The 57,401-nt window shown below is 68.5% G+C and carries 43 protein-coding genes and 6 pseudogenes (1 of these 49 running past the window's edge); 21 read left to right on the forward strand and 28 right to left on the reverse strand.

Annotation, left to right across the window (positions count from 1 at the left end; translation table 11 throughout):
* Positions 1–503: 503 nt before the first annotated feature.
* Positions 504–1,220: a cellulase B precursor gene (locus tag ACFUO4_RS00005; RefSeq protein ID WP_383477929.1), complete on the reverse strand. Its 717-nt coding sequence runs from the start codon at positions 1,218–1,220 to the stop codon at positions 504–506.
* Positions 1,221–1,348: 128 nt separating this feature from the next.
* Entirely contained in the window at positions 1,349–3,697 is a 2,349-nt protein-coding gene (locus ACFUO4_RS00010) for a xyloglucanase (RefSeq protein ID WP_383477931.1), read from the reverse strand.
* Positions 3,698–4,245: 548 nt separating this feature from the next.
* Here ACFUO4_RS00010 and ACFUO4_RS00015 point away from each other — a divergent pair.
* Positions 4,246–5,628, forward strand: a complete 1,383-nt coding sequence (locus tag ACFUO4_RS00015; RefSeq protein ID WP_383477933.1) for a condensation domain-containing protein — start codon at positions 4,246–4,248, stop codon at positions 5,626–5,628.
* 289 nt (positions 5,629–5,917) lie between these two features.
* On the opposite strand, the gene ACFUO4_RS00020 is transcribed toward ACFUO4_RS00015, so the two are convergent.
* Together ACFUO4_RS00020 and ACFUO4_RS00025 are read right to left on the reverse strand one after the other, a co-directional pair.
* On the reverse strand, positions 5,918–6,514 hold the full coding sequence (locus tag ACFUO4_RS00020; protein ID WP_383477935.1) for a HEAT repeat domain-containing protein: 597 nt from the start codon (positions 6,512–6,514) through the stop codon (positions 5,918–5,920).
* Between the two features lie 9 nt (positions 6,515–6,523).
* Positions 6,524–7,828, reverse strand: coding sequence for a hypothetical protein (locus ACFUO4_RS00025; protein WP_383477936.1), 1,305 nt, complete (start codon positions 7,826–7,828; stop codon positions 6,524–6,526).
* 1,172 nt (positions 7,829–9,000) lie between these two features.
* Between ACFUO4_RS00025 and ACFUO4_RS00030 the strand changes: the two genes are divergently transcribed.
* Entirely contained in the window at positions 9,001–11,337 is a 2,337-nt protein-coding gene (locus tag ACFUO4_RS00030; RefSeq protein WP_079305831.1) for a SpoIIE family protein phosphatase, read from the forward strand.
* A gap of 250 nt (positions 11,338–11,587) precedes the next feature.
* Here the strand turns inward: ACFUO4_RS00030 and ACFUO4_RS00035 are convergent, their stop codons facing one another.
* From ACFUO4_RS00035 to ACFUO4_RS00060, 6 genes are all read right to left on the reverse strand, one after another.
* Complete coding sequence (locus tag ACFUO4_RS00035) at positions 11,588–11,890, reverse strand: DoxX family protein (RefSeq protein ID WP_383477939.1); 303 nt, start codon at positions 11,888–11,890, stop codon at positions 11,588–11,590.
* Between the two features lie 82 nt (positions 11,891–11,972).
* Positions 11,973–12,116, reverse strand: coding sequence for a hypothetical protein (locus ACFUO4_RS00040; protein WP_383477941.1), 144 nt, complete (start codon positions 12,114–12,116; stop codon positions 11,973–11,975).
* 523 nt (positions 12,117–12,639) lie between these two features.
* Positions 12,640–13,596, reverse strand: coding sequence for a helix-turn-helix domain-containing protein (locus ACFUO4_RS00045; RefSeq protein WP_383477943.1), 957 nt, complete (start codon positions 13,594–13,596; stop codon positions 12,640–12,642).
* A 330-nt stretch (positions 13,597–13,926) separates the two neighbouring features.
* Positions 13,927–15,090: a 2,3-butanediol dehydrogenase gene (locus tag ACFUO4_RS00050; protein ID WP_383477945.1), complete on the reverse strand. Its 1,164-nt coding sequence runs from the start codon at positions 15,088–15,090 to the stop codon at positions 13,927–13,929.
* Positions 15,087–16,430: an MFS transporter gene (locus tag ACFUO4_RS00055; protein ID WP_383477947.1), complete on the reverse strand. Its 1,344-nt coding sequence runs from the start codon at positions 16,428–16,430 to the stop codon at positions 15,087–15,089. Before ACFUO4_RS00055 ends, ACFUO4_RS00050 begins: the two co-directional genes overlap by 4 nt.
* Positions 16,431–16,460: 30 nt before the next feature.
* A complete protein-coding gene (locus ACFUO4_RS00060; protein ID WP_079305830.1) occupies positions 16,461–16,994 on the reverse strand; it encodes a 2,4'-dihydroxyacetophenone dioxygenase family protein in 534 nt (177 codons plus the stop codon).
* A 328-nt stretch (positions 16,995–17,322) separates the two neighbouring features.
* Between ACFUO4_RS00060 and ACFUO4_RS00065 the strand changes: the two genes are divergently transcribed.
* From ACFUO4_RS00065 to ACFUO4_RS00080, 4 genes are read left to right on the forward strand one after another with little or no spacing between them, the layout of a single operon-like run.
* Positions 17,323–18,252 (forward strand): ABC transporter ATP-binding protein, encoded by a 930-nt coding sequence (locus ACFUO4_RS00065; protein WP_383477949.1) that lies wholly within the window; start codon positions 17,323–17,325, stop codon positions 18,250–18,252.
* The gene (locus tag ACFUO4_RS00070) at positions 18,252–19,085 is read left to right on the forward strand and encodes a hypothetical protein (protein WP_079305828.1); all 834 of its coding nucleotides are present in this window, start codon (positions 18,252–18,254) and stop codon (positions 19,083–19,085) included. The genes ACFUO4_RS00065 and ACFUO4_RS00070 overlap by 1 nt, the downstream gene beginning before the upstream one ends.
* A gap of 25 nt (positions 19,086–19,110) precedes the next feature.
* Positions 19,111–20,418 (forward strand): sensor histidine kinase, encoded by a 1,308-nt coding sequence (locus ACFUO4_RS00075; protein ID WP_383477952.1) that lies wholly within the window; start codon positions 19,111–19,113, stop codon positions 20,416–20,418.
* A complete protein-coding gene (locus ACFUO4_RS00080; RefSeq protein ID WP_079305827.1) occupies positions 20,415–21,083 on the forward strand; it encodes a response regulator transcription factor in 669 nt (222 codons plus the stop codon). The genes ACFUO4_RS00075 and ACFUO4_RS00080 overlap by 4 nt, the downstream gene beginning before the upstream one ends.
* A gap of 76 nt (positions 21,084–21,159) precedes the next feature.
* Here the strand turns inward: ACFUO4_RS00080 and ACFUO4_RS00085 are convergent, their stop codons facing one another.
* The 7 genes from ACFUO4_RS00085 to ACFUO4_RS00115 form a co-directional block, all read right to left on the reverse strand.
* Positions 21,160–22,506 (reverse strand): family 43 glycosylhydrolase, encoded by a 1,347-nt coding sequence (locus ACFUO4_RS00085; protein WP_383477953.1) that lies wholly within the window; start codon positions 22,504–22,506, stop codon positions 21,160–21,162.
* A 185-nt stretch (positions 22,507–22,691) separates the two neighbouring features.
* A complete protein-coding gene (locus ACFUO4_RS00090) occupies positions 22,692–25,301 on the reverse strand; it encodes a family 78 glycoside hydrolase catalytic domain (RefSeq protein WP_383477956.1) in 2,610 nt (869 codons plus the stop codon).
* Complete coding sequence (locus tag ACFUO4_RS00095) at positions 25,298–26,194, reverse strand: carbohydrate ABC transporter permease (RefSeq protein WP_079305824.1); 897 nt, start codon at positions 26,192–26,194, stop codon at positions 25,298–25,300. Before ACFUO4_RS00095 ends, ACFUO4_RS00090 begins: the two co-directional genes overlap by 4 nt.
* Before the next feature lie 6 nt (positions 26,195–26,200).
* Positions 26,201–27,085, reverse strand: a complete 885-nt coding sequence (locus ACFUO4_RS00100) for a carbohydrate ABC transporter permease (protein ID WP_383477958.1) — start codon at positions 27,083–27,085, stop codon at positions 26,201–26,203.
* Positions 27,086–27,134: 49 nt separating this feature from the next.
* Positions 27,135–28,436 carry an ABC transporter substrate-binding protein gene (locus ACFUO4_RS00105; RefSeq protein ID WP_079305822.1) on the reverse strand — a complete coding sequence of 434 codons (1,302 nt, stop codon included), beginning with the start codon at positions 28,434–28,436 and terminating at the stop codon, positions 27,135–27,137.
* 300 nt (positions 28,437–28,736) lie between these two features.
* The gene (locus tag ACFUO4_RS00110) at positions 28,737–29,735 is read right to left on the reverse strand and encodes a LacI family DNA-binding transcriptional regulator (RefSeq protein WP_079305924.1); all 999 of its coding nucleotides are present in this window, start codon (positions 29,733–29,735) and stop codon (positions 28,737–28,739) included.
* A 488-nt stretch (positions 29,736–30,223) separates the two neighbouring features.
* Positions 30,224–30,454, reverse strand: a complete 231-nt coding sequence (locus ACFUO4_RS00115; RefSeq protein WP_079305821.1) for a hypothetical protein — start codon at positions 30,452–30,454, stop codon at positions 30,224–30,226.
* A gap of 654 nt (positions 30,455–31,108) precedes the next feature.
* On the opposite strand from ACFUO4_RS00115, the gene ACFUO4_RS00120 reads away from it, so the two are divergent.
* The 3 genes and pseudogenes from ACFUO4_RS00120 to ACFUO4_RS00130 form a co-directional block, all read left to right on the forward strand.
* Positions 31,109–32,929: an alpha-L-fucosidase gene (locus tag ACFUO4_RS00120; protein ID WP_383477961.1), complete on the forward strand. Its 1,821-nt coding sequence runs from the start codon at positions 31,109–31,111 to the stop codon at positions 32,927–32,929.
* 353 nt (positions 32,930–33,282) lie between these two features.
* Positions 33,283–33,732 (forward strand): annotated as a pseudogene (locus tag ACFUO4_RS00125) (cellulase family glycosylhydrolase); the annotation flags it as partial.
* Positions 33,733–33,775: 43 nt separating this feature from the next.
* Positions 33,776–33,937 (forward strand): annotated as a pseudogene (locus ACFUO4_RS00130) (IS256 family transposase); the annotation flags it as partial.
* Between the two features lie 139 nt (positions 33,938–34,076).
* On the opposite strand, the gene ACFUO4_RS00135 reads toward ACFUO4_RS00130, so the two are convergent.
* From ACFUO4_RS00135 to ACFUO4_RS00145, 3 genes are all read right to left on the reverse strand, one after another.
* A complete protein-coding gene (locus ACFUO4_RS00135; RefSeq protein ID WP_383477962.1) occupies positions 34,077–34,526 on the reverse strand; it encodes a hypothetical protein in 450 nt (149 codons plus the stop codon).
* A gap of 236 nt (positions 34,527–34,762) precedes the next feature.
* Positions 34,763–35,338: a hypothetical protein gene (locus tag ACFUO4_RS00140; RefSeq protein WP_383477964.1), complete on the reverse strand. Its 576-nt coding sequence runs from the start codon at positions 35,336–35,338 to the stop codon at positions 34,763–34,765.
* A gap of 892 nt (positions 35,339–36,230) precedes the next feature.
* The gene (locus ACFUO4_RS00145; RefSeq protein WP_383477966.1) at positions 36,231–37,796 is read right to left on the reverse strand and encodes a DHA2 family efflux MFS transporter permease subunit; all 1,566 of its coding nucleotides are present in this window, start codon (positions 37,794–37,796) and stop codon (positions 36,231–36,233) included.
* A 70-nt stretch (positions 37,797–37,866) separates the two neighbouring features.
* On the opposite strand from ACFUO4_RS00145, the gene ACFUO4_RS00150 reads away from it, so the two are divergent.
* Positions 37,867–38,535 carry a winged helix-turn-helix transcriptional regulator gene (locus ACFUO4_RS00150; RefSeq protein ID WP_383477968.1) on the forward strand — a complete coding sequence of 223 codons (669 nt, stop codon included), beginning with the start codon at positions 37,867–37,869 and terminating at the stop codon, positions 38,533–38,535.
* Positions 38,536–38,970: 435 nt separating this feature from the next.
* Here ACFUO4_RS00150 and ACFUO4_RS00155 read toward each other — a convergent pair whose 3' ends face one another.
* Positions 38,971–41,229, reverse strand: a complete 2,259-nt coding sequence (locus tag ACFUO4_RS00155) for an MMPL family transporter (RefSeq protein WP_383477971.1) — start codon at positions 41,227–41,229, stop codon at positions 38,971–38,973.
* A 175-nt stretch (positions 41,230–41,404) separates the two neighbouring features.
* Between ACFUO4_RS00155 and ACFUO4_RS00160 the strand changes: the two genes are divergently transcribed.
* Positions 41,405–42,577: a sensor histidine kinase gene (locus ACFUO4_RS00160; RefSeq protein ID WP_383477974.1), complete on the forward strand. Its 1,173-nt coding sequence runs from the start codon at positions 41,405–41,407 to the stop codon at positions 42,575–42,577.
* Positions 42,552–43,214, forward strand: coding sequence for a response regulator (locus ACFUO4_RS00165; RefSeq protein WP_383477976.1), 663 nt, complete (start codon positions 42,552–42,554; stop codon positions 43,212–43,214). The genes ACFUO4_RS00160 and ACFUO4_RS00165 overlap by 26 nt, the downstream gene beginning before the upstream one ends.
* 115 nt (positions 43,215–43,329) lie before the next feature.
* Here ACFUO4_RS00165 and ACFUO4_RS00170 read toward each other — a convergent pair whose 3' ends face one another.
* Positions 43,330–44,085 (reverse strand): class I SAM-dependent methyltransferase, encoded by a 756-nt coding sequence (locus tag ACFUO4_RS00170; RefSeq protein WP_383482172.1) that lies wholly within the window; start codon positions 44,083–44,085, stop codon positions 43,330–43,332.
* A gap of 758 nt (positions 44,086–44,843) precedes the next feature.
* Between ACFUO4_RS00170 and ACFUO4_RS00175 the strand changes: the two genes are divergently transcribed.
* On the forward strand, positions 44,844–46,859 hold the full coding sequence (locus tag ACFUO4_RS00175) for a glycosyl hydrolase (protein ID WP_383477979.1): 2,016 nt from the start codon (positions 44,844–44,846) through the stop codon (positions 46,857–46,859).
* Positions 46,860–47,199: 340 nt separating this feature from the next.
* Positions 47,200–48,048: a thermonuclease family protein gene (locus ACFUO4_RS00180; RefSeq protein WP_383477981.1), complete on the forward strand. Its 849-nt coding sequence runs from the start codon at positions 47,200–47,202 to the stop codon at positions 48,046–48,048.
* A 133-nt stretch (positions 48,049–48,181) separates the two neighbouring features.
* Here the strand turns inward: ACFUO4_RS00180 and ACFUO4_RS00185 are convergent.
* Together ACFUO4_RS00185 and ACFUO4_RS00190 are read right to left on the reverse strand one after the other, a co-directional pair.
* Positions 48,182–48,333, reverse strand: a pseudogene (locus ACFUO4_RS00185) (GntR family transcriptional regulator); the annotation flags it as partial.
* 297 nt (positions 48,334–48,630) lie between these two features.
* Positions 48,631–49,422, reverse strand: a complete 792-nt coding sequence (locus tag ACFUO4_RS00190; RefSeq protein WP_383477984.1) for a DUF4239 domain-containing protein — start codon at positions 49,420–49,422, stop codon at positions 48,631–48,633.
* Positions 49,423–49,545: 123 nt separating this feature from the next.
* Between ACFUO4_RS00190 and ACFUO4_RS00195 the strand changes: the two are divergent.
* Positions 49,546–49,641 (forward strand): annotated as a pseudogene (locus tag ACFUO4_RS00195) (winged helix-turn-helix domain-containing protein); the annotation flags it as partial.
* 65 nt (positions 49,642–49,706) lie between these two features.
* Positions 49,707–49,874, forward strand: a pseudogene (locus tag ACFUO4_RS00200) (IS630 family transposase); the annotation flags it as partial.
* A 38-nt stretch (positions 49,875–49,912) separates the two neighbouring features.
* Here ACFUO4_RS00200 and ACFUO4_RS00205 read toward each other — a convergent pair.
* Entirely contained in the window at positions 49,913–50,785 is an 873-nt protein-coding gene (locus tag ACFUO4_RS00205) for an SDR family oxidoreductase (protein WP_383477987.1), read from the reverse strand.
* A 144-nt stretch (positions 50,786–50,929) separates the two neighbouring features.
* On the opposite strand from ACFUO4_RS00205, the gene ACFUO4_RS00210 reads away from it, so the two are divergent.
* Both ACFUO4_RS00210 and ACFUO4_RS00215 read left to right on the forward strand, forming a co-directional pair.
* Positions 50,930–51,334 (forward strand): helix-turn-helix domain-containing protein, encoded by a 405-nt coding sequence (locus tag ACFUO4_RS00210; RefSeq protein ID WP_067253666.1) that lies wholly within the window; start codon positions 50,930–50,932, stop codon positions 51,332–51,334.
* A pseudogene (locus ACFUO4_RS00215) lies at positions 51,334–51,826 on the forward strand (nucleotidyltransferase domain-containing protein). Before ACFUO4_RS00210 ends, ACFUO4_RS00215 begins: the two are co-directional and overlap by 1 nt.
* Positions 51,827–52,094: 268 nt before the next feature.
* Here the strand turns inward: ACFUO4_RS00215 and ACFUO4_RS00220 are convergent.
* Positions 52,095–52,946 carry a hypothetical protein gene (locus ACFUO4_RS00220; protein WP_383477990.1) on the reverse strand — a complete coding sequence of 284 codons (852 nt, stop codon included), beginning with the start codon at positions 52,944–52,946 and terminating at the stop codon, positions 52,095–52,097.
* Between the two features lie 198 nt (positions 52,947–53,144).
* Here ACFUO4_RS00220 and ACFUO4_RS00225 point away from each other — a divergent pair, with 198 nt between their 5' ends.
* Entirely contained in the window at positions 53,145–53,348 is a 204-nt protein-coding gene (locus ACFUO4_RS00225) for a hypothetical protein (protein ID WP_383477993.1), read from the forward strand.
* A 219-nt stretch (positions 53,349–53,567) separates the two neighbouring features.
* Here ACFUO4_RS00225 and ACFUO4_RS00230 read toward each other — a convergent pair whose 3' ends face one another.
* Together ACFUO4_RS00230 and ACFUO4_RS00235 are read right to left on the reverse strand one after the other, a co-directional pair.
* A complete protein-coding gene (locus tag ACFUO4_RS00230; protein ID WP_383477996.1) occupies positions 53,568–54,194 on the reverse strand; it encodes a restriction endonuclease in 627 nt (208 codons plus the stop codon).
* 450 nt (positions 54,195–54,644) lie between these two features.
* Positions 54,645–55,223 carry a CGNR zinc finger domain-containing protein gene (locus tag ACFUO4_RS00235; RefSeq protein ID WP_383477999.1) on the reverse strand — a complete coding sequence of 193 codons (579 nt, stop codon included), beginning with the start codon at positions 55,221–55,223 and terminating at the stop codon, positions 54,645–54,647.
* Positions 55,224–55,305: 82 nt separating this feature from the next.
* Between ACFUO4_RS00235 and ACFUO4_RS00240 the strand changes: the two genes are divergently transcribed.
* A complete protein-coding gene (locus ACFUO4_RS00240) occupies positions 55,306–56,487 on the forward strand; it encodes an epoxide hydrolase family protein (protein WP_383478002.1) in 1,182 nt (393 codons plus the stop codon).
* 256 nt (positions 56,488–56,743) lie between these two features.
* Positions 56,744–57,401, forward strand: partial view of a response regulator transcription factor gene (locus ACFUO4_RS00245; RefSeq protein WP_383482175.1) — the 5' portion only. 71 nt of this gene lie beyond the right edge of the window; only the first 658 of its 729 coding nucleotides appear in the window; the start codon lies at positions 56,744–56,746; its stop codon lies off the right edge, out of view.

Here is a 57,401-nt window from a genome sequence, read left to right on the forward strand (position 1 = left end):
ACGACCCACGGCCTCGGCTGGTGCTTCCCCACGACTGCACCAACGAACCACCACACCGACAGTCACATGATCAACCGACTTCTGTTAGGACCTCTTAGCGAACCGCGAGTTTCTCGTAGCTCGTAGCCACGGCGACGGCATCATCGCGAAGGCGCTCATGCTCGGCTCGATCAACTCCGGGCTCAGCGCCGCCCCGACCTCGCGACCTCCAAGTGATGGCAGCAGCGGACGAGAAAACGGCAACCGCATCGACCGGCCCCCTACAAAAGCCTCCGCGGGGAGCTGCCACGAACGTCCTCCCCGCCGCATCACCCCCGCTGGAGGGCGTGAGCGACCACTACTTCGAGGACAACCAGGAATCGCCCGTCACCGCCGACGGCACCGGGGACGGCGTCGCCGACACCACTGACGCCGAGCCCGAGCCGAGGCGGCCTGCGCCGCCCCCAGCTCATCCGAGGGCAGAGGGCGGCAGCTCACTGGTCGCCCTTTTGCAGGTGGCGGTGTCAGAAGCCCACGGCGCCCCAGGAGTGGGCCGTGTAGTCACCCGGCCCGAATTCCCAGCCGGCCATGACGCTGTTGAGGTAGTGATCGCTGGTGTAGAAGCCCCTGTTCTGGCCGTAGGTGAAGAACGGGGTGAGGCTGCCGGACCACCAGCCGGACTTGCTCCTGTCCAGGAAGCTGAGGGTGTGGCCGCCGTTGCTCCAGGTGTACTCGTAGATGTCCCAACTGCGGCCACCAAGGCTGACGTTGGTCGCGGCCGGGACCGCGTTGCCGTTCGCGTCGTAGCGGTCGGCCAGCGGCTTGGTGTTGTACCAGTTGAGCCAGATCATGATCTCGGTCTTGGAGTTGCGGTCGGTGGGCGCGGGGTAGGGGTCGATGAAGATGTCGTACGCGGCGTCGTAGTACGAGCCGGACTTCGGGTATGCCGACTGGCTGAACCACGAGGTGTTGTTGGGGCTGACGTCGCGCATCTTCTTGGGGAGCGTGGTGACCGGGGACGACCATCCCCAGTCCTTGCCGTTGACCATGGCGACGAAGCCGGTACCGGTCGAGGAGTTCACACCCCAGTTGTTGTCGTCGCTGTACCACGTCGAGGCGTTGCCGCCGGTCGCGTAGTACTTGAACCAGTACGTCTGTGACGCTGCCACTGCCGAGTTCGGCAGAGTGAAGACGAGAGCCAGCGCCGCGAGCAGCGCTGCCCCGCCGATACGGAATCTCATCAGTCCTCCGGAATGTGTGCTGAGTGGGGGATCACACAGGAGAGGAGGCGGTCGTCCTGCCGGGGCGGCAGGACGACCGTGCCGGTCCCCTCTTCGGGACGGCGGGTGCGGAGCGCGGTGACCGGAAGTCAGACCTCGCTCGGGTCGCCGTAGATGACTCCGCGTCCGTTGGTCCCGAAGTAGATGCGGCCGTGGATCCGGGGATCTCCGGTCAGGGTGTTGCCGGTCCAGGCGTACTGGTGGCGGTCGTCGTTGATACGGATCCAGGTCCGGCCCGCGTCGTCGGACCGGAAGATGCCACGCACGCCGTGGATCTTGGAGCTGGTGTAGACGGCGGGATACGCGGCGCCCGGCGCGGCCTTGCCGAATCCGACGACGTCGCCCTGGTCCACCGCCTCGAACCTGGTGAAGGACGCTCCGGAGTCGGTCGACCGCCACAGCCCGTACGGCGTGGGAGTGGCGGGCTTGGTGGTGCCGCCGGCCAGCCAGATGTCGCCCTCGTGGCCCGGAACCGGCTTGAACCGGACATTCCCCGCGACGGGAAGACCGGTCGCCGCCGTGGCCGTGAAGCTCTTGCCCCCGTCCGTGCTGAGGTAGAAGACGCCGGAGTCGTAGGCGTAGAACTTCGCCGGGTTCACCCGGTCGGAGCGCACCGCGGCCCCGGCCGGCAGCCCCTTCGACGCCGTCCAGGTGGCTCCGTGGTCGTCGGACCAGCTGACCGGCGCGCCGGCCGGTGACCAGACGATGCGTCTGCCGTCGGCGCTGACGGCGACGGCCTGGTCCTCGACCCCGGGGCCGGTGACGCCGGACGGCTCACTGCCCGACGGCTTCCAGGTGCCGCCGCTGTCGGTGGAGACCGCCAAGTGCTGCGTCCAGCCGCTGGTGGGGTGACCGACCCGCACGATGGTGTGGGGCGCCAGCTCCGCGTAGTCCAGGGCCGGGGTACCACCGAAGGTCGGACTGTCATACATCTTCGGCGCCTTACGGAGATCCGTGTGCCGGAAGCCGCCGACATCGCCGACGCCGGAGAAGAGGTGCGCCGCGCCCACGGGCGGGCTGATCACACAGAGGACAGAGGTTTCCTCCAGCCCCTGGGCCCGTACCGACAGGTGCACCGTGCCGCCGCTGTCCCAGTCGGTCAGGTTGTCCGCGCCGTAGATCGTCGCTCCGGTGCCGTACATGAAGTGGTCGGAGTCGAAGGGGTCGATCTGGACGGACTCCATCATCCAGCCCAACTTGGGGGTCATCTCCGGCAGTGACGGAGAGGCGTTCCAGGTCAGCCAGGGGGCGTCGGAGATGTCGATGTCGTAGCGCAGGGTGCGCTCGGCATTCGCGCCCAGGTCCCACGCACGGGTCCAGCTCGCGCCGCCGTCGGTGGAGCGGAAAAGGAGGCAGTCGGGGTACCACTTGACCTGCGTGGACACCATCAGCGTGTCCGGGTTGAGCCGGTCCACGGTCAGGCCGCTGTAGCCGTACTGGTTGTCGTCGCTGGTGGACGGGACCGGGCTGATGCGGGTCCAGGTGTCGGTTGCGGTGTCCAGCTTCCACACGTCGCCCTTGGAACCGTCGTAGGGGCCCGCGGTGTTACTGGTGGCCAGGTACAGAAAGCCGCCGACGTGGTCGAAGACCGCGTGGTGCGGGATGAAGCCGGTGGGCTGACCGGGGACGCGTTCCCAGGTCTGTCCCGCGTCGGTCGACCGGTACAGGTTGTTGTCCTTGTCGGCCACGGTGACGTAGAGAGTCCGGGTGGCTTTGCCGGCTCTGCCGGTGCGCTTGTCGAAGACGACTTGCAGTACGCCCAGGTTGTCGCCGTTGGGACCGTCGGTGTCGGTGGGGTCGGGGACGAAGTTGCCCGCGTTGGGGAAGCTGGTGACCTTCGAGAAGGTCCTGCCGTGGTCGGTGCTGCGCCACAACCCGTGGCCGCCACGCACGCCCAGGTAGAGGATCCTGTTGCGGTTGGGGTCGATCACCAGCCGCTCGCCGATGCCCCGGCCGGGCATGTTCCCGCCCAGCCGGAACGGCAGCGGGGTGGTCTTCCAGGTGCGTCCGCGGTCGGTCGAGCGCAGGATCGCCGCCATGCTCGGGTCCCATTCGGGCATGGGATAGGTGCCCGCTGCCAGGTAGACGCGGTCGGGGTCGACCTCGTCGGTGGCGATGCTGATGATGCCGGTGTGTCCGTAGGTGTCCCAGCCGACCCAGTCGGTGAGGGGGATCCACCGCCGGGACGCCTTGTCGAGGCGGTAGGCACCGCCGATGTCGGTACGGGCGTACACCAGTCCGGGTTCGGACTGGTTGAAGATGATGCCGGTGACGAAGCCGCCGCCGACGATCTCCGCGTTGCGGAAGGTGTAGGGCACGCGTCGGGCCTTGCCGACCGGAGAGGCGGAGGCGGCGGAGGGGGCGAGCACAGGGAGCGCGGCCGCGGCCGCGCCGGCGGCCAGCAGTCCTCGCCGGGAGAGGTCCTGGGCATCACTCATCACGGGTCCTTGCCTTTCGGGTGCGGGTCCGTACGGGGCCGCGCACAAGCAGCGGTCCGTCGGCTCCGATGTGGGCTGAGGTGGGTGGCCGGACGGTGTCAGCCCTGGCACGGCACCGCCGGGCACGGGCGGAGAGCGTCAGCCCGTCCGGGCCGATGTGCGCCCGTGGACGACGGCAATGACGGAGCCAAGCCGGGGAGACGGAAGCAAGTCCTTGTCGATGCGCTTCGACGTTTCGGTGACACTAAAGCTGTGTTTCCTGGGTGACAACGGACCGCACAGGTCACTTTTCGGTAACAGGCGCGAACGCGAGTCGCTGCGCGTCTGGCCCCAAAACAGCTACACCTCAGGCGAGCAGGCCTTGCAGCCAACGTCTCCCGGAGCAACGGCGACACCGCAAAGACGAGCCACGGAGCCCGAGCGGTCTGTGATTGACATACAACCCAGCGTCATGCCAACGTCGAAGCGCTTCGACTACGCGCTCCGGGAAGCCGCGATACTGCGCCGGACGGCGGGGCCGCCGACGTACCGGAGGAGGCCGGGCGGACATGCGACAGATCGCACGCCACGACGTCGTCTTCGTCGCCGCCACCGGCGGAGAGCACGAACTGACCTGGTCGCAGAAGGCTCATGAACGCGAAGGGTGCCGCCCCCATCTCCACGGTCCCCTCAACAGGAACCAACGGATGGCGCGGGTGCTCGACAGCACGCCCGACATGGCCGCGGTGCTTCATGCCTTCGCCGCGGTCATGGCTCACTTCGAGGCGCTGCGCACGCTCTACCCCCGTGACGCGGACGGGCGCCCTCGCGCGGTCGTCGTGGCGTCCGGCGTGCTCCAGGTCGATGAGTACGCCTCCGACCCCCCGCCGACGAGCGACGAGCTGAGCGCTCTCACTCTCCAACTGGCCGAGCCCGGATTCGGCCCGGACGACCTGCCGTTACGGGCCGCCGTCGTCACCGTGGACGGCAGACCTCTGCACATCGCGCTGTCGTTGCACCACTTCTCGGCGGACACGACGGCCGCCCGGATCGTGGCCGATCGCCTGGCCCGACTGGCCACCGATCCGGGCGCCGGCCTCGGTACGGGGTGGCAGCCGCGGCAGATCGCGCGTTTCGAAGGCAGTCCGTCGGGGCTGCGGCACGCCCATCGTGTCGACGCCCACGACCGGGCCATGCTCCGTCAGTCCCCCATGCCCGAACTACAGGTACCCGGGAGCCGCAGGCGCGCGCTCTACAACTTCGCATGCCTCGACTCGGAGGCCGTCGCGCTCGCGGCAGCCGGCCTGGCCAAGCAGTACCGGACATCCGTGGCCGCCGTCCTGCATGCCGCATACGCCTGCGTGCTCGCCGAGCACCTCGGCATCGGGAAGTGCGTTGTCAACACCGTGATGGCCAACCGACAGACCACCCTCGCCCGGCAGGCAGTGGCCCATGTCGCCGGCAGGGTCCTGGTCCCGGTCGACACGTCCCTGGGCAGGGAACGGTTCCCGGCACTGTGTCGTGCCGTCGACGCCGCACTCGTCAAATCCTCCTCCGTCAGCCTGCGCGAGCCCGAGCGCTACGCCCGATCCCTGGACGAGGTCTCCGACGAACTGGGCCGCTCCGCGGACAACCCGTACATGGTCAACATCCGCCCCATCGCGCCCCGCACGCTCATCCGGGCCCGCGTGGACAGGGCACCACAGGACTTCGAGCGAGCCATGGCGTCCAGCCGGTACGGACGATTCCCCAAAACCGTCGACACATACTCCGGGAAACTCTGCTTCATCGTGTGGGACATGTCCGAAACGGCCGGAATCAGTCTCGGGACGGATGCGACATCGTTCGACGCGACGGACCTCGAACAGATACTGCGGTCCTTCGAGAGCCAGCTGGTCGGAACGGCGATCGGCGGTGACGCCGCACGCAGCGGCTCCTTCACCGGCGCGTGAGCGCATTCCGGCACATCCGTCCGCACCTCGCGTGTCCGGCCCCTGCGCCCAAACCCAGCCGTCCCGGCCCAGGACGACCACCCGGCACCGAAGCCGGCGCACCGCCACTGGCTACGACACCGGCAAGACGATCGTCCCGCTGACCTGGCAGACCTCGCCGGGCCAGCGGGGCGACAGCCCGATGTTCGTCGTTGTGCTGGAGGGCTTACGGATCCGGCGGTGCGGGCCGGGCCGGCCTACGCCTGGCCGCCGCGGACTCGATCCGGACGACAGCGCCCTAGCTCAGCCGTCACTCCTCGCCCGGCATCTTCCCCGGCTTCGGGCCCGCGCCAGCGTCCCCCATGCCGCGGTCGCCGGTGGGCTCCTCGCCCGGCATCAGACCGCCCGTGGGGCCCTCGCCCGGCATCAGACCGCGATCGGTCCGCTCGCCGGGCATCGTCCCCAGCGGCTGCTCGCCGTTCGGCACGGGCTCGGAGGTCGGCCCGACCGGGGCGAGGGCGGCCTGCTGGATCCGGTCGGCCAGTTCGGTCGGCGGGTTCTCGGGCACGGCGGCCAGCGCCACCTTGCGCACCCCGGGGTCGTCGTCCGCGACCAGGTCCGTGAGGACCGCGGCGGCTGAGTCCGCGGGCAGACTGGCCGCTGCACTGGCCGCCGCGACCCGCAGCGCCGGGTCCTCGCTCCGGGCGGCCACGGTCACGACGTCCTGGCCGCTGTCGCCCTCCAGCTGTCCGGCCGCGTAGGCGGCTTTCGCCGCCAGCAGCGGATCGTCGCCCGAGACCAGTGTCCGCAGGTGCGGCAGGCTCTCGGCGCCCAGTCGGGCGGCGGCCGCGTAGTCCGGCTCCTCGGGGTCGAGGACCTTGCGCACATCACGCATCGATACGCTCACCGAAGCCTCCTAGATGTCCTGGGTCCGGGGACTGTCGAGCATGGTCTTGACCTCGTCGGAGACCAGGTCGGGCGGTGGGTTCGTGATGTTGGCCGTCCCGTTGCCCGTCATCAGGCGGTCGTTGTCGTTCACGTGCCGCAGGCCCAGGACATGTCCGATCTCATGGCCCAGTGTCCACTGTGTCGCACCCTGCGCCACGACGGCACCCGGACGGTTCGTGGGGTGGGCCGCGCAGCCGTTGAAGGGCGGGACCGTCGACCGTACGAAATAGGCGACGACGTCGTCGGGGCCCGCGTTGTTGCGATGGGCGAAGAGCTCGTTCTGCTCGGCCGTGGTCTGTCCGCTCACGCACTGTCCGACGTCGATGTCGTTGAGGGCGGGCAGGTTCAGGTTCTCGGTCGACGCCAGCTCGACGGCGATACCCGCGGTGGCGTACACCTCCCGCATCCGTGCGACGGCGTCGATGACGGACACGTTCGGCGCGGTGAGGATCTTGGCGTGCAGCCGCACGGTCGGGACCGGCGTCCACCACTTGTGCCACATCGCGCTGTCGGTGCCGGCGACGAACGTGTCGATCCGGTTCGGCCCCCAGGAGACGGCCGCGGGCGCGCTGGTGAGCAGACCGCCGAGGCTCTCCCAGCCCGACCAGCCGCTCTGGAACCACTTGTGCCACATCGCCGAATCGGTGCCCGCGACGAAGACGTCGAGCCGTCCGCTCGCCCAACTGGACACCGTCGGGGCGGAGGTGAGGACACCGCCGAGGCTCTCCCAGTTCGACCATCCGTTCTGGAACCACTTGTGCCACAGGGCCGCGTCGGTGCCCGCGCCGAACACGTCGATACGGCCGTTGCCCCAGGAGACCGCCGCGGGCGCGCTGGTGAGGACGCCGCCCAGGCTCTCCCAACCGGACCAGCCGTTCTGGAACCACTTGTGCCACAGCGCGGAATCCGTGCCCCGGACGAAGACATCGAGCCGTCCGGAGGCCCAACTCGCCACCGCGGGCCCGGAGGTGAGGACGCCGCCCAGGCTCTCCCAACCGGACCAGCCGTTCTGGAACCACTTGTGCCACAGCGCGGAATCCGTACCGCGCACGAAGACGTCGATACGGCCGTTGCCCCAGGAGACCGCCGCGGGCTCCGAGGTGAGGATGCCTCCGAGGCTCTCCCAGTTCGACCAGCCGTTCTGGTACCACTTGTGCCACAGCGCGGAATCCGTACCGCGCACAAACGTGTCAAGCCGTCCCGAGGTCCAGGACGACACACCGGGGCCGCTCGTCAGCGTGCCCCCGAGACTCTCCCAGCCCAGCCACGTCATTGCATTCCCCCTTCGTCCGCGGAACGCTTCGCGGAAGGCCCATGACGCTACTCGTCGGGCTTACGGCGGCTAAGCATGAAATCGGGCCATAAACCTGGCGATCAGTCATGTTCTGCGGGAATCCGGGATATACGAGGAGCGCCCACAGTGGGGGGATGGGGCGTGCCGTCAGTCCCTTGCCCGGGGCACAGGGCGACGGGACCGGATTGGATGTTGGCCGATTTCAGGCGCACTCCGGACGGCGCCGGCGAGTGGAACGCTCCTGCCGAGGGGGCGTCAGCCCGCGGCCCTGTCCGTACGCTTCGCGCGGGCTGCCGCCGCCGCGGCCACGAGGCCGCATGGGTGCCCAGCCGGGCCGGCGTGAGCGCCAGGCGCTGCACGAAGGAAAGGGGGCACCCGAGGCACGACGCTGCGCAGACATCCCCAACCTCCTCGCTGGTGGCCTGCGCTGCTTCGACGACCCGGGCCCACCCTTGCCCACGAACAGCAACGACTTGCTGGACATTGGCTGTCACTCTACTGCTCACGCTCTGCTCACCCTGGCGATGCCCAGCTGGGCGGACGCGGCCCTTCAGTCCTTCCTCTCGGGTTCCGGCGAGGCGGAACATTCTGACTGGCCCGGAGCATGGCTTGATGAAGGGCTCGGGGCTCGGGCGGGTCGGGCAGAGGGCCGCGGGCGGGGTCTCGAGGACTGGAGCATCAGGGCGACGACGCGTTTCCAGGCGCCGGGAGCGGCGTCGCCGGTGGCGTTGACGACCCCGGCAGTGGCCATGTGCGCCAGCACCTGGTCCTCGGGACCGAAGTCCTCACGCAGAGTCCCCAGGAGGTCATCGACAAGATCCTCGCCAAACGCGACGCGCTCGGCATCGGCCGTTTCATGGGCTAGGTCGATTTCGCCGCTATGACCGCCGGGATGGTCCATGACTCGATCGGGCTTCTCGCCACCGGGATCGCCCTCGTCATCCGCAGGGAACTCGCCCTGCCGGCCGGGCCGGCCGCAGTCTGACGAACATCTGAACCGGCCCGAGCGCTGGCGATCTGCTCCGGAGCGCCCCGCGAGGACAGCCGTCAAGGGGCCGTGTGAACGCGCAGAGCGAAGGCCGTCAGCCACCTTCGGTCCCCTGTTTCCGGTCTCGGTTGAACTGACCGATCAGAGGAACGATCCTGGACATATGGTGCAGGACTCTGTTGCGGCCATCGTCGATCTACGGGGCGTAGTGAGAGCCTGGAGTGACGGCGCACGCGACCTGCTGGGATACACGGTCGACGAGGTCGTGAACCATCCTGCCCGCCAACTGCTGGCCGAGGACATCACCGCCGACACGGTTGCGAACCTGTCCGGCATCGTGATGCTTCGCCACAGGGACGGCTCGACCGTTCCGCTCGTGCTCACCGCGTGTGCCGTACTCGGTGACAGCAGGGAGCAGTTGGAGTACGTGATCACCGCTGTACGTCCAGGCCGGGCGGAACCGACTGTGGCGGGTCAAGCCTTCCAGCAGGCGTCCTTGCCGATGTCAGTGTTCGACACCACGCAGCACTACATGCGGCTCAACGACGCGGCCTGCCGGATCATGGGCGTGCCGGAGGAGGCGCTGTTGGGTCAGCACTTTCCGGAAAGCGTCGAGGATCGCCCGGCGCATCGCGGCTGGCTTGATCATCTGCGTCGCGTCGTGGCAACAGGCCGTCCTGTCCGCTACGAGAGCTTCACCGGGGCCCCCGCCCTGAACCGAGAGCACGCCTGGACCACCGACATGTGGCCGTTGCGGAATGCCGCCGGTGAGATCCACGCCGTGGGCATCGCGTCGTTCGACAGCACCGAGCAGTACTGGGCCCGGCGACGTCTAGCACTGCTCAACGACGCCGCAGCCTCGATCGGCACGACCCTGGACGTAGTACGCACAGCGGAGGAACTGATCGAAGTGCTGGTGCCCCGCTACGCCGACTTCGCCAGCGTTGACCTGCTGGAGTGGGTCTTCGAAGCGGAAGGGCTGCCGGACATCCCGGTGCGGGACATCGTCCTGCGCCGGGTCGCGCACGGCTCCGGCACCAAGGGGACGCCTGAAGCCGCCGTACATGTGGGTGACAGCGACACCTATTCATCGCCTTCTCCGCCGGCGAAGGCTCTGAGGACCGGGCGGGCCGTGGTCAGCCAGGCCGGCGAGCCGGACTTCGTGCGCTGGGTCGCCGAACGCAATGCGCGCGGCCCCGCGGGGAGGGCATATCGCGTGGGCGCCCACTCGGTACTCGCGGCGCCACTGCGGGCTCGCGGCACCACACTCGGCGTCGTGGTCGGCGTGCGGATCGCCAACCCGGAAGACTTCGGCGAGGACGACGTCGTCCTCGCCGAAGAGGTCGCCAGCCGGGCTGCCGTGTGCATCGACAACGCTCGCCGGTTCGCCCGCGAGCGCGCCACGGCCCTGGCCCTCCAGCACAGTCTCCTCCCGCGAGGGCTGCCCGGACAGGCAGCGGTCGACGTAGCCCACCGCTATGTGCCCTCGGATTCGCTGGCAGGTATCGGCGGCGACTGGTTCGACGTGATCCCACTATCCGGCGGTCGTGTGGCCCTGGTCGTCGGTGACGTTGTCGGGCACGGCATCCCCTCGACGGCGACGATGGGCCGGCTGTGCACGGCCGTGCGCACCCTCGCCGACGTGGACCTGCCACCGGACGAGCTCCTCACCCACCTCGACGATCTCGTCACGCACCTGGCCTCCGACGAGAGCGGCGAGGTCGCGGAACTCGGCGCGACCTGCCTGTACGCCGTCTATGATCCGGTCTCACGGCGGCTGAACCTCGCAGCGGCCGGCCATCCGGCGCCCGCAGTACTGCTTCCCGGCGGCAGCGCGTCCCTGGTGGAGATGACCGCAGGTCCTCCTCTCGGCATCGGCGGTCTCCCTTTCGAGGCGACCGAGCTGCTGCTACCCGAGGGCTCCGTGCTCGCCCTCTACACCGACGGTCTGATCGAGGACCGCAACCGAGACGTCGACCACGCCACCGCCGAGCTGTGCCGGGCTCTGTCCGCACCGGCCGACACCCTTGACACGCTGTGCGACACGGTACTCGATGCGGTGCTGCCGGAGGAGGCCAGCGACGACGTGGCCCTGCTGATGGTCCGCACCCGGGCGTTGGACACGCACCAGGTGGCGACCTGGGACATCACGCCGGACCCTGAACACGTGGCCGCGGCCCGGCAGGCCGCCACCGAGCAGCTGAGCGCATGGGGACTGGACGAGGCTGCCTTTGTCACCGAACTCGTCGTCAGCGAATTGGTCACCAATGCCATCCGCTACGGGGCACCGCCCGTCCGGCTCCGGCTGATCCGCGACCGCACCCTCATCTGCGAGGTCTCCGACGCTAGCTCCACCTCACCGCACCTGCGCCGGGCCCACGCCTTCGACGAGGGCGGCCGCGGACTGCTGCTGGTCGCCCAACTCACCCATCGCTGGGGAAGCCGGCAGACCGGACGGGGCAAGACCATCTGGGCCGAGCAAGCACTCCCCTCGGACTGACGACCACTTCCGCAGCCCCCTGACTGCGCCCCTCCTGAAGGAGGCGTTCTCACGGCTCGCGCCGTGAGGGTTTCGGTCAGTCGCCGACGACACGGGGCACAAGGCCGGCAGCCATTCATTCCCCCTCTCGACAGCACGCCGAGCGGTAGGGGGCACGAGGCGTCGGGCGCCGACCTCCTCCACGCTCGAGGTTCCGCAGGCCCCGGCCGTCAGCCGGCGGCAATCGGCACCCCGGCGCGCGCCAGCACGGTCAGAACCAGTACTGCGGCAGGCAGCGCCCGACCGGGCCGGCCCCCGCCCCGCAGTGAAGCACTGCGCCAGCCACCATGTGCAGCACCGGCCCAGCCGTGGCGGCCAGCCCGAGCGGGGCCGAAGCCGGGCCGAGCAGCAGCCCGGCAGCTCCCGCCACTTCCGGGGTCCCGATGACGCCGTAGAGCCGTACCGACATGTCCAGATGGGCCGCCGCCCGGCGGATGACCGGCGCCACGGCGGGCATCGCCAGCCGCAGCGGGAGGAAGTCCAGGGAGAGGGCGACGGCGAGCACGGTTGTCATGAGGCGGACCAGCCCTTGCGGCACTCCTCGCCCAGTCGGGCGTAGTGGTCGATGAGTTCGGGGCTGTCCACGGCGGCATCCATTAGCGGCCTTCGGCTTCTTCCACGCCGATGACCAGCACCTCCGCGATCTCGGGGAAACGTTCGACGACGTCAGGGATGTCGGCGCTGCCGAGCCGTACTCCGTTGCGGTTGAGCGTCGAGTCCGAGCAGCCGTCGAAAATCATCGAGTCGTACCCCGTGACCCAATTACCGTGTCGCCATATTCCGAGGTACGCCGAGAAGTAGGCGCCGGGTGCCCTCCGGATCAGTGCCATCGTTCACGCCGCGGCGATCGGCGCCCTGTTTTCGCGCACCGATGCAGCGGGGCCGACCGTACCTTTGGCACGGGCAGTTCCTGGGTCACGAGGGGCCGTCAGAACTGCTGCGGCCCCGTACCTCTCCCCCACGCAGCAGCTCGTCACGCCGCATGTCACACCGATCAGCGTGCGCGCTTCTCTCCCCCACCGCAGCGAACCGCGAAGCCTTCTGGACCGCTGTCGCCCCCATCACCCCCGCCGCCGAGCCCAGACTGCAAGAGCTCCGCTGATCGATGGCTGCATGCGCTCACTATCTGTCCCCTTCACCGCTCTCCGCGCAGCGCGCCGCAGGCAACAAGGGAGGGCAGTTCGACCTGCTCGGAAGTGGCGTCGGCGACGACAAAGTCATACATCTTCACTCACACTCCATCAGCTCGGCCGAGGGCTGGGTTCAGCGGGCGAGCGGGCGTGTCTCTCCGGGCGTGGAGCCGAAACGGCTCCGGAACACCCGGGTGAAGTGGGCTTGGCTGGCGAAGCCCCAACAATGGGCGACTTCGGCGATCGTCAGATGGCGAGAGCTGGGCTCGGCGAGCACCTGCCGGGCCTTGCCGAGCCGCTGTTCGAGAATGTACCGGGACGGGCTCACCCCGGTCGGCTGGAAGATACGGCTGAGGTGCCGCACAGACACTCCGATCGCCTCCGCGACCCGGCCCGAACTCAGCCCCGGATCGGCAAGGTGCCGGACTATGTAGTCCTTGGCCACCGCCAATTGGGAGAGGATGGCGGGCGACGCGGAACCGCCCAGCCTCGGTGCGGCCAGTGTACGGACGAGGTCCAGCACGGTCGCCTCGGTGCTGACCGAGTCCTCGCCTCGCTGCCCCGCAACCCAGTCGGCCAGGACCGCCTCCAGCGCAGAAGCCTGGGCGCCTTCGGTGGCCGACCCCCTGCCGAGCAGTATCGGTGCGGCCACCTCGCCCGGAGCGCACTGCGCGGCAAAAACCTCACGCGGGATGTCCACCAGCAACTGACGCATGGGAGAGGGAAACCCGAACAGATAGGGCCGCCGGGTGTCGTAGAGAATCAGGTCGCCCGTCTGCAGGGTGACGCAGCCACCCTCGTGGAAGAACACCCCGCTGCCTGCCATCAACAACGTGACGAATATCGAGTCCTTCGGCAGGGCTTGACAAGTCCGTGGGGTCCGTTCGATGACATGCTCGTTGCCGGCGATTTCAGCCAGCCGCAGGTCGCCCAGCTCGATATTCGTCTCCGTGGCCAGCAGACCCTCCCGCGCATATGACGAGCAGGTCAAACCCACCAGGGCCTGACGATTGTGTTCCTCCCAGAAGTCGATGCGGTCCGCCGGATCGACCGACTGCGTGGACACGCGGGAGACGATAGGCAGGTTCACCTGAATCTCCTTTCCAGCCCTCGCCTCCCTGACGACTGTGGTGCAGAACTGACCTGCCCTGACGACAGAGCCGCTGGACTGGGCCTCGTGCTCTGACGTGAGGGGCCGTCGGAGTGCCTGGTGCTGTCTCACGGCGAGCGTACCGCCGGTGTACTGGCACGTCACGATCGCGCCCGCCCGCAATGGTGAGGCGCCCGCGGTCGGTGAGAACCGCCGGGAGGGTCCCGCACGAGCAGGCCGGGGCGGGAGCCCATGGCGGCCGAGTCTGACGCCCACGCGTTCACGCGGGTACCGTCCGTCGTGTGCTCGGCCGCCCAGGGCCGGTTCACCTCAGCACCTCCTCCGGCGGTCTGGGGTCGGAAGCGTCGCGGACCCGGCTGATGCCGTGCAGGGAACCAAATGGTCGCGGCGGTCACGGCGTACGGAGGGGTCGACAAGGATCTTGACCTGGTTCCCCGTACCCTGCATCAGTGCCTCGAAGCCGTGGGCGATCAGAGCATCGAGGGCGATGGTCGAGGTGACGACCGGTGTCAGGTCCAGCCCACGCTCCGCGACGAGCCGGATGAGTTCCGGATAGGTGTCCCGGTAGCCGACGCTCGCGACGATCGACTGCTCGTTGTTGACCAACGCGAAGGTGTCCAGACACACCTGCGGGGCGAGACCGACGAGGACGACCCGGCCACCACGCCGGGTCGCGGCCAGACAGGTGCGCAGGGCGTTCTCCGATCCCACCACCTCGAACGCCACGTCGACGCCCTCGCCGCCGGTCAGCTCCCGGATGCGCTCCCCGGGGCCTCCCGCCAGGCTCGCGTCGACCAAATCGGTGGCGCCGAGGCCGGCCGCGAGTTCCAGGCGAGCAGGCGCGACGTCGAGAGCGACGATGCGCCGCACATTGCGCTCAGCGGCGAGCCGGACGGTAAGCAGGCCGACCGGGCCCAGGCCGACCACCGCCACGGTCTCGGGTGCGGTGCCGGCGCGCTGCAGCGCGTGCAGGGCGACCGAGGCCGGTTCGAACAGCGCGGCCTGCTCCAGCGACACGCTCTCGGGGAGACGGTGCGCCATGTAGGTGGGGATGGCGGCGTACTCGGCCATGCCTCCGTTCCCCATCAGCCCGGCGAAACCGAAATGCCGGCAGATGTTGTACTCACCTGCCTGGCACCGTGGGCACTCCCCGCACCGGTAGTTCGGTTCGACCGCCACCCGGTCGCCGACCATCAAGTCGGTCACCGACGCTCCGAGCGCCACCACCGTCCCGCAGAACTCGTGACCGAGCACGAGCGGGGCGGTGGCACCTGAGCCCGGATGTGGCTCCGCCACGGGGATGGCGTGCGGGCCATCGGCGTACTCGTGCAGATCGCTGCCGCAGATGCCGCAATAAGCGACCTCGATGAGCACCTCGCCGCGCGCGGGTGCGGGGACGTCCACCTCGGCGATTCGGACATCCCTGGCCGCATACCAGACGGCGGCCTGCATGCGCTGCGTGTCGGCCCTCATTCGGCCGCTCCCGCCACCACCGCGCCCGAGCCGTCCGCAGTCCCGGTCCGCTCGGCCCGCCGGCGCAGCACCTGCGGCGCGGTCTCCCGCAGACCGAGGGAGAGCAGGACGACGACGACAGCGCCGCCGGCGGAGATGAACATGGCCGTCTGCAGGCCCCAGACGTCCGACGCGCGCCCGGCGATGACCGGGGCGAGGAAACCACCGGCCAGCTCGCCGACTCCCATGACCAGGCCGAGTGCGGTGGCCAACGCACCACGGGGCACCGTCTCGGCGGGGATGGTGGCCATGAACAGGGTGAAGCAGCCGAGCCCGGTGTAGGTGAGGACCACGACCAGGCCCAGTACCACCGGATCGTTGACGTAGACCAGCGCGAGCGGGCACAGGGCCGCCGTCGCGGAGAAGGCGATCATGGTTGGCTTGCGGCCGATACGGTCGGAGACAGCCGGGGTGAGGAACCCCCACAGCACCCACCCCACCCCCAGACACGTCATGACGCCGCTCATCGTGCTCGGGGAGAAGTCCTTGACGGTCAGCAGGTACGACGGGGTGAAGGTCACGATGACGATGAACCAGGTGAGGTAGCAGCATGCGGCCGCCATGCACAGGACGATGTTGCGGTGTCCCAGAACCTCCCGCACCGACAGCTTGGGGCCGGCTGTCGTCTCCGGGATGACTTCGGCGGCGGCGATCTGGGCCGGGTCGCCGGGCGGCACTTCCCTGACCGACTTCGCGATCCAGACCGCGAGGAGCAGACCTGGCACGATCGTCAGGAGCAGGGCAGTGCGCCAGCCGTGGAACTCGGCGATCCACACAACCGCCAGGGGGGCGAGGACCCCGCCCATCAGACCGGCCGACGAGCCTTGGAGCAGCCCCATGTTGAGCCCGCGGCGGCTCTCCCGGGACGCCTCCACCATCAGCGACTGGGCCAGCGGCAGCACGGCGCCTTCTGCCACACCCATCAGGGCGCGGGCGACGAGCAGACCGAGGAAGCCGGTCATCAGCCCGCCCGCCGCGGAGAAGCAGGAGAAGAGGACCACCGCGGCGATCAGAATCGGTTTGCGTTTGCCGAGCTTGTCCGACAGACGGCCGGCGACGAGCCCGGACAGCGCCCACGTCAGGGCCAGCACCCCGGACAGGGTGCCGAGTTCGGTGTTGGAGAGGTGGAAGTCCTCGGCGATGTAGGGGGCGAGGAAGGGCAGTGCCTGGCGGTCGAAGAAGACGAACCCGAAGGCCAGGAAGAGGATCAGCAGCAGCCGGTACTCATAGCGGTGTGCTGCGCCGTCGATGGCCGCGGACGCTTCTGCGTCGGGGCGCACACGGGTACGGATACGTGACATCGGAACCTCGTTCAGAGCGGCGGGGCCGGGTCACCGGAAGAGCGAGTTGACGTAGTCGGCACCGATGCCGACTTTCTCGTAGTGGTTCCTGCACAGCTCGATGTAGTCGTGGACATCGAAGTAACCGGTGGTTCCGCCGTCCTCGTCCAGCCAGATCAACGGACCCTTGACGATGAAGAACGCCTTCATCGGCTCATCGCTCTCGTAGGCCACCAGCGTGTGTCCCTCACCCGGCGCCTCGTAGACGAAGTCACCGGCCCGCGCGGTCCACGGCCGCTCCAGATAACCCCACTTACCGGAGATCGTGTACGCGAACACCTCGTGCGGGTGGTAGTGCCGGTTGACGAGTCCGGCCTGCCTGGCGCAGAGGATGTCTGCCCACGAGTTGTCCTTGACGTTGATCCACAGCGGGCGCGAGCCGACGGTCTCGCTGAGCGGCGCGTAGTACCGGTCGTCGTCCGTGGCCACCTGGGGCAGATAGACCTCCGGCTGCGCGTCGGGCTTCACCGCGTCGGCGATCGGCTTGAGGCCCTTCCAGAATTCCGACCTGGCTTCCTCGGGCATATTTCGGCTCCTTTTCGTCGAGGTGGCCGACAGTGAACCCCCAGAGCCGTGGCCAGGTCTTTCCCGTGGCAGACATGGTGGATTGCCTGTTTGGGACATGCGCCCCCGCCACGGCCTCGAGTACGGGGCGGCGGGCCGGCTCTTCCGCCCACCCACCGGCGTGTCATACCTGAGGCGTACCGGTGACCGGCGACGAATGGCACCGCCGTACCACTCGGGCGCCCAAGTGTCCCCCGTGGTCCCAGGGCCCAGGGCGGCCGCACTTCTAACGTCGACCGCACAGGCCGCGGCGCTCACCCGGCCGGTCCCGGACGAAAGGCCCACACCCATGATCGAAGCGCGTGAGCTGACCAAACGGTATGGCGACAAGACCGTCGTCGACGCGTTGAGCTTCGCCGTCAAGCCCGGTGAGGTCACCGGCTTCCTCGGCCCCAACGGTGCCGGCAAGTCCACCACGATGCGCATGGTCGTCGGCCTCGACACCCCCACCGGGGGCACGGTCACCGTCAACGGCAAGTCGTACGCGAAGCACGCGGCACCGCTGCACGCGATCGGCACCCTGCTGGAGGCCAAGTCCGTGCACCCGGGCCGCAGCGCGTTCAACCATCTGATGGCGCTCGCGTACACGCACGGCATCGCGCGCCGCCGGGTCGAGGAGGTCATCGAACTGGCCGGCCTGACCAGCGTGGCCGACAAGCGGGTCGGGGCCTTCTCGCTCGGCATGGGCCAGCGGCTCGGCATCGCGGCGGCCCTGCTCGGCGATCCGGGGATCGTCATGCTCGACGAACCGGTCAACGGTCTGGACCCCGAGGGCGTGCTCTGGGTGCGCAACCTGCTGCGCGACCTGGCCGACGAGGGTCGCGCGGTGATGCTGTCCTCGCACCTGATGAGCGAGACCGCGCTGATCGCCGACCACCTGGTGATCATCGGGCGGGGGCGGCTCCTCGCGGACACCACCGTCGACGACTTCACCCGAGAGGCGAGCGGCGGCGGCGTGAAGGTCGCCACCGCCGAGGCCGCCAGGCTGCGTTCGCTGCTGGCGGGCCCGGATGTGACGATCTCCTCCTCGTCCGCCGAGGAACTCCTGGTCTCCGGGCGGGACGCCCGGGAGATCGGGCGGATCGCGGCCGAGCACGGGGTGGCGTTGTACGAACTCACCCCACAGGCCGTCTCGTTGGAGGCAGCGTTCATGGACCTGACCAGGGACGTCGTCGAGTACCAGAGCCACCCGGCCGAGACCGCGCGAAAGGCAGCCTGATGACCGTCACCGAGCTCTCCCCCACCCGGTCCGACTCCCGGGCCTACAAGGTCACCGGTCTGCGGGTGCTGCGCGCGGAGTGGGCCAAGTTCTGGTCGCTGCGCTCCAGTTGGGTCACCCTCGGCGTCGCCGTGGTCCTGTTGGTCGCCCTCGGCGCGATCGCCTCCGCCACCTACACTCCCGACGCGACCGCGCAGGGCGGGCCGCCCGGACCGGGCTCCGGCGAGCAGGACGCGGTCAGCCTCGCCCTGCTCGGGGTGACCTTCGCGTCGCTGGCCGTCGGCGTGCTCGGTGTCCTGCTGTCGGCCGGCGAGTACACCACCGGCATGATCCGCTCCACCCTCACCGCCGTCCCTCGCCGACTGCCGGTTTTGTGGTCCAAGTCCGCCGTGATCGGCCCCATCACCTTGGTCCTGACCACGCTCGCGGCCCTGACCGCGTTCCAGTTGGGCACCCTGGGCCTGGACGGCGAGAAGATCGCCCTGTCCCTGGGCGACGACGGTGTACTGCGCAGCCTGGCCGGTGCCGGCCTCTACCTCGCCTTGGTGGCTGTCGCGGGTGTCGCCCTGGGCATGTTGCTGCGCTCCAGTGCCGGCGCGATCGCGGTCCTGGTCGGCGTCCTGCTCATCCTCCCGGGCCTGGCGTCCCTGCTGCCCGACTCCGTTCACGACCACATCAACCCCTACTTCCCCAGCAACGCCGGCTCGGCGATGTACGCCCTGCACCAGTCCTCCGACGCTCTCTCCCCCGCCGCGGGACTCGCCGTCTTCGCCGGGTGGGTGGCCCTCACCCATGCCGGAGCAGCCTGGCGGCTCCTCAAGAGCGACGCCTGAGCGGCGGTGCGAGACAGTGGGGATCATGAGACAGGCCCCCGCGACCCCCGCCCGGGTAACGGCCGCCGCGCCGTCCCCCGGGCTCGCCGATGTCTGGGCGCACCCGCTTCTGCGCTGCCTACTGCAGGGCCAGAGCGCTCGACAACGGCTGGACCAGCGGCATCCGTGGGTGCTGGACACCGCGGTCGTCCTCGCCGTCGCCCTGCTCAGCCTTCCCGACCTGCTCTCCTCCAGCCGCCACGGCCCTTTCGGGGACCCGACCGAGCACGGCCACTGGCCCGTCCCGGTACGGGTCGCCTTCACCGCCGCGCTCGTCGTACCCCTGTGGTGGCGCCGCAGGACCCCCGCCGTCACCTACGGGATGATCTCCGCGGTGTTGCTGGCCCAGTGGTCGCTGGGCGTGTGGCAACAGAGCGGCATGGCCGCGCTCGTCGCCCTCTACAGCCTGGCCCTGCACGGCTCACTGCGCGTGCTCGCCTGGGCCGCCGCGCTCACCGCGGCCGAACTGGTCCTGGCGGTTGGACTGCTGGCACCCGTCGAGCACCCGTTTTTCGGCCTCTTCTTCCTGATGGGCACGTTGACGGCGGCCATCGCCATCGGCCTGACGCTGCGGATCCGCCGCCTCTACCTGGCCGCTCTGGAGGACCGGGCCGCGCGCCTGGAGATCGAACAGGACCAGCGTGTCAGACTCACCACGGCCGCCGAACGCACCCGCATCGCCCGCGAGATGCACGACATCATCGGCCACAATTTGTCCGTCATGGTCAGCGTGGCCGACGGCGCCGCCACCCTCGCCACCAACCGCGGCGAGACAACCGCTGACGCCCTGCGGATCCTCGCCGACACCGGTCGCCAGGCGATGAGCGAACTCCGTCGGGTCCTCGACGTGCTGCGCGAGGACCAGGACGACGAACGGCTGCTCGGCCCACAGCCGCGCATCCGCGACCTGGACCCGTTGCTGACGCGGGTGCGCGCCGCGGGGCTGCCCGTGACCTACCGTACGACGGGCGATCTCGACACCCTTGGCAGCGGTGTTCAGCTCACCGTGTACCGCATCGTCCAGGAAGCCCTCACCAACTCCCTCAGACACGCCGGCCCGGAGGCCACGGCCGACGTCACTGTCACCAGGGACACCGCCACCGTGCACGTCAAGGTCACCGACAGCGGCACAGCCGCCGGGGCGCGGTCCGGCGACGCCGGACACGGTCTCGTCGGTATCCGCGAGCGGGCCGCCATGTACGGCGGCACCGTCACCGCCGGCCCTCCCGCCACCGGCCACGGCTGGGTCGTCGACGTCGTCCTCCACGTACCTGCAGGAGATCATCAGCCATGACCACCGTCCTCATCGCCGACGACCAGCCCCTGCAACGCATGGGCGTGCGCATGCTGCTGGAGGGCACTGCCGGCCTGACCCCCGTCGGCGAGGCCGCACACGGCGCCGAGGCCGTCCGCATGGCTGCCGAACTCCGCCCCGACGTCGTCCTCATGGACATCCGCATGCCCGGCATGGACGGCATCGAGGCGACCCGCCGGATCGTCGCCTCGGGGGGCCGCACCCGCGTCCTCATCGTGACCACCTTCGACCTCGACGAGTACGCCTACGAGGGCCTGCGCGCCGGAGCCGGCGGCTTCCTGCTCAAGGACGCGCGCCCAGAAGAACTCGTCGCCGGTATCCACGCCGTCGCCACCGGCGACGCCGTCGTCGCCCCTCGCCTCACCCGCCGCCTTCTGGACGCCTACACGCACCGAGTACTGGCTCCCGCAGATACCGCCCCCGCCGAGGACCCCCGTCTGAGGTCCCTTACCGACCGGGAACGTGAAGTCCTCGTCGCCATCGGCCAAGGCTGGACCAACGCCGAGATCGCCCAGCGCCTCGTCCTGACGGAATCCACCGTCAAGAAGCACGTCGGCCGCGTCCTGGCCAAGATCGGCGCACGTGACCGCATCCAGGCCGTCATCACGGCGTACGACACCGGGCTGGTCAGCGCGAAGTCTTAGCACAGCCGTCGGGGCGCCGTCGGCTGTTGCCGGCAGCGCCCCGACGACCATGGGGGAATCAAACGGTGTGTACGTCTCAGACGACCATCCACTGCTGGTTGGTGGAGCCGGCGACGCAGGTCGCCTGGTCCAGGGCGGCGCCGTTGGTGGTCGAGGAACCGGCGACCTGGAGGCACTTGCCGCTGCTGACGTTGGAGAAGGTGACGTAGCCGCCGATGACGGCCTGTCTGTTCCACAGCTGGCTCGGGGACGCGCCGCAGGTGGACTGGACGGCGACCGCGCCGTCCGCCGCGGAGCCACCGGAGATCTGCAGGCACTTGCCGCTGTTGACGTTGACCAGTTCGTACCAGGAGCCGACGGCGGTGGGCACCCACTGCTGATTGGTTCCGGAGTTGCAGTTGCCTGAGTTGACCGCCGCCCCGTCCGCCGTGCTGAGGTACCAGACGTCTGCGCACTTGGCGCTGTTGCGGTTCATCAGGTGGTTGTTCGGTGCGCCGAGTGGACTGGCGAGGACGGGCCAGCCGTTCGCGAAGGTCACCTGACGGATGTCGAGGCTTTCCTGCCCGGAGTTGTCTCCGTCGTAGTAGTGGTAGGCGAGGAACTTGGAGGTGCCGTCGTCGTAGGCATCGGCGCCGCCTGCGGCCACCTTGGGATAGGCGCCGGTGAGGACGGTGGTTCCGCCGCCGGAGGCCATGTCGGTGCCGTTCTGGTCGAGGTAGGGCCCGGTGATGCTGGTGGAGCGGCCAACCACCGTGTAGTAGGTGCTGTTGGCCCCACTGCAGCACAGGCCCTTGGAGCCGAAGAGGTAGTAGTAGCCGCCGTTGAGGATGATCGTCGGGTTCTCGATGCCGACGGCGATGTGCCAGAGGTTGTTGTCGGTGGTGGAGAGCTTGCCGGTGGACTGGTCCAGGACGTGCATGTAGGTGCCGCTGCCGGTCCAGGAGCCCCAGGAGATGTAGAGCCGGCCGTCGGGACCCCAGTCGACGTTGGGGTCGATCGGGTAGTTGACGTCCGTGACCAGGCCCTGGTCGGTCCACGGGCCCTCGATGTTCGTGGCCGTGGCGACGCCCATCACCGCGTAGTTCGAGCCCCAGAGCGAACCGGCGTAGTACAGGTGGTAGCTGCCGTTGAAGTACTTGATGTCCGGGGCCCAGATGTTCGGCGGGGTCGACCCCAGCTTGGCGGTGATCCAGGAGGGGGTTGACGACCACACGTTGCCGACCTTGGTCCAGCCAGTGGCCGCGGTGCCGGTACAGGTCTTGCGGATGGTGATGGAGCCGCTCGGGTTGAGCGGGTCGTTCTCGAAGCCGGTGGAGAAGCCGTAGTAGCAGCTGCCCACTTTGATGACGCTCGGGTCGTGCATACGGATGTCACCGCTGAGAGCCTGCGCGGGCGAGGCAGTGACCAGGCCCAGAACGGTCATCAGGGCGACCACTATCGTGGCGAGGACAGAGCGCGCGTGCCCTCTGCGCCTTCCTGGGCAGTGCTCTCCTGTGTGATGGTCGGTCACGCGATACTCCTTTGTGTCGTCGTAGTGATGGCACCGACGTGCGGCTTGAGTGGCCCTTGGAGACGGGGGGAGCCGGTCCGACGCTTCCCTGACGGCCGTCACCCGCCGGTGGAGCCGGCCGCCGGTCGCGAAGTAGTGGTGCTTCCGGCCGGTAGGTCGGTCACCGCCCCGTCAGGCCACTCGATGCGCCCGATCGCACCGGTGGGCACCGTCGTCTCCACGATGAGCTCCGTCCCCACGAGCTCCCATCGGATCGCCACGCGGCCGTACGGCGACTCATGGGCTGCGCTCGCCCAGGTGATGCCGCCACCGGGCCGTGGACGGAAGACGACCTCGCGGTAGCCGGGCGCGCTCGCGTCGAGCCCGGCGACCGTGGTGTGCAGCCACTGGGCGACGGCGCCGAGGGCGTAGTGGTTGAACGACGTCATCTCACCCGGGTTGACGGTGCCGTCGGGGAGCATGCTGTCCCAGCGCTCCCAGACGGTGGTGGCGTCGTGCTTGAGCGCGTACAGCCATGAAGGGCACTCCTGCTGAAGGAGCATCGCGTACGCACTGTGGTCGTGGCCGGTCGCACTCAGCGCAGGTGCCACCAGCGGAGTTCCGACAAAACCGGTCTGGATGGTGTGCCCCCCTGCGGCCACCAGTTCGGCCAGACGCCGACCGGCGCAAGCCCGGGCCTCCGCATCCGGAAGAAGGCCGAACTGGAGGGCAACGGCATAAGCGGTCTGCGTGTCGCTGGTCATCAGGCCGCCGGGACGGACGTACTCATCAGCGAAGGCCCGCCGGACACGATCCGCCAGTTCCTCGTAGCGGCGGCGTTCTTCCTCACGCCCCAGGACACCGGCCATCCAGGCGACATGCCGCAGGGACCACGCGTAGTACGCCGTGGCGATGAGGTGGCGGTCGGTACGGCCGGCGCCGGGGTCCTCCGGGGGCGCGAACGGGTCGAGCCAGTCGCCGAGTTGATACCCGCGGTTCCACAGACCTGACTCGTCGGCGAGGCCGGTGACGAGATCGGCCCACCGCCGTGCGCTGTCGTACTGGGCGGCGAGGAGACCGGCGTCGCCCGAAGCCCGGTACAGATCCCACGGGGTCAGTGCCACGACATCGCCCCAGCCGGCGCCGGGCCGCGCCGGCGTCCACTGCTCGCCGCCCGGTATCTCCGGGACGTACCAGGGGACCGTCCCGTCATCGTGCTGTTCCGCGGCCACGTCGCGCAGCCAGGACGTGAGCATGCCGTGGCAGTCGTACAGGAACGCCGCGGTGGGGGCGAAGATCTGGATGTCACCGGTCCAGCCGAGCCGCTCGTCACGCTGCGGGCAGTCGGTGGGGATGTCCACGAAGTTGCCGCGCAGACTCCACACGACGTTCTGGTGCAGGCGGTTGACCTGGTCGTTGGAGCACTCGAACCAGCCGGTCCGAGCCATGTCGGTGTGATACACGCGGGCGACGATGGCCCGTCCCGGGAAGCCGCCTCCGCGCCAGCCGGTTATCTCCGCGTACCGGAACCCATGGAGGGTGAACCGCGGCTCCCAGGTCTCGGGGCCGCCGCCGCGCAAGGTGTACCGGTCGGTGGATGTGGCGCCGCGGAGGGGGCGGACGCACAGTTCGCCGTCCTGGAGCACTTCCGCGTGACGGATGACGAGCGTGTGCCCCTCCGGGCCGGAGACCGTGATGCGGACCCGGCCGACGAGATTCTGCCCGAAGTCCACCAGGAGCCGGTCGGCATCCAGGGCAGTCACCAGCACCGGCGCGATCTCCTCGGTGCAGCGCACCGGAGGGCCGGTGGGCGCGACAAGGGTCGCCGGGTCTCGTGCGACGATCTCCACCGGCGACCAGTCGCCGTCGTCGAATCCGGGACTCGACCAGCCGGACCGTTCCTGCCGAGCGTCGAACGTCTCACCGTCGAGCAGTCCGGAGGAGAGGATCGGTCCCTGTCCGGCCCTCCAGGACGGGTCGCTTGCGACCACGGTGACGGTCCCGTCGCGGTGGACGACCTCCAACTGGGCGAGGAGCGCGACCCGGTCGCCGTAGAGATCGGCGTGGCCGCCGCCGAAACCGAGACGTCCCCGGTACCAGCCGTCGGCCAGCCACGCGCCGATGGCGTTGGCCCCGGCGCTCAGATGGTCGGTGACGTCGTGGGTCTGGTAACGCAGCCGGTGGTGGTAGCTGGTCCATCCGGGTGCGAGCGCATGGTCGCCGACCCGGCAGCCGTTGATCTCGATCTCGTACAGGCCATGGGCGGTGACGTACAGACGGGCGCGCTCCACGTCCCCGCGGATCGTGAACTCCTTGCGCAGCAGCGGGGGACGGCGCTCGGCGCTCGGCGGTCGCGATCCACCCGGCTCGTGCGGTGTGATCGCGCGGGCCGTCCAGTCCGTCGGCGCGAGCAGTCCCGTCTCCACCCGCAAGGGCGGGCTCCAGTCACTGGCGACCTGGTCGGTCCCGCGCACCCGCACCCGTACCTCGCACATTTCCCGGGATACCAGTGGCTGCAGCGGCCAGGGGACGAGTACGGAGTCCTGGGAGATCACCCAGTCCGAACGGTACCTCCCGTCGGAACGGACGGCTTCGACCTGGTAAGCGCGCTGTCTCCAGCCGGTGGTCGCCGTGGTCTTCCAGGAGATCCGGGGCGCGGCTTCCCCGATACCGAAGGGTTCCCGGTGGTGCTCCGCCGCCACATCGGCCACCGTCGGTATCCGGGTCATCCCTTCACCGCCCCGGCGGTCAGGCCCTTGATGATGCGCTGGTTGATCAGCAGGTACAGCACCAGAGCGCCTACGACGTTGATGCTGATCGCGGCGAACAGCGGTCCGTAGGCCGTCTCCCCGTACTGGCCGGTGAAGTTGAGCAACCCCACCTGAATGGTCCGCAGCTCGTCGTCCGTGGTGAAGGTCAGCGAGACGAGCAGGTCGTTCCAGATGAAGAAGAACTGCACCAGCGCGACCGTGAGGACCGCGTTGCGCACGACCGGGAACCCGATCCGCCAGAAAGCGGTGAGCATGCCGGCGCCGTCGATAGTGGCGGCCTCGAACATCTCGCGCGGCACCGCCCGGAAGTAGGTGGCCATCATGAAGACGGTCAGGGGCAGGCCGACCGCGGTGTAGGTGATGATCAGCGGCCACATCGTTCCGGACAGGCCGGACTGGAAGTACACCCGGAACAGGGGCAGCAGGATCATCTGGCTCGGCACCATGATCCCCACCAGGAAGACCAGGAGGACCTGGTGGCGGCCACGCCAGATCATGACTTCGAGGGCGAAGCCCGCCGCGGTGCCGAGCACGATGATGAGTGCGAGGGAGGGGGCCGTGGCCAGGAGGCTGTTGCGGATGTACAGACCCACGTGGCCGGTCGTCCAGGCGTCGGCGTAGTTGTGCAGGTCCCACTTCCCGGGCAAGGACCAGGCGGGATCGTTGACGAACTCCGACTGGGTCTTGAAGGAGCTGATCAGCAACCACGCCAGAGGCGCCAGCTCGGCGGCGACCAGCAGAGCGACGAGCAGGTTGCGGATCAGCCGCCGGGCATACCGGGGCTTGCGAACGGTGGCCGACGGCGGGCTGGGCACAAGTTCCCGCCGAGGTGCCGTCATGGTGTCGGTCATGGAGGTTCAGCCCTTGGTCAGGTCGCGGCGCGAGAAGCGGAAGATGACGAGGGTGACGCCGAGGCAGACGACGGTGAGCAGCAAGGCGATGGTGCTGCCGTAGCCGTAGTCGCCGTAGGAGAACGCGGTGCGGAACATGTAGAGCGTCAGCGGCGTCGTGTCGCTGCCCGGTCCACCGTTGGTCAGTGCGAGAACCGAGTCGAACACCTTGAGCGTGCCGTTGATGCTGAACACGACCGACGACAGCAGCACCGGCGCGGACAGCGGGAGCACGATGTGCCGGATCAGCCGCCAGCCGGTGGCGCCGTCCAGCCGCGCCGACTCGAGCGTCTCATCGGGGATGTCTACCAGTCCGGCGAAGATCAGGACGCCGTAGAAGCCCATGGAACGCCACACGTCCATGACGACGAGCACGACGAACGAGCCGCCGGCACTCGCGAACCAGTCCCCGTGGTGCAGACCGAGCCCCTCGATGGCTGCGTTGGCGAGGCCGTTCTGCGGTGCAACGGCGAACAGCTTCTGGAACATCAGGGCCACGGCGACCGTCGGCAGGATGACCGGGAAGAACACCAGCGTGCGCACCACGGCGGAGGACCTGCGCAGAACGAACACGTAGAGCAGTGCGAGCAGATATCCGCAGAGGACCTGCCCGATGCTGACGGCGATCGCGTACTTGAAGGTGAACCACAGGGCCGAGTACGCCTGCGGGTCGTGCCAGAGCTTCTCGAAGTTGCCGAACCCCCCGAAGGTGAATCCTTCGATGACGTTGCCCTTGAAGAAGGTGTAGCCGAGGGACCAGCCCATCGGCACCAGCATCACCAGTGAGTACACCAGCAGTGCCGGGCCCAGCAGGACGGCAATGGCGCGGCGGTCTCCCAGAACTGAACGCATGACGGCTCTCTCACGAAGGGTTCGGTGCGGATGGCGGCGGCGCGCGGGGTCAGCCGTTGTCGAGGTCGGTCTGGATCTTCTGCATGAAGTCCTTGGCCGAGAGGGAGCCGGTGACGAGGGGCGCGGCGTTGGTCTGGCTGGTCTCCGTGGCCTTCGTGTTGAACAGCGCCTCGAACCACAGGGTGCTGGTCTCGGTCCTGCTGATGGTGTCCTGGACCGTCTGGGTGAGCGGGGGGAGGGTGCCGGTGTCGCCGTTCGGCTTGAACCCGGAGAGGGTGCCCTGGTCCTTCAAGGAGGCGGCGCCGTAGTTCTTGGTGATGCAGGACAGCCAGTCGCCGACCTTGGCGTCGTAGGACTTGGCGGAGACGGCGACGGGGAGACCGACGTTGGCCGGGATCTGGTCCGCGCTGCCCTTGCCGCCGGGGACGTTCGGGAAGGGCATGAAGCCGACGTTGTCCGCGCCGATCTTGTTCTTGGTCTTGTCGTTGAAGTCGCCGAGCGCCCAACTGCCCATGTAGAACATGGCAGCCTTCCCGGTGAGGAACTGCTGGGTCGCGGTGTCGTAGTCGATCGATCCGACGCCCTTGCCGAAGTAGCCGGCCTTGCCCAGGTCGGCGATGGCCTGCGCGGCCTTCACATAGGGAGGGTCGGTCAGTTTGGCCTTGCCGTCCGCCACCGCCTGCAGGGCGTCCGGGCCCAGTTCACGGTAGAGGTAGCCGCTGACGAGCCGCGTCAAGGGCCAGCCGTCCTTGCCGTCCGCGGAGAACGGAGTGATGCCGGCGCCCTTGAACTTGGCTGCCGCGGCGACCAGTTGGTCGTAGGTCGTCGGGGTGGTGATGTGGTGCTCGGCGAAGAGCTGCTTGTTGTACCAGATGCCTTCGATGTTGAACTGGTAAGGCATGACGTTGAAGTTGCCGTACAGGTTCTCCACGGTCTTGATCGCCGCGGGCTGGAGGTCGTCCCACACGCCGAGGTCCTTCAGCGTCTTCTCCAGGTCCAGCACCTGCCCGGCCTTGTCCAGGGTTTTGGTGAGCTGCGGGGTGCCGCCCGCCGCGAACTGCACCGGCAGGGCGTTCTGCCCGGCGAGAAGCTGGACCTTCTGGTCGACGTTCCCGATCGGGAGCGTCTGGATCTTCAGCGGCAGCGCCTTGTTCTGGGCCGCGCACGTGCCCTTGCTCAGGGCAGTGAGCTCCTCCTGCACGATGTGGTTGTCGTCGTTGATGGTGAGGCTGAACGCCTTGGCGCTGCCGCCCCCGGCCGTGCCTGCGCCACCGCAGGCGCTCAGGAGCAGGCTCGACGTGGCGACAGTCGCCAGGAGGGCGATACGGCGGGTTCTGAGGATCTTGTGCACAGGTGCTCCTCGGCGCACAGAGCGTTGAAACGCTTCAATAGGGAGTTGCCGGGAACCTATGGCTCCCCTCTCCGTGTGTCAAGGAGCTGTCATGGACGTTTCTGAACTGTGTTTGGGCGTTCCGGAAGGCTCGCGCGAGGACAGCACTCCCTGTGCGAGACGAGAAACAGCCAGCCAGCGCTGGGTTGCGCAATGCAAGAGGCCATGAGGGGGAGGCCGATCCGGAAGACCGCGCAGCCTGACGCGTACAGAAGGCCACAGCCACCGGTGAGCGGGGCCCCTCCGGCGAACAGGGCCGGGTCAGTGCGGTGCGCTGGCCCGGACGATGAGCTCCGGTTCCAGCACGACAGTGGCATGACGGTGCTGCTTGCCCGCGGACACCTCGTCCATGAGCAGCCGGATCGCCTCCTGACCCATCATCCGGCCCGGCATGTCCACCGCGGTCAGCGGCACGGCGGCGGCGCCGGCCGCACGGTTGTTCTCGCAGCCGACGACTGCGACCTGGTCGGGCACCCGGACACCGGCCACGGAGTGGAGTTCATGGATGATGGCATTGGCCAGCTCATCGGTGACGACGATCAGACCATCCGGAAGATCACCGGAGCTCCGCCGCGCGAGATCCCGGCCGACCACATGTCCGTGCGTAGTGGTCAGGCCCACGCTGTCGATCTCCTCGAGCGTGACGCCGCCGCCCGCCTCCTCGACCGCCGCACGCACGCCCCGGCGCCGGTCACGTACGGGCTGGTACTCGTCGTGCGCGACCACATAGGCCAGCCGTGTGCGGCCGGTGTCGATGAGATGACGGGCCGCCAGATATCCCACATGCTCGTTGTTGACCAGCACAGAACAACAGGTCCCCGGCCTGGGAGCATAGTTGAGCAGGACGACTTGCCGCCCATGAGAACGGATCCGGGCGATGCCGGCCGTGGAGTCCTCCATCGGAGCCAGCAGCACGCCGGTGACCCTGGACTCGTCGAACAGGTCCAAGTAGTCGTCCTGAAGCTTCATGTCGCACGCCGTATTGGCCAGGAGCAGATGCTGACCGGCGGCCCGGGCAGCCTCCTGCGCGCCGTGCGCCATGTCGATGAACAGAGAGTTCTCGATATCGGCGAGCACCATGCCGACAGTCTTGGTCGAGCCGGACACCAACGACCGCGCAGCGTCGTTACGCACGAATCCCAGTCGGCTGATCGCCTCCCGGACCCGCTCCGCCGTCGCCGGGCTCACCTTCGCCGGATGGTTCAGCACATTGGAGACAGTTCCCAGCGATACCCCTGCGGCATCGGCAACGTCCTGCATGCTCGGACCGGCATGCCCCTGCACTGCTCGCGGACGGGCGGTTGCCACAGCGCTCCTCGACCTCGGTTTCGTTCCGTCCCAGGACCGCACAGCCCCCAGCGATCAGGCCGTCACGGACAATCGGCAGAATACATGACGCGCGTTGAAACGCTCCAAGATCGACGTGGAGCGCACTCCCCGAGTACACCGTGATGCGGCCTACAACAGCCGGCCAAGGACGAGGTGAAAACGCGCTCAAGCGAGCCACCCTCGGAGACGCCAACCGATGACGAGGAGTGAGCCAGAGCCAGGGGTGGAACGGACCGCAGCTCGCCGCCACCCTGCCCTTGACCCCTTGCCAGAAGAATGTCACGCTCTCGGCATCGACGTGATTGAAACGCATCAATTCTTGGGTACTACGTGCGCGGCACTGGCCACCAGGCGACACACCTCCCGGCAGCCTGCGCCAAGCAACGCTTCTGACCTGCGCCACTCGATGGCCTTCACATTCACTGCGCGTCGGAGCCGGACCCTCGCACAGCGGTCTCCGTGATGAAGTGGGTGACCTGGTGCGCCTCGGTGACCACAGCCAGCCGCTCCATGCCACCACTCGCGACGGCGACGACGAGGTCCGCATGGATGCGCAGCCTGTCCGGCTGGTGCAACTCCAGGCTTTCGCGCAGGGAAACCGAGTCGGCCTCACAGCGACAAATACCCAGCGCCCTCAGATACGTGTCCACGATCCGGGTGGTTGCGGCCGATTGACGCTTCTTCCCCCGATCGCGGACTGGCAGTTCCGGACCAAGTGTCCACCTTCCGATGTGACACCCCAGCCTGATCGTCCGGCGCGGCAGTTGTCCCGCATGCGACACCCGGCCCGCGTGCCGCTTCGTCGTCGCGAGTGATGCCCGGCGACGTTCCCGCCGCCGCTACTACCTCCTCCGCCCACATTCTCCCCGCACTGGAGGAGTCCTGTCGGCAGCGCCATCACCGCCTCACCGGTGCCGGACCCCGGAGGTTCGACCAGCACGCCGCCTTCCGCGACAACACCTCCACCCCGCCGCCGCGACCGTGGGCAATGGTCCGCGAGCACCGACGTGGATGCGCCTCGCCGCGGTCGCCGCGCGGTGCGTCCGTTCGAGCAACGAGCAGCGCCGCCATACATCCGATGTATATCGGAAGCCAATTCGTCGAAATGCGCACAAACACCACAGCCGTGTGACTGAACTGGCATTAACTCTGGACAAGTAGGCAGCGCTACCGCCTTAATACATCCGATGTCCAACGAGGTCACTTCGAGCTCGGCTGGACACGAGCCGCCGCACTCCGCTGTCGATGCCGCGTACAGACAAGCGGTCAGTCCCCGTGTCCCCTCGCCTCACCAGGAGCCGCACATGTCTTCTGCTCCCCTCAGCCGACGCTCCGTGATCAAGGCCGCAGCGCTCGCCGGCAGCACTGCGGCATTCGGTCTGCCGCAGGCCCTGTGGCCCACCACCGCCGAGGCCTACTCCGTCTCCTCGAAGCTGGACTGGTGGTATCAGGCCCGGTTCGGGATGTTCATCCACTTCGGGTCCTACGCCCACCTCGGGGAGGGCGAGTGGGCGTTCAGCTCAGGCTGGACCAAGTCTGCCTGGCAGACGCAGGTCACCCAGGGGTTCAACCCGGTCAGCTTCAACGCCACCCAGATCGCCGATCTGGCCAAGAACGCCGGCATGAAGTACATCGTGATCACCGCCAAGCACCACGAAGGCTTCGGCATGTGGGACTCCGACGTCCCCAGCTTCACCGATACCACCGGCGCCAAGCTGTACAACCTCCACGACTACATCGGCTTCCAGCGCAACCTGCTGGGCGAGCTGAAGGCCGCGTGCGACGCCCGGAGCATCAAGTTCTGCCTCTACTACTCGATCCTCGACTGGAACCACCCCTCGCAGACCATCGACAGCCACTTCTCCACCATGGCGTCGATGACCGCCCGCACCAACTACATCAACGACATGAAGGCCCAGCTCACGGAGCTGATGAACGCCTACAACCCGGCGCTGCTGTGGTTCGACGGCGACTGGTGCGGCAACCCCTCCACACCCACCCTCACCGATTGGTGGACCAAGGCGGACGGCCAGAACCTGTACAACTGGCTGACTCAGACCTGGCCGAACGTCATCATCAACGAGCGCGTCAAACGCGACAACGGCCTGGGGGACTACGCGGTCGCGGAGTTCGGCTTCCCCAGCGTGCCCATGGACCGGCCGTGGGAGTACTGCGCCACCATGAACGAGGCATGGGGCTACAACAAATACAAGGAAAATAACTACCACTCGCTCCAGTACCTCATCCAGCAGATGGTCACCTGCATCTCCCGGGACGGCAACTACCTGCTCAACATCGGCCCCGACGGCGGCCACAACCCCGACGGCAGCGCGAACGACGGCCACGTCACGCCTGGGCAGCTGACCATTCTGAACGGCCTGGCCTCCTGGATGGCCACCTACTCCGACAGCATCCACGGCACCAGCGGCAGCCCCTTCGCGACCGAGCCGTCCTGGGGCATGGTCACCAAGAAGAGCGGCAAACTGTTCGCCCACGTCTTCACCTGGCCCACGAACGGCATTCTGCAGATCCCCGCGGTGTACAACACGATCAACCGCGTCTACCTGATGAACAATCCCTCCGCCTCCCTGAACTACTCGGTCAGCGGCGGCCAGATCAACGTCCAGGTGCCGAACAGTGCGCCCGACGCGAACGACTCGGTGGTCTGCGTCGAGGTCACCGGGATGCCGGCCGTCCTCGCGGGAGGCGTCTACACGTTCGTCTGCGCCCGCAGCGGCAAGGCACTCGACAACGCCAACACGACCACCGACGGCAACCAGTGCGTCCAATGGACCCTCAACAGCGGTGCTACCCAGCAGTGGACGGTCACCGACCTGGGCCACGGCTACTACAAACTGGTCTCCGTCCGCAGCGGCAAGGCACTCGACAACAACAACAGCACCTCCGACAACTCGACAGTGGTGCAACGGACCGACAACAGCACCTGGCAGTGGCAGCAGCAGTGGGCCATCGCCGCGCTCGGCAACGGCGGCTATCAGTTGGTCAACCGGGCCAGCGGCAAGGCCCTGGACAACGCCAACACCACCCTTGAGGGCAACCCGGTCATCCAGTGGACCAAGGGCACCGGCCCCACTCAGACCTGGACCGCGACCAAGGTCGGCTGAGCCCCCGTCGCAGCCGGTCGAGGCCGCGAGGCGGCCCCGACCGGCTGCGTCCTGTCCAGAAAGGAGGCCTGTCGAAGCGCGCCGAGGCGTTGGGCCCGCTGTCGGCTCGGGGCACGCAGAGTCTCGGAACGGCAAGCGTGATTTCGCCCCGGCACCTTGTCCGGATCGCAGTGCGCCGCTGCCTTCGCCGCGAAGCGAAGCACTTCGACGTCTCGTCCGCATCGACTCCCCCGATCGGACGGACGGCCTGTGCAGGACACCGGGAACACCAGAAAGAGCGCGCACCGACGCATCCGAGATTCCGAACCACTGGCCGCGCTGCTGCCGGCGCTGCTCGTCGTCCTGGGCTGCCGGTGGCGCCGCGTCCGCCGCGGCCTCGGGCGCCACGCACTCGTTCCGGCCGACGCGGTGGAGGCCGCCCCAGGTGCAGCATCGGCAACACGCGCGTCGCCATTCCGCACGAGTCCTCCTGGGGCGACCCGCCCATCACCAAGGCCTTGCAGAGCCCGTGTCCTGGTGACGAGGACAGCCACCGCCCGCCACCGCCCGCCACCGCGCCGTACCCCATCGGTGCCACCTTCTTGACCCGCATGAGGCAGGTGGTCGACTGGGCGCGCACCGACGCTCTCCACGTCGTGCTCAACGTCCACCACGACTCGTGGCAGTGGATCGCGATCTTGCCCACCGACCACGACCAAGTTCTCGCCCACTTCAGGGCCGCCTGGTCGCAGATCTGCACGGCTTTCCGGGACGAGCCGCACACCCCGCTGCTCGAGAGCGTCAACGAGCCGCAGTTCAACAACGCCACGGATGTGCAGAAGTCCGAACTCCTGAACGAGTTGAACACCCAACGAGGCCGCCGCCCTCAAGTGCATCTACATGGCACTGATGACCCTCGACCCGACGGGCAAGGGCCGCAAGCGATGGACCATGCGCTGCAAAGCACCACTCGCCGCGTTCCAGATCGCGTTCGAGGGACGCCTGACCCCGAGCAACAACTGGCCATCAACAACCAAGATCAGCCGTCAAATCGACACCCACCAGCGCGAGATGTCCCGGCTGAGATCCTGTCGAACCCTGGGCAGTTGACCTGGCCAAACTCAAAATCATCCACCGGGCAAGGCCGGCGTCTGGTTACGGCCTCTGCTCAGTACCAGGCGGTCCAGGCCAGGTCATGGCCGTCACAGGCGAGCACAGCCCTTGAGACACGGCCGTTGAGGTTGTTACCCATTTGCGTGTAGGCGTAGTTGATGCCCGGGTCGACGGTCTCGGAGACCCAGCCGTCGTTGCGGCCCACGCCGTTGTCGGAGCGCTGCAGCACGGCCGCGCAGTTCTCCCTGGAGTTCTCGATCCGGGCGAACGAGCCGCACTTGTCGGAGTAGAAGTACTTCAGTGCCATGTTCCCGGCGTACTGGGTGGATCCGACCTGCCGGAACGTGCCCGTGCAGTAGTTCGTGGTGGGGTATTGCCCTTCCATGCCGTAAGCCCCGTAATTGCCACCTGAGTACGCGGCGGCGTGGGCGGAGGTCGGCAGGAGCGCCATCAGCGCGGCGGCGCTTCCGGCGGCCAGCAGTGTCTTGAGCGGTCGGCGGCTCATGAGCCTTCTTTCGTGTCTTTGCGAGTGTGGTGGGCATGCGGGGCCGGCAGTCCGGCGGGCCCCGCACGCCGTTGGGGAACGTACGATCGGTCGACCCGCCGGGGACACCTGACAGGTGTCAGGGGCGGTCCCGCCACATCCTTGTGCGTCGTCCCGCTACGGCGTCCGGTCGGTCAGCCGTCGTGCGTGCGGAGGCGACTCCTCCCGGCCTGGCCGCGGCACACGGCTCCGTGGCATCAGCAGGGCCTGACGTACCAGACGGGGGTCCAGTCATAGCTCGGGTTGCTGTAGGGAGCGGCCGGCGTGGTGTCGATGACGGTGCGGTTCCTGTCCTTCATCAAGGCCCGGGTGCCGCGGGTCTGGAGGTTGTAGTAGGAGCCGTCGCCGGTCCAGTCCTGCAGTGCGTAGTCCTGGCAGTAGTACAGGTCGAGTCGGTCACCGAGGCCCAGCACGTCGCGGTACATGCAGAAGTAGTCCTGTCGGCACTCCCACTGTGCCGCGGCACGGCTCGTGGCCGACGTGTTCAGGTCACGCACACGCTTCTCGCCGGGGACGGTGAGGGTGAGCCTGGCGCCGTCGCCCAGGTCGATCTCGTTCGCCGCGATCTGCCGCCCGTCGTGGCGGGCAAGGTAGCGGTCCACCTTCGCCTGGAGAGCGGCGGCGTCGGCTCGGCTGAGGCCTGCGGCGCGGGCCTGTTGGGCGAAGGCCCCCGGGGTGTGCGTCGTGTCCGCGGACGCAGGTCCCGCTACGCCCACCGACAACACAGCCACGACTGCGGCCGCGAGAGATGCCCAGCATTTTGTTATGGACATGACATTCCTTTCCCGATGGATCAAAAGGCAACGAGAACTGGCCCGGACTCGGCCCCGGCTCCGGCCACGCCCCACCCCGGGTGGCGCGGTCGTGATCCGCAGGTGCCCGACAGGGCTGTGCGGCGTGAGGGGAGCACTGCGGCGCTGAGGGGAACGTACTCGGCCTGCGGTGCCATGCCATCCTGACAAGTGTCAGGGGCTCGTCCGCTCCGGGCGAGACGCCCACCGCAGTGCTCTGGGGGAACACGCGCCCAGATGCTCGGCACCACCCTCCCCCCGCCGTTTCCTCGCTGCCGAGCTGTGCGGGGCCGAGGACCAAGGCACGCGGGAGCAGGGCCTGCCAGGCCGGCCACCACCGAGGGCGAACAGGGCCGGATCCGGACCGGGATCAGCCCGGGTTTCCACGCGTTGCCGGGGTAGGCCGCGGACAGGATGGCCTCCGCATCCGCCACGCCTGACCGTCGCCACGCCTGACCGTCCTCCTGGGCAGTCATCAGCCCGGCCGGCATGTGCGGGGTGAGGCGGTGCAGTTGTGGAGTGCCGTCCTGGACGCGGCCAGACCGTGCCGAGTCACCGCCTCCACCCCGCCCGCGGCTGCCAGCCTCGAATCCAGTGCCCCCGTAGCAGGGTGGAAGCCTGGTCGGAGGGGTGTCCGGCGCGGGAGGTCAGGGGAAAGTCGCGAAGTGCGTTGCTCGGCTCCCAACGCCCCGGCCGTCAGACCCTCGCGCCCTGACCTGCGCGCCAGGCGAGGGGCCCCCGGGGATCTTCGCGCAGGACGGCCGACGGCTTGACTGCAGCGTCGCCTCGGCTGTCCAGATCCCGAACAGCACATCGCGTTGCCATCGGACCGGAGATGTCCTTGGGGTACCGCTGCGCCATGAGCAGGCCCTGATCACCTGCCGATCGTGGTGAGTTCAACCGGTTGGGCCTCGGGCGCGGGCTGATGCGGCGGCTGGGCGGGCAGGAACGCGGCGGAGAGAAGGGCACCGGCGATGGCGACGAGTCCGGCTACCACGCACCCGACGCTCAGTCCGTGGTCGAAGGCGGCGATGGCGGTCGTCCGCACGCTGTCGGCCAGGCCCGACTGCCCGTGGGCCGCGAGTTGGCTGGAGACCCCGAACGCCGCACCGACCGACTGGTGGGCCAAGTCGCTGAGGCCGGTGGGCAAGGAGGCCGGCAGGCCGGTGTCGAGCCGGGCGCTGTACAGGGTGGCGGAGACGCTGCCGATGATCGCCACGCCGAGGGTGCCGCCGAGCAGACGGGTGGAGTCGTTGACCGCGGAACCGACGCCGGCCTTGTCCGCGCTGACCGCTCCCATGATGGATTCGGTGGCGGGGGCGGAGGTGAGGCCCATGCCCAGGCCGAAGAGGACCATCTGCACGGCGATGACGCCGTAGCCGAGGGTCGGGGACATGGTGGCGGCGACCCAGAAGTAGAAGGCTGCCTGGAAGACCAGCCCGGCGGTGACGATCGCCTTGGTGCCGATCCGTACCGCAAGGCGCGTGCCCAACGTGGAGCCGACGGCGACGGCGGTCGCGACGGGCAGCAGGTGCACCCCTGCCGAGAGGGCGCTGTAGCCGCGCACGAACTGGAAGTACTGGGTGATCAGGAAGATGAACCCGAACAGGGTGAAGAACGCGATCGTCACCGAAGCGCTCGCCGCGCTGAACCGCATGTCCTTGAACAGCCGCACGTCCAGCATCGGTTCGGTGGCCCGGCGCTCGCTGAGGATGAAGGCGGCCAGCAGCACGACCGCTCCGGCGAAACCGGCCAGCGAGGCGGCCGAGCTCCAGCCGCGGCTGGGGGCTTCGATGATGGTGTAGACGAGCAGACCCATGAAGCCGCTGGACGTCACCAGACCCAGATAGTCCAGCCGGTGCGGGACCGCCTCCTTGGAGCGCGGCACGAACAGCGCCACCAGCGCGATGACGGCCAGCGAGAGGGGGCCGAGCAGCGAGAAGATGCTCGCCCAGGAGTAGTGGGCGAGCAGGAATCCGCCCACGATCGGGCCCAGCGCGATGGCGACCCCGGCCGTCGCTCCCCACAGGCCGATCGACAGAGCCCGTTCCTTGCGGCTGGTGAACACGCCGGTGAGCAGCGCGAGGGTGGACGGGAACGTCATCGCGGCGCCCAGACCCATGACAGCGCGGGCGGCGATCAACTGCTCGGGGGAGGTGGCGTAGCCGCCGAGGAAGCTGGACGCCCCGAAGACCAGCAGGCCGGCCATGAGCATGCCCTTGCGGCCGAACCGGTCGGACAGGCTCCCCGCGGTCAGCAGCAGTGCGGCGAAGACGAGGTTGTAGGCGTCCACGACCCACTGCAGCTGCGAGATCGAGGTGCCCAGCTCCCGCGTCAGCGCAGGCAGCGCAACGTTGACCAGGGTCGTGTCGAGGTTGATCAGGAACGAGGCCGTCAGAAGGGCGACCAGCATGAGGGGTTTCGATGGCGATCGAGTCATGGTTTAAATATAGGCACGGCTGGTTTATTTTATCTACCACTCGCTTTATCTGGTGAGGTAAGGTCGTCGTATGCGGAGCTATGACCAGTACTGCTCGATCGCCCGAGGGCTCGACGTCGTCGGGGACCGCTGGACACTGCTGATCGTTCGGGAGCTCTTGGTGCAGGGGCCATGCCGGTTCACCGATCTGAAAAACGGGCTGCCCGGGATCGCGACGAACCTGCTCTCGACCCGCCTGAAGGAACTCGAGTCGGCCGGGCTGATCACGCGTGAGGACGCGCCGCCGCCCGTCGCCACCGTCCTGTACCAACTGACCGACAGTGGCCAGGAGTTGGAGCCCGTCCTCAAGGCACTGGGCATGTGGGGGCTGCGATTCATGGCCGAGGAACGCCCCGGCGACGCGTTCCGGGCACAGTGGCTGGCCTACGCCCCGGCGTGGTTCACCGTCGACGCCGACCCCGACGCCCCGCCCGCCGTCATCCAGCTCATCGCGGCCGGCGAGACGGCCGTCATCGAGCTGCGCGACGGACAGGTCCACACCCGGACCGGCACAAGCAGCGACCCCGACCTCGTCCTGGACGGCCCGCCCCGCGCCGTCCTCGGACTGCTCGGCGGCATCCTCGATCTCGACTCCGCCGGCCACCTCGACCTGACCGCCACCGGCCGGCTCGACCTGCTCGCTCGTCTGCGCCCCGTCCCGCAGGACCAGGCTCCAGGCCGGCGCGCAGCGCACCGATAGGCCGCTACGGCCGCCCCGATCCCGCGTGAGACAACCGACGGGGGCTGCCCAGAGGCGGGCCTCGGCACCCGCGGGATTTGGGATGCCGCAACGGCCAGCCTGTGAGCCGGCAGTGACACGGGCACCCTCGACGCCGCGTGCCAGCAGGGGCACCCTGGAACACCAGCCGCTCAGCTCCCGGGGGTGTCGATGGAATGGATTTCGCTGGCCGGCACCATCGTGGGTGGAGGAATCGCGACAGCGTCTGCGGGAATCCTGGATCTTCGACAATGGAAAGAGAGCGAGGCAACCAGCACATCGAGAGCCGCCGTTCGCTCTATGTCTCCTAGTTCCCTGGAACAAAGGACCTCACCAGGACCCCCGATGAGCACGACTCGCCGATGCCCGCTGGCGACGCGCTGAGGCGCCAGCGGGCAAGGGCGGGCACGAGTTGAGTCAACGGTCCACCAGCAGTGGACGCGTGGCCTCACCGGTGGACTCCGAGCCAGTGTCGTCGGTGCCGACCGGACTGCGGGGAAGCATCCGGTCCAGCCACTTCGGCAACCACCAGTTCGTCCGGCCGAGGAGTGTCATGGTCGCCGGTACCAGCACCATGCGGACGACCGTGGCGTCGATGAAGATCGCGCTGGCCAGGCCGAGCCCGAACATTTTGGTGGAGGGGTCCTCGGCGACGGCGAAGGACAGGAAGACCGCCACCATGATGAGGGCGGCCGAGGTGATGATCCGGGCGGTGCGCGAGACACCCTCGACGATCGCCGTGCCGTTGTCGCCGGTGCGCAGGTACTCCTCGCGCACGCGGGAGAGGAGGAACACCTCGTAGTCCATCGACAGGCCGAAGAGGATGGCGAAGAGGAACATCGGGATGAACGACACGATCGGAACCGTCGCTTCCAGCCCGATGAGTGCACCTCCCCAGCCCCACTGGAAGACCGCGACCATGATGCCGTAGGCCGCGCCGATGCTCAGCAGATTCAGCAGCACCGCCTTGAGCGGTACGAGTACCGAGCGGAAGACCAGCATCAGCAGCAGGAACGACATCGCCAGCACGGCGGCGACGAACAACGGCAGGCGCTCGCTGGTGCGTCGGCCCACATCGGACAGGCTCGCCGCGGCGCCGCCCACGTGGGCCGTGGCCGGGCCGCGCCCGATCGCCGTGGGCAGCACGTCCGTGCGCAGCCGGGAGAGGGTGTCGGCCGTGGCCTTGTCCTGTGGGCTTGTGGTCGGGAACACCACGAAGGTCCCGATGCCGGTGGCCCGGTCGATGTGCGTCGGCGCGACGGATGCGATACCCGGATCCGCCGCGACCGCCCCGACGATTCGGTCCAGCACTCCCGGATCACCGGCAGGGTTCGCGGCGATGACGAGGGGACCGTTGGTGCCCGGGCCGAACCCCTCGGCGACGAGGTCGTAGGCGCGGCGCTCGGTACGGCTGTGGGGCAGTGAGCCGTCGTCGGGCAGACCGACGCGCAGGCCGAGCACGGGCAGCGTCGCGGTCAGCAGAAGCCCCGCCGCGCCGATCGCGTACGCCACCGGGTGCCGGCTGACGTGCCCGATCCAGCGCCGCCACCCGGCGCCTGCCGCCGGGTCCCCGTGCCGTGCGAGGCGGCCCAACTTCCTGGCCTGCAGAACGCGGCGGATCCGGCCGGCCCGCGCCAGGCGTGGGCCGGCGGCGCCGAGGAAGGCCGGCAGCAGCGTCACCGACGCGAGCACCATGATCAGGACGACGATCGAGACGGCGAACCCGCCCACCGTCATGAACGGCACGTTCGCGACCGCCAGGCCGAGGATCGACACGACGACGGTGCCGCCGGCGAAGACCACGGGCCGCCCCGCCGTGGCCACCGCTCGCCCCGCCGCCTCGTGGGGATCGAGCCCGCGCGCGAGGTACTCCCGGTGCCTGGCGAGCACGAACAGCGCGTAGTCGATGCCCACTCCGAGCCCGACCATGCTGCCGAGCACGGGGGCGAAGGTGGGGACGTCCGTGACCCCCGCCAGTACCGTCATCGTGGCGACCCCCACGGTCAGCCCGAAGACCGCCATGCCGATCGGCAGCGCGGCGGCGACGAGCGAACCGAACGCCAGGAACAGGATCGCGGCCGCCGCAAGCAGTCCGATCAACTCGCTTACGCCGCCGTCGGCGTCGGAGAAGGCGTAGAAGAGGCTCCCGCCCATCTCGATGCGCAGGGGCAGCTCGGCGCGCAGCCGGTCGCCGAGTCCGACGAGAGCGTCGAGGTCTGCGGCCGACAGCCGGCTCTGGTCGGGGTACTGCACCCGGACGACCGCGATCCGCCCGTCGGCCGAGACAAGGCCGTCGCGCACCGTGGTGTCCCCATCGGCGTCGAGTGCTCCCGCCGGATCGCTCGTGCCGAGCACGTGCGGCAGCCGCCGCACCTCGGTCTGCAGCCGCGCCAGAGCGGTGCGCGCGCTGGGGTGGTCGAAGAACGTCGCACCGCCGTCGAGGGGGGTGACGACCACTTGGGCGGTCATCCCCTCCTGGCCGGTGCCGGCCCGCTCGATCAATTCCGCAGCCTGTTGGGAGTCCAGCCCCGGAGCGGTCATCGAGTCCGCGGTCCGCCCGCCGATGGCGATCGCGGCCAGGACGGCGAGCGTGACGGCGATCAGCCATGCCGCGATCACCCGCCAGGGATGGCGGGCGGCGCCAGCGCCCAGGCGCAACAGGGCTTTCGAGAGCATCGGGTCCTCCAACCACCTCGTCGGCCGTCCTTGTACGGCCGCCGATGCCGAGGCTCGTCGCCACGGCGCCCCGCGGCATCGGCCCGCGGGCCGCGGATCCGTCGGCCCCGTGGCGGAGTGACGAACCGTCCTTTCGGCCGATGCGCATCGCGCCGCGGTCCCTAGGCTGAGAACCGTGCTGCGAGACGACCTGCGAAACCTGTGGACCGAACCCCGTCCGCCCGGCGCGCCCGCCCGGGTGTGGCGGGACTGGGTCCTGCTCGCCGCGGGTGTGGGCGGTGTGGTGCTGGAGGCCGCCCTGCGCGAGAACGTCGTGTGGCGGCCGGTGGCGGTGGTGTTCGCCGTCTGGCTGTGCCTGCTGCCCCTGCGGCGCCGCACCCGCCCCCTGGCGATGGTCACGCTGGCGTTCGGCTCGCTGAGCCTGCTTCAGGTGATCTCGCTGATTGCCGCTCTGCCCGAGCCCGTCGGCCTGTACACCGGCCTGGTCGTGCTCGTGCTGGTGTACGCGCTGCCGCGGTGGGGATCGGGACGCGAGATCGTCCTGGGCGGCGCGGTGATCCTCACGACCGGCGTGCTGTGTTCCGTCACGGACGACACGCCGGTCGTCGAGAACGTCGTGGGCTTGGTCTTCCTCCTTCTGCCCGGCGTGTTCGGGGCTGCCGTGCGGTTCTGGGTGACCGCTCGCGAGCGGCAGGTGGAGCAGGTGCGCTCCCGCGAGCGCGAGCAGCTCGCCCGGGAACTGCACGACACGGTGGCCCATCACGTGTCGGCCATGGTGATCATCGCTCAGGCGGGCGGGGTGCTGGCGGGCGCCGACCCGTCCGCCGCCGTCAAGGCGCTGGAGGAGGTCGAGGAGGAAGGGGCGCGCACGCTGGAGGAAATGCGTGCCATGGTCGCCGCGCTGCGCGACCGCGGGGTCGGCGCCGAGCTGGCGCCCCCTGCGGGCGTCGCGGATCTGGAGCGCCTGGTGCGCACCCCGGGTGGCCGCCTCAGGGTCGACCTGGGGCTCGACGGCGAACTGGACGCGCTGCCCCCGGCCGTGGACGCGGCCGTCTACCGCATCGTGCAGGAGTCGGTGACGAACGCGCTGCGTCATGCGGTCGACGCGACCGAGCTCGTCGTCCGGGTCACCGCGGAACGGCACACCGTACGGGTGAGCGTGCACGACAACGGCCGGCGCACCGGCCGGGGTCGCGACGGATACGGCCTTACCGGACTGCGCGAGCGCGCGACCCTGCTCGGCGGCACACTACGAGCCGGCCCGGGCACCGACCGGGGCTGGCATGTCGAAGCCGAACTACCGACAGCGAGGAGCGAGAGCGGTGTCCATTCGCGTCCTCGTCGCTGACGACCAGACGATCATCCGCACCGGGTTGCGGATCATGCTGAACGCCCAGCCCGGCATCGAGGTCGTCGGCGAGGCCGCCGACGGAGACGAAGCGGTACGTCTGGCGCGCGAACTACGCCCCGACGTCTGCCTGTTCGACATCCGCATGCCCGTACTCGACGGGCTCGAGGCCACCCGGCTGGTCGCCGGCCCGGGCGTCGCCGACCCGCTGGTCGTGGTCGTCATCACCACCTTCGACCTCGACGAGTACGTCTACGGCGCACTGCGCGCCGGCGCCCGCGGATTCCTCCTCAAGGACACCGGACCAGACCTTCTGGCCCAGGCCGTACGCTCGGCCGCCGACGGGGAGGCACTCATCGCGCCCAGCGTCACCGTCCGCCTTCTCCAGGCCTTCGCGGACCTGCCCGCCGGCCGGCCCGCGGCCCAGCCGGTCTCCCCGGTCACCGCCCGCGAGGAGGAGGTACTCCTCGCCGTCGCGCGCGGGCTGACCAACACCGAGATAGCCGACGCACTGCACATCAGCCTCAGCACGGTGAAGACGCACCTGGCCAGCCTCATGGCCAAACTAGGCGCCCGCAACCGGGTCGAGATCGCGATGTGGGCCTACGAAACGCGTCGCATCCTCCCCGCAACCTGAGCCGGGTGCCGGGGCCGGTCCGTTGAGTCCCTACCCGGACCACATTGCACCGGTCGGCCTCGCGTCGCCTCCACGTGCCTCACCCAGAGCTGGATCCGTTCAGAGAGGCCGATGTTCATACCTTTCTCGCGACCACCATGTAGTTCTCGGCCTCAAGATCGAACGTGCTCCGTTCCGTCTGGAGTCCGACCCGGTCCAGCTCGACTTCGAGTTCCTCATACCGATAGGGCCAGCACGACAGCAGTTCCGAACGGACATGCACCAACCCGGTCGCGTCAACTTGTGCGATCGCGATCTCGATGTGGTGCTCCTCCTCCCACTGCGGCGCAATCTCCCAGCGGTAGACCACGACGGCATCGCGACCGTTCCGGCGGACGAGTCGGTCACCGATGTCCAGCCGGGAACCCCTGGCCCTCACGCGTTCCCACGTGCGGGATGTGAGCACCAAGCGCCCGCCGGGGCGCAGGAGCCGTGACATCGACTCCAGAGCAGCGCCCCTGCCTGTCGCGCCCACGGCATGGGCAAGCGAGTTGCCGACGCAGAACACCATGTCGAACGTGTTGTCCGGGAAATGGTCGGGCAACTCATCCCAGTTCGCCCTTACGGCCCGGACGGATGCCCCGAACTCCTCGGACAACTGTGCAGTCCGGCGAACCATCGCCTCGCTGGCGTCAGTTGCGACCACCTGCATGCCACGCCCGACGAGACCCACCGCCAACTGACCGGTTCCACAGGAACAGTCGAGGACGTGAGCGTTCGACGGCAGGAGACTGAGGACGTCGTCGAACGACGCAACGAACTCCGCTGGAGGCAACTTTGCGTCCGAGATGAGCCATTCGTACACGTCAGCAAGCACGTCATAACCCGCCACAACCACTACCCCCGTCACGCGGCAGACTCACGGTAGGACGACGCCAGTCCATCAGCGGACCCAGCCGGGACACCAATCGTTTTTCGCAAGGATGGCTCTGACGGTGTTCGTGGTTGCCATTGAGAACTTCGGCGCGAGTCGGCGACCCCGCTCCCGGCGCGGGGAGGCGTCCTCCGTGAGCGCGGCGCCGGGCTCGGCGGCCAGGTTCCGGTGCGTGGTCGCGAAACGGGCGGCGCTGTCGAGCACCTCGCGCAGGACTCAGCGACCAGTCCAGTGCACAGGTCAGTGATCGCTGTCGCCAACCTTCGCGGGCACAACACCACCTTTGTTCGCTTCCGGGCGAATGGACGACAGTGAACGAGGAGGTCAAACGTCAATGACTCTCCACCTGAGGCGACTTGACCAAGACCAGCCAGACTCTTTCTTTTTCGCTCAACCTCTAGTCGAATAGCGCCACTTGAAGCACACGCGTGTCGTGCCCTGCGGATGTCCCTGACCAGGATCCCCTCCCCCCTGCAGCCGACCGCGTCACGGGAAGGACCCCCACAAGTGACCTTCAGGCAGGCCGAGCACCCGCCTGTCCACCGCTACCTGAGCGCCCCGGCCCGGGCACACGGCTACGGCGACCCGCTGCCGTGCCCGACCACGCCTGCCGCCGCCGACGGGGGCGGCACACGCCCCCTCAGGCCGTGCCCTCCGAGCCCTCTCGGGCGCAACGTCCTCTTGGCGAGAGATCGCCACCTCAAACGGAGACATACATGCCCAGCTCTCCCCTGAACCGTCGCACGTTCATCCTCCTCGGCGCCACGGTCGCCGCGGCATCCGGCACCCTGACATCGGCGGCCGCCGCGACGGCCTCCCCCACCGCACTCACCGGCGCACCGACGCCGGTCCGGATCGTCGACGACCAGGCGACCCCCGCCACCCGCGCGATGTTCGCGTACCTCAAGCGGCAACAGGGCAAAGGCATCCTGTTCGGTCACCAGCACGACCTCACCTATGGCTTCACCTTCACCACGCCCGACGGCAAAGCTTCCGACACCGAAGCGGCGGTGGGCGACTACCCCGCGGTCTTCGGCTGGGACACCCTCATCCTCGACGGCGACGAACGCCCCGGCACCCACGGTGGGACCGAAGCCGAGAACATCGCCGCGCTCAGCCGCTGCATCCGGCAGGGAGACGCACGCGGCGGCATCAACACCCTCAGCGCTCACCTGCCGAACTTCGTCACCGGCAACAACTTCTATGACACAACGGGCCGAGTGGTCAGCCAGATCCTTCCCGGCGGCGCGAAGCATGCGGACTTCAACACCTTCCTCGACCGCATCGCGAAGGCGGTCAAGGGCGCGCGGCGGCCGGACGGCACCGCGATCCCGGTCGTCTTCCGCCCCTTCCACGAGAACAACGCAGCCTGGTTCTGGTGGGGCGCCGGCCACGCCACCTCGGGCGAGTTCATCGAGCTGTTCCGCTACACCGTCGAGTACCTGCGCGACACCAGGGGCGTCCACAACCTGCTCTACGCCTACTCCCCCAACTCGAGTTTCGCAGGCGACCCGACCGGCTACCTGAAGACGTACCCCGGCGACCGTTTCGTCGACATCCTCGGCTACGACTCCTACGACGAGAACGCCGGACCGACCCCCTGGCTCGACGGTCTGGTGAAGGACCTGGCGATGGTGGTCCGGCTGGCGAACGAACGAGGCAAGGTACCGGCCTTCACCGAGTTCGGGGAAGGCGGCACCGACGTCCGCAACCTCCAGTGGTTCACCCAGCTGATGCAGGCCGTCAAGGCGGACCCGCTGGCCCGTCAGATGACGTACATGCTCACCTGGGCCAACTTCGGAGGCGCCAAGCGTGCTTATGTCCCCTACCCGGGCCACGTTCAGCTGCCGGACTTCGTCGCCTACCACCAGGACCCCTACACCCTGTTCGCCGCCGACCTCCGGGGGGTGTACTCCGCTCGCACCACCGCCGTCAAAAACGCCCCGTTCCTGCACCTCGTGACCCCTACGGACCGACAGCGCGTAGCCGGCTCCAAGACCACCGTCCGGGTACGCGTCACGCCCGCGAGGGCGGCCCGGATCACCTACCGCGTGAACGGCGGACGCGCCAGACGGCTGCGCCTCGACGCCGACGGCTTCTACTCGGGCGACTGGTCGATCGACCCCGCCACGCGGAACAACCGCTCGGTGACCCTCACCGTGAGCGCACGGGTGGACGGCACGACGCTCACCGACTCGGCCGTGGTCCTCCTCTCCGAAGTCCCACCGCTGCCTGCCGGCTGGGTCGACGACTTCGAGGGATACTCCGGAGACGATGTCGCCCTGAACGAGGCGTACACCCACGTCAACTCCCACACCCTCAGCCTGTCGGCCGACCACAAGTCCTCGGGCTCGTACGGACTGGCCTACGCGTACGACTTCACCGGCGCCGAGTACACCGGCACAGGCAAGCCGGTCGACGCGGACTGGTCCGCCTTCACGTCCCTCGCGCTGTGGCTGCAAGGCGACGGCTCCGCAAACGCCGGGGCGCTCCAGATCGTGGCCGGCGGAATCGATTTCTGGTACCAGGTGCCGCTGTCCGACACGAGCGGGCAGGAAGTCAGGGCACCCTTCAGCGAGTTCACGCCCGCTCCCTGGGACACCTCACACGCCGGAGCCGTGCTCGACGCGGCTCACCTCGCCGAGGTGACGGCGTTCAACCTGTACCTCGTCCATGGGAGCGGCGCGGCGACCAAGGGCACCGTATACGTGGACGACATCAGAGCCGATTGACACACCGCCACGCGGCAACCCCGTGCCGAACAGCACACCCGGCGCGGGGTTGCCGCCGCCTGACTCCCCCTACAGCGCGATCACGCTCCCGCGCGGACCGAGACGAAGCCCGCCTGCATGCGCGGGGCGCCCGTGACCACCACAACTGCAGTTCTGGGCCCGGGCCGCTACGGTCGGCATCCGCTAGGCAGGCAGGTAACCCATTTGCCGGTAAAAAATGCATATGCCAGTGGCCGCCACTAGCGTCCAGGACTGGGTGACCGACCGCCTGTTCACCTGTCGTCCGAGCACCCCAGGGACAGGACTCACCCCCCCTCGACGTCCCCCTCCTGGAGTCGCCATGCCCATGCTCCTGATCCAAGGCTCGTTCCATCTCAAGGACACCCAACCCGACGGAGACACCGTCCACTTCCTCGCCGACAACGTGGACGACTGGTCACTCGTCGGCGGCAAGAACCCCGTGCAGCTCACCGGCACCGGCCACGCCAAGCTCCGACTGGAGGGCATCGACGCCCTCGAAACCCACTACCACGGGGCTCACCAGCCACTTCAGCACGGACACGCCGCCGCGAAGGAACTCCTCAAGTGGCTCGGCTTCACCGACGTGCAGCGTGACGCGGACGAGTCCGTCACCGCCTCGACGCCCGTCAGCACACCCGGCTACATCCTCACCCGAGGGGCCGACGTGTTCGGCCGTGTCATCGCCCTCGTCGGCCGGGGCTCCCCTCCCGGAACGAGCGGGACGGACATCAGCGTCGGCGTGACCGAGCTGAAGAAGACGGCCAACCATCACCTGGCGTCGGCGGGGCTGGTGTATCCCACCTTCTACCGGAGCCTGTTCAAGGACCTGCGCGACGAACTGACCCAGGTGGCCCGACAGGCCCGGGCGGCAGGCAAGGGACTGTGGCCGGACGACGAGACCACGTCCGGAGTGGAGATCACCGGCCCGTCCTCGATCACCGACGACGCCGTCATCCTGCCCAAGCTGTTCCGGCGGCTGGTGGACTACCTGAAGCTCAACATGGCGCTCACCTGCTTCCCCGCCTATCTCGCCGGCAAGGAGGACCTCGTGACGGTGCTGTCCACCGGTGAGCGCTTCACCGGAATGCACACTCTCGTCGAGGTCACCAGCGGCAACGTCCTGCGCATGACGCACCCGGCCGACGACCTGCTCTTCGACGAGAAGTAGAAGGCCGACCAGAGGGCAGTCTGACGGTCGCAGCCGGGTGCTCTTCGGGCGGGCCGGACACTCGACGACCGCGTCATCCATGGCATCCATGCCCGCCTACCTGCACGACGCCAAGGACACCGACGCGGCCCGGCGGCTGAAGGCTGATGACACGGGTGCCCTCGCCCCGCCGGACCCCCAGGACCCGGCGACGGCCCACGCTGCCACCGCCTCCCTGGCAAGGGTGCGGGACAGGCCCAGCTGGGCGGCCGGCTCAACCGGGAATTGCCAGCCCTGCGGCAGCACTCCATTGCGTTCAGCCTCGGACCGGCCGCGTTGTCAGTGGTCCGGGATACGGTGCGAGGTGATGGGCCGGACGGAGATCGTGAGGGACTCGCGGCCATGGGGGGTGGGTCGTACAGGCCCCGGCGCCCAGCTCGGGACTGGAGATATCTTGCCGCGTCCCCACCCCCCAACTCCGCACCCTGTCATGAGAGGCACGGATGACCAGCCCGCCAACACAGACAGGAAGCCGCACCGCCGACACGCTGCTGTCCGCTCCCCGACAGACCCCACCGACCACCGTCCCGCCCCGTCACCACGTCACTTCACCCAGTACTGGGCGAGCGCACCCTCACGGTACGGGGTCGGGCTGACGTCGAGGTCGCCGGCGAAGGGGCGGTCCAGGACGACGACCAGGAGCAGGCTGAACCCGACGAGCGCGGCGACCGAGGCGACGAACAGCATCTGGACCCGCCGTTTGCGCAGACCGTAGAGAAAGGTCAGCGGGATCAGGACGAGTGCGCCGCCGAACGCCAACACCTGCAGCAGTGCGGGCAGTTCCTGGCGAGCCATGGTGATACGGGCACGTCGCTGCGTGGCCACGTCGTCGAGGTGACCGACGGCCTGTTCGTAGAAGACCTGCTCCCGTTCGTCCTTCGGGTCGTACGCCTGGAGTGCCTGGTAGGCGGCCCGCAGGTGGGTCTCGGTCGCCGCGTAGCTGGGGTTCCCCTCGCGCATGCGGGGCCACTGGTCCTCGACGACCGCGTGGACGTAGCCGCTCAGGGCGGAGTCGAGGCGGGCGTGCACCGGCGGCGGGAACGCCGCGGCGTCGCGGGCGATGAGCGCCGTGTCGGTGGCCTCCGAGGCGACGATGGTCTGAGTCTCCTCCACCTGAGTCCACAGGGTGACGATCACGAACGCGAGGATGATGCCGTAGATCGCGCCGAACATCCCGAGCGTCACACCGACCATGTCGTTGTGTTCCCCTTGGGCCAGCGAGGGATATCTGCGCCGCAACAGCACACTGCCGGCGACGGCCAGCACGACCGTCCCGCCGACGGTGATGACGGCCAGCGTGAAGGTACTGAAATGGTTGAGCAGCCACAGTGACATGAGCGCGGAGTCTAGGCCCGGCGCAGCAGCTCAAAACCGCATGCATGAAAGCAACTACGCGCGTAGGCCGAGAAGTTCACCCCGCCGAGTGAGCCCGATACCGGGAGGCGTCAGAGCTGGGCGCTGGCGCGTAACGGCTGGTCCTGGCAGGTCCCGGCCCGACGGGCCATGGAGCGGGACGACGGGGTGGTGGCCGGGTGGGTCAAGGAGGTGTGGCCGTGAGTGGAAGACTCGCGGCGGCCCGTGGAGCCTGGCTCGTCTTCGGGGACGAAGCCGGATTGTCCATGACGCCGCCGCACGCGAAGTACTGGTCACAGCGCGGCCGGACCCCGGTGGTGCGGGTCCGCGGCCGCTCCCGCACACAGATCTCCATCGCCGCGCTGACCTGCTACAAATCCGGTCGCCGCCCCAGGCTCATCTACCGGCCCCGCCGTGACGACGGCCGTCGTGAGACCCACCTGAGCCACCCGGTCACATCACGAGTTCAACCTCAGTCATGCAGGGCGGCCGCGAGTGCCTCGGCCAGGGTCACGGGCGGGCGGCCGATCAGGCGGCGCAAGTCGCCAGAGTCGGTGTACATCTCGCCGCGGTTCATACCGCGGTCAGCGTCAGCCAGGACCTCCGCCAGCTCGGCGGGCAGGCCTGCGGAGGCCAGTACCTGGGCGAAGTCGGCGACCGGGAGGTCAGCGTAGGTAACCTGCTTTCCGGCAGCAGCGGATATCGCGGCGGCGAGCTCGGTCAGGGTGAAGGATTCGTCGCCGCCGAGTTCGTACACGGCGCCGGTGTGGCCTTCAGTGGTGAGGACGACCGCTGCGGCCTCGGCGTAGTCGGCGCGGGACGCGGCACTGATCCGCCCCTCGCCTGCGGCGCCGACGACCGCGCCGTTCTGCAGGATCTGCGGCAGTTGGCTGGTGTAGTTCTCCAGGTACCAGCCGTTGCGCAGCAGCACGCTGGGGATTCCGCGGTCCCGCAGATACGCCTCGGTCTCGCCGTGCGTGGCACCGATGACGGTGGTGGCGGTGTCCGCGTGCGTCGTGCTCGTGTACGCCACCAGCGACACGCCCGCGGACGCCGCGGCGTCGATCACGCGGCGGTGGTTGGCGACCCGCTCGCCCACGGGGACCGATGCCGAGATCAGCAGCAGCCTGTCCGCCCCCGTGAATGCCTCGGCCAGGCTGTCGGTGTCCGCGAAGTCGGCGCGGCGTACCGTGATGCCTCGGTCGGCCAAATCCTTGATCCCGGCGATGTCCCGGCCGGTCGCGATGATGTCCGCGGCCGGGATCCCGCGCCGCAGCAGTGCCTCGACGGTGAGCCTGCCCAGCTGGCCGGTGGCTCCGGTGACGACGATCGACATGATGGTCATTCCTTCCTTCCGCGCGTGCCTCGCACGCCTGCCGCGGTCCGTCCGCCGCGGGATGAAACACAGAATGACCTGGACACTCTCTGTTGGGGAGTAGCCACTTCTTGGTAGGGTACTTACCGCAGCGAAAGCATTGAGGTGAGCCGTATGGCTGCTGTTGAGAATGTGACCGGGCCCATGCCGTCATTCGATCCGTACGAGCGTGGCTGCCCGTCGCGGGACCTGCTCGACCAGATCGGCAGCAAGTGGGCGGTCCTCGTGCTGGGTGAACTCGGCCGGAACGGGACCTCCCGGTTCGGTCATCTCCGGCAGGCGCTGGCGGGCGTGAGCGAGAAGATGCTCACCCAGACGCTGCGCACCCTCGAACGCGACGGGCTGGTCAGCCGGACCGTCTACCCAGAGGTGCCGCCGCACGTGGAGTATGAGCTGACCGCGCTCGGCCAGACGCTACGGGAACCGCTGAAGGCGCTCACGGAGTGGTCCGTGCTGCACATCGAAGAAGTCATCACCGCCCGCGAAGAGTACGACGACCGCACTGAGCGCACCAGGTGATGACAGCGGATGACGTGTTGTTCGTCCTGGCCCTGTTGCAGCGGACGGAGGCCGACGTCTGGGTCGGAGGTGGGTGGGGGGATCGACGCTCTGATCGGCGAGCAGACCCGAGACCATCGCGACCTGAACTTGATGCACCGACAGGACCAGGAGGCCGCCGTGCTGGCAGCCCTCTCGGAAGCTGGTTTCGTGGAGAGCCTGAACTGCAGGCCCATCCGATTCGTCGTGCAGGCTCCGGACGGCCGGGAGATCGACCTTCATCCGCTGGTCTTCAGCGATGACGGCTCAGCAGTGCAGGCATCACCCGAACCGCATCGTCTGTTCGCCTATCCCTCCTCCTGCTTCGTTACGGGCACCATCCAGGGCAGGCCCGTCCCGTGCTTGTCCGCCGAGCAGCAGGTCTACTTCCATCAGGGATATGAACCAACGGAACGCGACCGGCACGACATGGCACAACTTCGCCGTGCCTTCGGCATCGCCACGCACTTTTGACCGCGTCGCAGCGGTGTTCAGAACTCCCCGACGTCCTCGCGCTCACGAAGCATGAGCCGACGCCAGAACTCATCGGCATGCGGTGTCACTGGTCATCGGCATCGCCAAAGGAGGACGGCCAGGAGCAGGAACTGGTCCCGTCGGTCGAGGCCGCGTCGGCAGGAGTGCTGCGGTTCACCGAGAAGCGCAAGCCGACCACCCTCGCCCGGTTCGTGCGGCTCCGCGTCATCGATCAGGAGGACGCGTACTGGCGGTGCGGTGTCGAGATTCAAGCGGGTGGGTCTGAGCGCATCCTGTCCAGCTGTTCGCGCAGCCGACTCACTTCGGCGTTCGCCCGGTGACGGAGCAATTCCTCGTAGCGGGCCCAGTCGAAGTTGAGCACGGCGCGCCGGTCGTTGAGGTCGCTCTCCTCCTTGAGCAGAGCGACCTTATCCGCGTCTATCTCCGCGAACTGGGCCCGCAGGTCGGTGAGTTGTTTACTCAGTGCCGCGCGCTGCCGCTTCAGCGAGGCGACCTCGCGTTCGAGTCGCTCCTTGTCGCCCCGTTCCTGTTCGAGGAGCGAGGTGAGCCGGCTCAGTTCCGCTGCCACGCGAGCTTGCTCATCGAGGACTTGGCGGAACTCGGTACGCACTCGCTGTTCGTGTTCTTGCAGGTTGTTCAGGATGTCCCGCAGATCCGACTTGGCGGATTCCAGTTCCAGCAGCGTCGCGCCGTCCGGCGGTGGAACGTACCCGGTGTCCGTGGGGAACGAGTCTCCCGGCCCTGTGTCGGGGTCGCTCGCGCCCGACTGCCGGGCTCTGTCCCGTAACAGCAGCACCCGTGTGCGCCGTTCCTCCCATCGCCGCAGGCGGGGGTCCTCACGGCTGACCGGCTTTTCGTCCTGCACTTCGTACAAGACCCGGACGAGGGCGTTCAGGAAGTCCCGGCTGGGCAGCCGCCTCCCACGCAGGGTCTCGGCGATCCCGGAAGGCGACAACACGATCGGCGAGCGATCCCCGATCTGGCGGTAGGTGATGTCGCAGGACAGCTGCAGGTCTTTCAGATCCCGGGCAAAAGCGGCCTGCTCTGCCTGGTACGCCTCTTCCGCCGATTCCGTCGGGCCAGAGATCGGAATAGCCAACAGTCCCCCTCACACCACGTGGCAGTCATGCTAAAGCGCGTGTGCCATCGGTGCGCCGAACTCTCCTGAACAACCCGGAACCGCCTGCGTTGTTCGCCAGAATTCGCTCATGTTCGGCGTCGCGGGCGCCGTGTTCGGGTTCGTTCTCCCGAATTCCCTTTCCTCGCCACCCGCTCCCCCGGCTGCTGAACTGCCGGCATGGACGAAAACGAGCCCACGGAACCACGCCCCGCACGCGGCAGGCTGCTGGACCTGGCCGCCCTTGCAGGCCTGACAGGACTGTCCCTGCTGGTCTATGCACTGGCAGGCGCGACCGCCCTCTCCACCATCAGCGTTACCGGGATGGGTCTGTTCACCACCTGGAGATTCCGGGAACGCCCACCGCACGACCGAGAACGCTGAACCATCAGGCCGATGGACAGACCCGGTTCGGGCCGAGCGCCAACCCCGCCCGAACCGGTGCCTCTGTCCTTCGCCCCGCCCCGCGCGCGTAGAGCTAGCCCTAGCTCGAAAAGACGCCGCCTCACCCCCACCTCGCAGGGCCGCCCCCAGGCCGTTCCGCCATGCCTATTGCCCCCGTTCCCACCGCCCTCTACCGCAGCAGACGGGCGCCGGAAGGGGTCACATCATCCAGGGAGCCGGCCCGGTGTGGGTTGCCCAGGCGGCGAGTGCGGCCGCGTCGACCAGCCGAATGTTGTTGGTGACCGCATACTGCGCAGCCGGCTTGGTGAAGACCGAGGTCGTGACGACCACGGCGACGTGGGCGCCGTGAACGCTGTAGCAAGTGCCCCCGAACCGCTGCAGATCGGGGCTGCCGACCTTCGTGGTGGGGCCGTACCGCTTGCACTGGATGACGATGCGTCGCCCGTCGACAGCCGTGGCGAGGACGTCGGCGCCGAGGTCACCGGCGCCTCCTGCAACCCGGACGTCAAGGCACCCATCGCGCTCGCACAGGAATGCAATCGCGTGCTCGAAATCGCGCGGACTCATGGCGTGGTAGCGCGCCACTTCGGTGGACTGCAGCATGCGGATGTGCCGCAACTCCGCGGCCTGGCGCGCCCGGCGCTTGCCGAGCGCGATGCCCGCACCGGCAAGAAGCAGGAGCAGGAAAAGGGCACCGACGCCGTTCCCGTCAGCCCACATCAGCAGCAGCGCCGGAGTTAGGAGCGCGGCGGCAGCCGCGAACAGACAGCCGCCCCCGCCTAATGGCGCGGACGGTTGCGCGGTACGGCGTACAGGCACGCCCATGAAGCCCCCTGTGATGTGCGAGATGAGGATGCTATCGACTGCACGACCGCAGAGGGACACCATGCCCGCAACGTCTCAACATCCCCCACGCCAACGCCATCCGGCACCCACCGAAGGGAACGGACCGGTAGGGCCCACAACTGGCGGTGCACGCCTTCCTAGCCGGCCACCGGGCCGTGGCGCAGAACCCGGGTCACCGCACGCCCCGGGGCCGCAGGACGCCGCCGCGGAGCTCGCGGCGCCGATATCGCGGTGGCAGGATGTCGCGGGAGCGGACCATGACCGTGGCCCGCCCCCTCCACGCGCTGGATCGAGCAACGTCCGTGCCGTTCCCGTAAGTCGCTCGGATACGGCACACCCCTGCACGCGCATCAAGAACGGCTGGTCTGTACGGCGATCAGTCCCACGATCGAGTGATCACGAACCGAGGAAGATCAAGCTCAACGCCCCTCAGGACTTCACTGATCCCAGGGTTGCGCGCTGATTGGCATGGAAGCGTGCCTTTTTCTGACGGTTCCCGCACGTGTTCATGTCGCACCATTTGCGGGTGCGACTCTGGCTGGTGTCGAGGAAGGCGGCTTGGCAGGTTGGAGATGCGCACAAGGCCAGTCTTCCGTCTCGTTCGCCTGCGATGACGCTGATCGCGTCGGCGGCGATCACGCTGAGGGCATCTTCCACGGAGGACGCCGAGCTGAGCCGCCATTGCCGCTTGCCCTCGGGCGTCAGGATCGCTGCGGGCCGCCCTTGAGCGCTGCAGTCATTGATGATCTGGACAGCGGAGGCAGGGAGGGCGGCCTGGAGTGCGGCCGCTGTCGCGGCGGCGTGGATCGACTCCCTCAGTTCCCGAGCCAGGTCGAGCTGGGCAGGGGTGCAGGAGTCGACGGCGAGGCCGTTGACCGCCAGCCAGTCAACGAGTCGGTGCGGCGTGGGAATGCGCTCGACCGCGTTGCCGTGACGCTCGGACAGGGTCCCCGTGAAGCTGGTCGCCAGCACGTTGCCGAGGCGGAAGTCAGGGAATCGAGCACGCATGGAACCACCTTAGCCGGTTGTAGAGTGGCTCGGAGAGCTGTTAGAACCGTCTTAGCTGGTTCCGCGATGGTGAGGAGATCTCATGCCCCGTCTGCCCAGCGACGTGCAAGCATTTGAAGCCCACACACCTGACGCCGACCTCGACGAACTGCGCGCACGTCTGGCCGCGGCGCGACTACCGGAAGCCGAGACGGTCTCTGGCGCCGCGCCCGGTCCGCGCCGATGGCTGCAGGGCGTTCCGCTCGCCGACCTCGTCGAGGTCGTGAACTACTGGCGCACCGGGTACGACTGGCGGTCGTTCGAAGCGCGCCTCAACGGAATCGGCCAGTTCCGCACGACCATCGATGGCCTCGGAATCCACTTCCTGCACCGCCGCTCCACGCGTGCAGACGCCACTCCTCTGATCCTGACGCACGGCTGGCCGGACAGCATTGCTCGGTTCATCGACGCGGTGGACGAACTGACCGATCCGAAAGAAGCAGACGCGCCGGCGTTCCACGTCGTGATCCCTTCCCTGCCAGGCTTTGGATACAGCGACAAGCCCGCCACCACCGGGTGGGGAACCGAAAAGATCGCGGCCGCATGGGTGGAGCTGATGGGAAGGCTCGGCTACAGCGAGTTCGTGGCCCACGGCGGAGACTGGGGAGGCAATGTCACCACGGTCCTCGGCGGCCGGTTCCCGGCGCACGTTCGCGGCATCCACACCACGTTCGCCGACGGACCGCCCGGGTTGACGACGGACGGGCTGACGGCGGTCGAGCGTCAGTGGGCCGAGGAGACCCACGATTTCTGGCACCACCGCGCGGCGTACGCGAAACAGCAGGCGACCCGGCCGCAGACCATCGGGTACTCGCTCGTCGACTCACCGGTCGGGCTTCTTGCCTGGATCCTCGACAAGTTCGCCGAGTGGTCGGACACCGAAGACAGCCCGTTCGAAACGATCTCCAGGGACCGCATTCTCGACAACGTCACGCTGTACTGGCTGACACGCACCGGTGCATCGGCAGCCCGGATCTACTACGAAAGCCACCTCTCACTCGACCCCGAACTTCGGGTCGACGTCCCGACAGCAATCACCATGTATCCCCGCGACGTCGAGAAGTGCCCGCGCCCCTGGGCACAGGAGCGGTACCGGCAGATCGTCCGATGGAGGTCGCCCGAATTCGGGGGACACTTCCCGTCACTGGAGGTTCCCGACTACTTCGTCAAGGACCTTCAAGAGGGCCTCGCGGCAGTGCTGGCCGCTGCCCCGCATGACGTATGAACCTCACCGTGTCCGACGTGCCGTCAGACGCCCCCGGGCGGGCACATATGACACCGCGGCAACGCCCCGCGCCCCTCACCATCAACCCGGTGCGCGGAGTTCCGCCGTCGTCCGGTAGAGCGGCCCGGACCGGACGACGGCCCAGGACACCGCTCAGGACGGGCAGCATCGGCATCGTCGAATGCGGTCAGGTCGGCCGGGGCGAAGGCCCCCGCGCATGCGCCTGTCGTCCGCTGTACTGCCAGAATGCACAACCATGTCTGGCGCCTCAGGTACTCGTGACAGCACGGTTCGCGTGCTGATCGTCGACGACGAACCCGAACTGACCGAGTTGCTCTGCGCGGCCGTCACCGCGGCCGGGTGGCGTGCCTTCTCGGCGCGTGACGGGAACAGCGCGCTGCGTATTGCGCGTGACTGTGCGCCCGACATCGTCGTCCTCGACGGAATGCTGCCGGGCATGGACGGTCTTCAGGTGCTGCGCCATCTTCGCAGCGAGTATCACCGGCTGCCCGTGCTGATGCTCACGGCCCGCGACGCGCTGGAACATCGGCTCGACGGGTTGTCCTCGGGTGCGGACGACTATGTGACCAAGCCGTTCTCGCTGGAGGAGGTCATGCTCCGGCTGCACGGCCTGCTCCGTCGTGCGGGGCATGCCGAGATGTCGCAGCGGGACGCGTCCGTACGCGTGCTGGGGGACCTCGTGCTGGCCGAGAAGACCCGCGAGGTACAGCGGGGCGGCACGCCGATCCCCCTCACCGCCAAGGAGTTCGACCTGCTCCTGTTCCTGATGGACCACCCCCACCAGGTGCTCAGCAAGACACAGATCCTCGAACACGTCTGGAACGCTTCCTTCGACGGCGAGGGAAACCTGGTCGAGGTGTACATCTATGCGCTTCGCTCGAAAATCGACAAAG

This window comes from Streptomyces sp. NPDC057280 (assembly GCF_042668605.1).
Lineage (GTDB): Bacteria > Actinomycetota > Actinomycetes > Streptomycetales > Streptomycetaceae > Streptomyces.

Bases quoted from the DNA above. Each gene is read 5' to 3' on its own strand.
- ACFUO4_RS00005 (WP_383477929.1), bottom strand. From the start codon at position 1,220: ATGAGATTCCGTATCGGCGGGGCAGCGCTGCTCGCGGCGCTGGCTCTC.
- ACFUO4_RS00010 (WP_383477931.1), bottom strand. From the start codon at position 3,697: ATGAGTGATGCCCAGGACCTCTCCCGGCGAGGACTGCTGGCCGCCGGC.
- ACFUO4_RS00015 (WP_383477933.1), top strand. From the start codon at position 4,246: ATGCGACAGATCGCACGCCACGACGTCGTCTTCGTCGCCGCCACCGGC.
- ACFUO4_RS00025 (WP_383477936.1), bottom strand. From the start codon at position 7,828: ATGACGTGGCTGGGCTGGGAGAGTCTCGGGGGCACGCTGACGAGCGGC.
- ACFUO4_RS00030 (WP_079305831.1), top strand. From the start codon at position 9,001: ATGGTGCAGGACTCTGTTGCGGCCATCGTCGATCTACGGGGCGTAGTG.
- ACFUO4_RS00035 (WP_383477939.1), bottom strand. From the start codon at position 11,890: ATGACAACCGTGCTCGCCGTCGCCCTCTCCCTGGACTTCCTCCCGCTG.
- ACFUO4_RS00040 (WP_383477941.1), bottom strand. From the start codon at position 12,116: ATGATTTTCGACGGCTGCTCGGACTCGACGCTCAACCGCAACGGAGTA.
- ACFUO4_RS00050 (WP_383477945.1), bottom strand. From the start codon at position 15,090: ATGAGGGCCGACACGCAGCGCATGCAGGCCGCCGTCTGGTATGCGGCC.
- ACFUO4_RS00055 (WP_383477947.1), bottom strand. From the start codon at position 16,430: ATGTCACGTATCCGTACCCGTGTGCGCCCCGACGCAGAAGCGTCCGCG.
- ACFUO4_RS00060 (WP_079305830.1), bottom strand. From the start codon at position 16,994: ATGCCCGAGGAAGCCAGGTCGGAATTCTGGAAGGGCCTCAAGCCGATC.
- ACFUO4_RS00065 (WP_383477949.1), top strand. From the start codon at position 17,323: ATGATCGAAGCGCGTGAGCTGACCAAACGGTATGGCGACAAGACCGTC.
- ACFUO4_RS00070 (WP_079305828.1), top strand. From the start codon at position 18,252: ATGACCGTCACCGAGCTCTCCCCCACCCGGTCCGACTCCCGGGCCTAC.
- ACFUO4_RS00075 (WP_383477952.1), top strand. From the start codon at position 19,111: ATGAGACAGGCCCCCGCGACCCCCGCCCGGGTAACGGCCGCCGCGCCG.
- ACFUO4_RS00080 (WP_079305827.1), top strand. From the start codon at position 20,415: ATGACCACCGTCCTCATCGCCGACGACCAGCCCCTGCAACGCATGGGC.
- ACFUO4_RS00085 (WP_383477953.1), bottom strand. From the start codon at position 22,506: ATGACCGTTCTGGGCCTGGTCACTGCCTCGCCCGCGCAGGCTCTCAGC.
- ACFUO4_RS00090 (WP_383477956.1), bottom strand. From the start codon at position 25,301: ATGACCCGGATACCGACGGTGGCCGATGTGGCGGCGGAGCACCACCGG.
- ACFUO4_RS00095 (WP_079305824.1), bottom strand. From the start codon at position 26,194: ATGACCGACACCATGACGGCACCTCGGCGGGAACTTGTGCCCAGCCCG.
- ACFUO4_RS00100 (WP_383477958.1), bottom strand. From the start codon at position 27,085: ATGCGTTCAGTTCTGGGAGACCGCCGCGCCATTGCCGTCCTGCTGGGC.
- ACFUO4_RS00110 (WP_079305924.1), bottom strand. From the start codon at position 29,735: ATGCAGGACGTTGCCGATGCCGCAGGGGTATCGCTGGGAACTGTCTCC.
- ACFUO4_RS00120 (WP_383477961.1), top strand. From the start codon at position 31,109: ATGTCTTCTGCTCCCCTCAGCCGACGCTCCGTGATCAAGGCCGCAGCG.
- ACFUO4_RS00135 (WP_383477962.1), bottom strand. From the start codon at position 34,526: ATGAGCCGCCGACCGCTCAAGACACTGCTGGCCGCCGGAAGCGCCGCC.
- ACFUO4_RS00140 (WP_383477964.1), bottom strand. From the start codon at position 35,338: ATGTCCATAACAAAATGCTGGGCATCTCTCGCGGCCGCAGTCGTGGCT.
- ACFUO4_RS00145 (WP_383477966.1), bottom strand. From the start codon at position 37,796: ATGACTCGATCGCCATCGAAACCCCTCATGCTGGTCGCCCTTCTGACG.
- ACFUO4_RS00150 (WP_383477968.1), top strand. From the start codon at position 37,867: ATGCGGAGCTATGACCAGTACTGCTCGATCGCCCGAGGGCTCGACGTC.
- ACFUO4_RS00155 (WP_383477971.1), bottom strand. From the start codon at position 41,229: ATGCTCTCGAAAGCCCTGTTGCGCCTGGGCGCTGGCGCCGCCCGCCAT.
- ACFUO4_RS00175 (WP_383477979.1), top strand. From the start codon at position 44,844: ATGCCCAGCTCTCCCCTGAACCGTCGCACGTTCATCCTCCTCGGCGCC.
- ACFUO4_RS00180 (WP_383477981.1), top strand. From the start codon at position 47,200: ATGCCCATGCTCCTGATCCAAGGCTCGTTCCATCTCAAGGACACCCAA.
- ACFUO4_RS00190 (WP_383477984.1), bottom strand. From the start codon at position 49,422: ATGTCACTGTGGCTGCTCAACCATTTCAGTACCTTCACGCTGGCCGTC.
- ACFUO4_RS00205 (WP_383477987.1), bottom strand. From the start codon at position 50,785: ATGACCATCATGTCGATCGTCGTCACCGGAGCCACCGGCCAGCTGGGC.
- ACFUO4_RS00210 (WP_067253666.1), top strand. From the start codon at position 50,930: ATGGCTGCTGTTGAGAATGTGACCGGGCCCATGCCGTCATTCGATCCG.
- ACFUO4_RS00225 (WP_383477993.1), top strand. From the start codon at position 53,145: ATGGACGAAAACGAGCCCACGGAACCACGCCCCGCACGCGGCAGGCTG.
- ACFUO4_RS00230 (WP_383477996.1), bottom strand. From the start codon at position 54,194: ATGGGCGTGCCTGTACGCCGTACCGCGCAACCGTCCGCGCCATTAGGC.
- ACFUO4_RS00235 (WP_383477999.1), bottom strand. From the start codon at position 55,223: ATGCGTGCTCGATTCCCTGACTTCCGCCTCGGCAACGTGCTGGCGACC.
- ACFUO4_RS00240 (WP_383478002.1), top strand. From the start codon at position 55,306: ATGCCCCGTCTGCCCAGCGACGTGCAAGCATTTGAAGCCCACACACCT.